Source organism: Kutzneria sp. 744 (assembly GCF_000568255.1).
Taxonomy (GTDB): Bacteria; Actinomycetota; Actinomycetes; order Mycobacteriales; family Pseudonocardiaceae; genus Kutzneria.
The window spans coordinates 7,312,247-7,367,909 of record NZ_KK037166.1 but is presented as its reverse complement, the minus strand read 5'-3'; the positions used below and the strand labels follow the sequence as shown (position 1 = coordinate 7,367,909).

The 55,663-nt window shown below is 70.4% G+C and carries 55 protein-coding genes and 1 pseudogene; 16 read left to right on the top strand and 40 right to left on the bottom strand.

Going from position 1 to position 55,663, the window contains the following annotated elements; translation table 11 throughout:
- The first annotated feature begins 155 nt into the window (after window positions 1–155).
- A complete protein-coding gene (locus KUTG_RS65735) occupies window positions 156–824 on the top strand; it encodes a Tm-1-like ATP-binding domain-containing protein (RefSeq protein WP_052395709.1) in 669 nt (222 codons plus the stop codon).
- Window positions 825–1,531: 707 nt separating this feature from the next.
- Here the strand turns inward: KUTG_RS65735 and KUTG_RS33915 are convergent.
- From KUTG_RS33915 to KUTG_RS33905, 3 genes are all read right to left on the bottom strand, one after another.
- On the bottom strand, window positions 1,532–2,572 hold the full coding sequence (locus tag KUTG_RS33915) for a 3-isopropylmalate dehydrogenase (RefSeq protein ID WP_043731538.1): 1,041 nt from the start codon (window positions 2,570–2,572) through the stop codon (window positions 1,532–1,534).
- Between the two features lie 249 nt (window positions 2,573–2,821).
- A complete protein-coding gene (serA, locus tag KUTG_RS33910; protein WP_043722671.1) occupies window positions 2,822–4,420 on the bottom strand; it encodes a phosphoglycerate dehydrogenase in 1,599 nt (532 codons plus the stop codon).
- 125 nt (window positions 4,421–4,545) lie between these two features.
- Entirely contained in the window at window positions 4,546–4,830 is a 285-nt protein-coding gene (locus tag KUTG_RS33905; RefSeq protein ID WP_043722668.1) for a DUF397 domain-containing protein, read from the bottom strand.
- Between the two features lie 28 nt (window positions 4,831–4,858).
- On the opposite strand from KUTG_RS33905, the gene KUTG_RS33900 reads away from it, so the two are divergent.
- Entirely contained in the window at window positions 4,859–6,172 is a 1,314-nt protein-coding gene (locus KUTG_RS33900; RefSeq protein WP_043722666.1) for a hypothetical protein, read from the top strand.
- 57 nt (window positions 6,173–6,229) lie between these two features.
- Here the strand turns inward: KUTG_RS33900 and ilvC are convergent, their stop codons facing one another.
- The 3 genes from ilvC to KUTG_RS33885 all read right to left on the bottom strand — a co-directional run bounded on the left by ilvC (window position 6,230) and on the right by KUTG_RS33885 (window position 9,700).
- Window positions 6,230–7,243: a ketol-acid reductoisomerase gene (gene ilvC, locus KUTG_RS33895; RefSeq protein WP_043722663.1), complete on the bottom strand. Its 1,014-nt coding sequence runs from the start codon at window positions 7,241–7,243 to the stop codon at window positions 6,230–6,232.
- A gap of 29 nt (window positions 7,244–7,272) precedes the next feature.
- Window positions 7,273–7,779 carry an acetolactate synthase small subunit gene (gene ilvN, locus KUTG_RS33890; RefSeq protein ID WP_043731535.1) on the bottom strand — a complete coding sequence of 169 codons (507 nt, stop codon included), beginning with the start codon at window positions 7,777–7,779 and terminating at the stop codon, window positions 7,273–7,275.
- An 82-nt stretch (window positions 7,780–7,861) separates the two neighbouring features.
- Entirely contained in the window at window positions 7,862–9,700 is a 1,839-nt protein-coding gene (locus tag KUTG_RS33885; protein WP_043722660.1) for an acetolactate synthase large subunit, read from the bottom strand.
- 271 nt (window positions 9,701–9,971) lie between these two features.
- Here KUTG_RS33885 and KUTG_RS33880 point away from each other — a divergent pair, with 271 nt between their 5' ends.
- Together KUTG_RS33880 and ilvD are read left to right on the top strand one after the other, a co-directional pair.
- On the top strand, window positions 9,972–10,385 hold the full coding sequence (locus KUTG_RS33880; RefSeq protein ID WP_043722658.1) for a PH domain-containing protein: 414 nt from the start codon (window positions 9,972–9,974) through the stop codon (window positions 10,383–10,385).
- Window positions 10,386–10,454: 69 nt separating this feature from the next.
- Window positions 10,455–12,299 (top strand): dihydroxy-acid dehydratase, encoded by a 1,845-nt coding sequence (ilvD, locus tag KUTG_RS33875; RefSeq protein WP_043722657.1) that lies wholly within the window; start codon window positions 10,455–10,457, stop codon window positions 12,297–12,299.
- Window positions 12,300–12,371: 72 nt separating this feature from the next.
- Here the strand turns inward: ilvD and KUTG_RS33870 are convergent, their stop codons facing one another.
- The 3 genes from KUTG_RS33870 to KUTG_RS33860 are packed head-to-tail and all read right to left on the bottom strand — an operon-like array spanning window position 12,372 to window position 13,984.
- Entirely contained in the window at window positions 12,372–12,920 is a 549-nt protein-coding gene (locus tag KUTG_RS33870; RefSeq protein WP_043722655.1) for a GNAT family N-acetyltransferase, read from the bottom strand.
- A gap of 7 nt (window positions 12,921–12,927) precedes the next feature.
- Window positions 12,928–13,506 carry a DoxX family membrane protein gene (locus KUTG_RS33865; RefSeq protein ID WP_052395708.1) on the bottom strand — a complete coding sequence of 193 codons (579 nt, stop codon included), beginning with the start codon at window positions 13,504–13,506 and terminating at the stop codon, window positions 12,928–12,930.
- Between the two features lie 52 nt (window positions 13,507–13,558).
- Window positions 13,559–13,984, bottom strand: coding sequence for a MarR family winged helix-turn-helix transcriptional regulator (locus KUTG_RS33860; protein ID WP_043722654.1), 426 nt, complete (start codon window positions 13,982–13,984; stop codon window positions 13,559–13,561).
- 74 nt (window positions 13,985–14,058) lie between these two features.
- Between KUTG_RS33860 and KUTG_RS33855 the strand changes: the two genes are divergently transcribed.
- A complete protein-coding gene (locus KUTG_RS33855) occupies window positions 14,059–14,997 on the top strand; it encodes a quinone oxidoreductase family protein (RefSeq protein WP_043731532.1) in 939 nt (312 codons plus the stop codon).
- Here KUTG_RS33855 and KUTG_RS33850 read toward each other — a convergent pair.
- Window positions 14,994–15,920 (bottom strand): 2-hydroxyacid dehydrogenase, encoded by a 927-nt coding sequence (locus KUTG_RS33850; RefSeq protein ID WP_043722651.1) that lies wholly within the window; start codon window positions 15,918–15,920, stop codon window positions 14,994–14,996. The genes KUTG_RS33855 and KUTG_RS33850 overlap by 4 nt on opposite strands.
- Window positions 15,921–16,168: 248 nt before the next feature.
- Here KUTG_RS33850 and KUTG_RS33845 point away from each other — a divergent pair, with 248 nt between their 5' ends.
- Both KUTG_RS33845 and KUTG_RS33840 read left to right on the top strand, forming a co-directional pair.
- A complete protein-coding gene (locus KUTG_RS33845; protein WP_043722650.1) occupies window positions 16,169–16,360 on the top strand; it encodes a hypothetical protein in 192 nt (63 codons plus the stop codon).
- 149 nt (window positions 16,361–16,509) lie between these two features.
- Window positions 16,510–17,778, top strand: a complete 1,269-nt coding sequence (locus tag KUTG_RS33840) for a PQQ-dependent sugar dehydrogenase (RefSeq protein WP_369794545.1) — start codon at window positions 16,510–16,512, stop codon at window positions 17,776–17,778.
- Between the two features lie 6 nt (window positions 17,779–17,784).
- Here KUTG_RS33840 and gatB read toward each other — a convergent pair whose 3' ends face one another.
- The 4 genes from gatB to gatC form a co-directional block, all read right to left on the bottom strand.
- The gene (gatB, locus tag KUTG_RS33835; RefSeq protein WP_043722647.1) at window positions 17,785–19,287 is read right to left on the bottom strand and encodes an Asp-tRNA(Asn)/Glu-tRNA(Gln) amidotransferase subunit GatB; all 1,503 of its coding nucleotides are present in this window, start codon (window positions 19,285–19,287) and stop codon (window positions 17,785–17,787) included.
- Entirely contained in the window at window positions 19,284–19,481 is a 198-nt protein-coding gene (locus KUTG_RS33830; protein WP_043722645.1) for a hypothetical protein, read from the bottom strand. Before KUTG_RS33830 ends, gatB begins: the two co-directional genes overlap by 4 nt.
- Window positions 19,478–21,001 carry an Asp-tRNA(Asn)/Glu-tRNA(Gln) amidotransferase subunit GatA gene (gene gatA, locus KUTG_RS33825; protein ID WP_043722644.1) on the bottom strand — a complete coding sequence of 508 codons (1,524 nt, stop codon included), beginning with the start codon at window positions 20,999–21,001 and terminating at the stop codon, window positions 19,478–19,480. Before gatA ends, KUTG_RS33830 begins: the two co-directional genes overlap by 4 nt.
- A gap of 76 nt (window positions 21,002–21,077) precedes the next feature.
- Window positions 21,078–21,377 carry an Asp-tRNA(Asn)/Glu-tRNA(Gln) amidotransferase subunit GatC gene (gene gatC / locus KUTG_RS33820; RefSeq protein WP_043731531.1) on the bottom strand — a complete coding sequence of 100 codons (300 nt, stop codon included), beginning with the start codon at window positions 21,375–21,377 and terminating at the stop codon, window positions 21,078–21,080.
- A 211-nt stretch (window positions 21,378–21,588) separates the two neighbouring features.
- Between gatC and KUTG_RS33815 the strand changes: the two genes are divergently transcribed.
- Window positions 21,589–22,242: an ACT domain-containing protein gene (locus KUTG_RS33815; RefSeq protein WP_043722642.1), complete on the top strand. Its 654-nt coding sequence runs from the start codon at window positions 21,589–21,591 to the stop codon at window positions 22,240–22,242.
- A gap of 122 nt (window positions 22,243–22,364) precedes the next feature.
- Here the strand turns inward: KUTG_RS33815 and KUTG_RS33810 are convergent, their stop codons facing one another.
- Complete coding sequence (locus KUTG_RS33810; protein ID WP_043722639.1) at window positions 22,365–23,069, bottom strand: 3-keto-5-aminohexanoate cleavage protein; 705 nt, start codon at window positions 23,067–23,069, stop codon at window positions 22,365–22,367.
- A gap of 162 nt (window positions 23,070–23,231) precedes the next feature.
- Here KUTG_RS33810 and KUTG_RS33805 point away from each other — a divergent pair, with 162 nt between their 5' ends.
- Complete coding sequence (locus KUTG_RS33805) at window positions 23,232–23,648, top strand: hypothetical protein (RefSeq protein WP_157494932.1); 417 nt, start codon at window positions 23,232–23,234, stop codon at window positions 23,646–23,648.
- Here KUTG_RS33805 and ligA read toward each other — a convergent pair.
- From ligA to KUTG_RS33780, 5 genes are all read right to left on the bottom strand, one after another.
- Window positions 23,634–25,775 (bottom strand): NAD-dependent DNA ligase LigA, encoded by a 2,142-nt coding sequence (gene ligA, locus KUTG_RS33800; RefSeq protein ID WP_043722635.1) that lies wholly within the window; start codon window positions 25,773–25,775, stop codon window positions 23,634–23,636. The genes KUTG_RS33805 and ligA overlap by 15 nt on opposite strands.
- Before the next feature lie 193 nt (window positions 25,776–25,968).
- Entirely contained in the window at window positions 25,969–26,715 is a 747-nt protein-coding gene (locus tag KUTG_RS33795; protein WP_043722632.1) for a hypothetical protein, read from the bottom strand.
- A gap of 165 nt (window positions 26,716–26,880) precedes the next feature.
- A complete protein-coding gene (locus KUTG_RS33790; RefSeq protein WP_157494930.1) occupies window positions 26,881–27,795 on the bottom strand; it encodes a serine hydrolase in 915 nt (304 codons plus the stop codon).
- Between the two features lie 246 nt (window positions 27,796–28,041).
- Window positions 28,042–28,713, bottom strand: coding sequence for a response regulator (locus KUTG_RS33785; RefSeq protein WP_043722630.1), 672 nt, complete (start codon window positions 28,711–28,713; stop codon window positions 28,042–28,044).
- The gene (locus KUTG_RS33780) at window positions 28,706–29,755 is read right to left on the bottom strand and encodes a sensor histidine kinase (RefSeq protein WP_043722628.1); all 1,050 of its coding nucleotides are present in this window, start codon (window positions 29,753–29,755) and stop codon (window positions 28,706–28,708) included. The genes KUTG_RS33785 and KUTG_RS33780 overlap by 8 nt, the downstream gene beginning before the upstream one ends.
- Before the next feature lie 111 nt (window positions 29,756–29,866).
- Here KUTG_RS33780 and KUTG_RS33775 point away from each other — a divergent pair, with 111 nt between their 5' ends.
- The gene (locus KUTG_RS33775) at window positions 29,867–31,204 is read left to right on the top strand and encodes an alpha/beta fold hydrolase (RefSeq protein WP_043722625.1); all 1,338 of its coding nucleotides are present in this window, start codon (window positions 29,867–29,869) and stop codon (window positions 31,202–31,204) included.
- Between the two features lie 52 nt (window positions 31,205–31,256).
- On the opposite strand, the gene KUTG_RS33770 is transcribed toward KUTG_RS33775, so the two are convergent.
- Complete coding sequence (locus KUTG_RS33770; protein WP_043722624.1) at window positions 31,257–33,116, bottom strand: glycoside hydrolase family 9 protein; 1,860 nt, start codon at window positions 33,114–33,116, stop codon at window positions 31,257–31,259.
- A gap of 191 nt (window positions 33,117–33,307) precedes the next feature.
- The gene (locus KUTG_RS33765; protein ID WP_043731527.1) at window positions 33,308–34,339 is read right to left on the bottom strand and encodes a methionine synthase; all 1,032 of its coding nucleotides are present in this window, start codon (window positions 34,337–34,339) and stop codon (window positions 33,308–33,310) included.
- Between the two features lie 243 nt (window positions 34,340–34,582).
- On the opposite strand from KUTG_RS33765, the gene KUTG_RS33760 reads away from it, so the two are divergent.
- A complete protein-coding gene (locus KUTG_RS33760) occupies window positions 34,583–35,326 on the top strand; it encodes a 3D domain-containing protein (RefSeq protein WP_043722621.1) in 744 nt (247 codons plus the stop codon).
- Window positions 35,326–36,663 (top strand): cellulose binding domain-containing protein, encoded by a 1,338-nt coding sequence (locus KUTG_RS33755; protein ID WP_043722619.1) that lies wholly within the window; start codon window positions 35,326–35,328, stop codon window positions 36,661–36,663. Before KUTG_RS33760 ends, KUTG_RS33755 begins: the two co-directional genes overlap by 1 nt.
- A gap of 88 nt (window positions 36,664–36,751) precedes the next feature.
- Here the strand turns inward: KUTG_RS33755 and KUTG_RS33750 are convergent, their stop codons facing one another.
- The 3 genes from KUTG_RS33750 to KUTG_RS33740 are packed head-to-tail and all read right to left on the bottom strand — an operon-like array spanning window position 36,752 to window position 38,755.
- Window positions 36,752–37,141 (bottom strand): hypothetical protein, encoded by a 390-nt coding sequence (locus tag KUTG_RS33750; protein WP_043722618.1) that lies wholly within the window; start codon window positions 37,139–37,141, stop codon window positions 36,752–36,754.
- On the bottom strand, window positions 37,141–37,947 hold the full coding sequence (locus KUTG_RS33745; RefSeq protein ID WP_043722616.1) for a heavy metal-binding domain-containing protein: 807 nt from the start codon (window positions 37,945–37,947) through the stop codon (window positions 37,141–37,143). Before KUTG_RS33745 ends, KUTG_RS33750 begins: the two co-directional genes overlap by 1 nt.
- A 1-nt stretch (window position 37,948) precedes the next feature.
- A complete protein-coding gene (locus KUTG_RS33740; protein WP_043722614.1) occupies window positions 37,949–38,755 on the bottom strand; it encodes a heavy metal-binding domain-containing protein in 807 nt (268 codons plus the stop codon).
- Between the two features lie 74 nt (window positions 38,756–38,829).
- Between KUTG_RS33740 and KUTG_RS33735 the strand changes: the two genes are divergently transcribed.
- The gene (locus tag KUTG_RS33735) at window positions 38,830–39,180 is read left to right on the top strand and encodes a DUF1304 domain-containing protein (RefSeq protein WP_043731524.1); all 351 of its coding nucleotides are present in this window, start codon (window positions 38,830–38,832) and stop codon (window positions 39,178–39,180) included.
- A 73-nt stretch (window positions 39,181–39,253) separates the two neighbouring features.
- Window positions 39,254–40,483 carry a GGDEF domain-containing protein gene (locus tag KUTG_RS33730; protein ID WP_232241104.1) on the top strand — a complete coding sequence of 410 codons (1,230 nt, stop codon included), beginning with the start codon at window positions 39,254–39,256 and terminating at the stop codon, window positions 40,481–40,483.
- Here KUTG_RS33730 and KUTG_RS33725 read toward each other — a convergent pair.
- Window positions 40,461–41,354 (bottom strand): LysR family transcriptional regulator, encoded by an 894-nt coding sequence (locus KUTG_RS33725; RefSeq protein ID WP_043722612.1) that lies wholly within the window; start codon window positions 41,352–41,354, stop codon window positions 40,461–40,463. The genes KUTG_RS33730 and KUTG_RS33725 overlap by 23 nt on opposite strands.
- A 70-nt stretch (window positions 41,355–41,424) precedes the next feature.
- Here KUTG_RS33725 and KUTG_RS33720 point away from each other — a divergent pair, with 70 nt between their 5' ends.
- Window positions 41,425–42,339 (top strand): serine/threonine dehydratase, encoded by a 915-nt coding sequence (locus tag KUTG_RS33720; protein ID WP_198047392.1) that lies wholly within the window; start codon window positions 41,425–41,427, stop codon window positions 42,337–42,339.
- On the opposite strand, the gene KUTG_RS33715 is transcribed toward KUTG_RS33720, so the two are convergent.
- The 4 genes from KUTG_RS33715 to ngcE all read right to left on the bottom strand — a co-directional run bounded on the left by KUTG_RS33715 (window position 42,326) and on the right by ngcE (window position 46,127).
- On the bottom strand, window positions 42,326–42,619 hold the full coding sequence (locus tag KUTG_RS33715; RefSeq protein ID WP_198047391.1) for a hypothetical protein: 294 nt from the start codon (window positions 42,617–42,619) through the stop codon (window positions 42,326–42,328). The two genes, KUTG_RS33720 and KUTG_RS33715, sit on opposite strands and share 14 nt — an antisense overlap.
- A gap of 194 nt (window positions 42,620–42,813) precedes the next feature.
- Window positions 42,814–43,752, bottom strand: coding sequence for a carbohydrate ABC transporter permease (locus KUTG_RS33710; protein WP_043722606.1), 939 nt, complete (start codon window positions 43,750–43,752; stop codon window positions 42,814–42,816).
- A gap of 14 nt (window positions 43,753–43,766) precedes the next feature.
- Entirely contained in the window at window positions 43,767–44,696 is a 930-nt protein-coding gene (locus tag KUTG_RS33705) for a carbohydrate ABC transporter permease (protein WP_043722604.1), read from the bottom strand.
- Window positions 44,697–44,699: 3 nt separating this feature from the next.
- A complete protein-coding gene (ngcE, locus tag KUTG_RS33700; protein WP_043722602.1) occupies window positions 44,700–46,127 on the bottom strand; it encodes an N-acetylglucosamine/diacetylchitobiose ABC transporter substrate-binding protein in 1,428 nt (475 codons plus the stop codon).
- Window positions 46,128–46,366: 239 nt separating this feature from the next.
- Here ngcE and KUTG_RS33695 point away from each other — a divergent pair, with 239 nt between their 5' ends.
- The gene (locus KUTG_RS33695; RefSeq protein ID WP_157494928.1) at window positions 46,367–47,374 is read left to right on the top strand and encodes a hypothetical protein; all 1,008 of its coding nucleotides are present in this window, start codon (window positions 46,367–46,369) and stop codon (window positions 47,372–47,374) included.
- Here KUTG_RS33695 and KUTG_RS59245 read toward each other — a convergent pair.
- The 10 genes and pseudogenes from KUTG_RS59245 to KUTG_RS33655 form a co-directional block, all read right to left on the bottom strand.
- On the bottom strand, window positions 47,364–47,513 hold the full coding sequence (locus tag KUTG_RS59245; protein ID WP_157494927.1) for a hypothetical protein: 150 nt from the start codon (window positions 47,511–47,513) through the stop codon (window positions 47,364–47,366). The genes KUTG_RS33695 and KUTG_RS59245 overlap by 11 nt on opposite strands.
- Before the next feature lie 94 nt (window positions 47,514–47,607).
- Window positions 47,608–48,297 (bottom strand): glycosyltransferase, encoded by a 690-nt coding sequence (locus tag KUTG_RS56875; RefSeq protein WP_052395705.1) that lies wholly within the window; start codon window positions 48,295–48,297, stop codon window positions 47,608–47,610.
- Window positions 48,298–48,610: 313 nt separating this feature from the next.
- Window positions 48,611–48,850: pseudogene (locus KUTG_RS56870) on the bottom strand (glycosyltransferase); the annotation flags it as partial.
- Window positions 48,847–49,494, bottom strand: a complete 648-nt coding sequence (locus KUTG_RS33685) for a TetR/AcrR family transcriptional regulator (RefSeq protein ID WP_043722597.1) — start codon at window positions 49,492–49,494, stop codon at window positions 48,847–48,849. The gene KUTG_RS33685 and the pseudogene KUTG_RS56870, both read right to left, overlap by 4 nt.
- A 362-nt stretch (window positions 49,495–49,856) precedes the next feature.
- Window positions 49,857–50,177 carry an L-rhamnose mutarotase gene (locus tag KUTG_RS33680; protein ID WP_043722595.1) on the bottom strand — a complete coding sequence of 107 codons (321 nt, stop codon included), beginning with the start codon at window positions 50,175–50,177 and terminating at the stop codon, window positions 49,857–49,859.
- Window positions 50,177–51,247, bottom strand: a complete 1,071-nt coding sequence (mnmA, locus tag KUTG_RS33675) for a tRNA 2-thiouridine(34) synthase MnmA (protein ID WP_043722594.1) — start codon at window positions 51,245–51,247, stop codon at window positions 50,177–50,179. The genes KUTG_RS33680 and mnmA overlap by 1 nt, the downstream gene beginning before the upstream one ends.
- Before the next feature lie 2 nt (window positions 51,248–51,249).
- Window positions 51,250–52,419: a cysteine desulfurase family protein gene (locus KUTG_RS33670; protein WP_043722591.1), complete on the bottom strand. Its 1,170-nt coding sequence runs from the start codon at window positions 52,417–52,419 to the stop codon at window positions 51,250–51,252.
- Window positions 52,420–52,453: 34 nt separating this feature from the next.
- Window positions 52,454–53,815 carry an MFS transporter gene (locus KUTG_RS33665; RefSeq protein ID WP_043722590.1) on the bottom strand — a complete coding sequence of 454 codons (1,362 nt, stop codon included), beginning with the start codon at window positions 53,813–53,815 and terminating at the stop codon, window positions 52,454–52,456.
- A 17-nt stretch (window positions 53,816–53,832) separates the two neighbouring features.
- Window positions 53,833–54,687, bottom strand: a complete 855-nt coding sequence (locus KUTG_RS33660) for a lysophospholipid acyltransferase family protein (protein WP_052395703.1) — start codon at window positions 54,685–54,687, stop codon at window positions 53,833–53,835.
- A 73-nt stretch (window positions 54,688–54,760) separates the two neighbouring features.
- Window positions 54,761–55,525 (bottom strand): GNAT family N-acetyltransferase, encoded by a 765-nt coding sequence (locus tag KUTG_RS33655; RefSeq protein WP_043722587.1) that lies wholly within the window; start codon window positions 55,523–55,525, stop codon window positions 54,761–54,763.
- Window positions 55,526–55,663 lie beyond the last annotated feature (138 nt).

Genomic DNA, 55,663 nt, shown 5'->3' with positions numbered 1-55,663 from the left:
CGGCGATGACCAAGCGTCGGACGAAATATCCCACCAGTCGGGAAATTTCACCGAGACAGCCCATGACCGGTCCACCTGGCCGAAATTGGACTGGTCCAATTTCGTTCAAAGGAGCAGCCTATCGGTAGCCGCCTTCGTCGAAGGGAGAAGGCTGCGTGGTCACAGTCGTCCTGCTGGGCGCGCCGAACGCCGAAGGCGCCGAGTACGCCTGGTTGATGGACCGCGTCCGCGTCGGGGGCTGCGAGCCGGTCGCTCTCGACGGGGCGGGGGCCGCCGATGTGCTCGTCAAGCTGCACGAACAGGGCCGCCTGCACGGCGTTTTAGCCGTGGGCGGGCCCACCGGCGGCTCGCCCGCCTTCGCCGCCCTACGGGCGTTGCCGATCGGCGTGCCCAAGCTGCTCGTCACCGCTCGGGACCACCACACCCACGGCGGCGTCACCGACGTCACCACCATGCACTCCGTCGTCGACATCGTCGGCATCGACCAGGTCTCAGAGCGCATCCTCGACAACGCCGCCGCCGCCATCACCGGCATGGCCCGCAGCTACCACGCCGGGCGGCACAACCCCACCCGCCACACCCGGCCGCTCGTGGCCACCACCGTCTCCGCCACCCGGCCCCGCCTCGAACACTGGGGCTACGCCGTCGTGGTCGTCCCCGACAGCCGCCCCCTGCCGTCCCTTGTGGACAGCGGCTTCCTGGCCGGCGTCATCTCCACCGACCCCACCTCCGCCTACGACGTCCCCCACATCGTCTGCGACGACGCCGCCTTCGCCCAGGAGGCCGCCGACACCCTCCACCACCTCATCACCGGCTCCCCCTGACCCCGCGAGTCCCGCTCTCAGGCAACCGAATGTCGAGTTCCGGGGATCTCGGTCGCACGACCGTGCTCGCCGTCACTGGTTCAGCAGCTGGTTCACGCGCTGGTGCGACAGGTTCACCACGTCCCGATGGCCCGCTGGGACACTCCCGCCGCCGCACCTCGGTCTCCAGGTCCCCGAAGTTCTCGACATCGGTCGCCGCCGGCGCAAGGCCCGCGACGACCGCAACCCAGAGGTTGTCCTCCCGACTCACCGTCACTTCGTACACGGTCGCCATCACTCCTCCATCCACTCGTCGCCGAACAGCCGCGAGTCCCGCTGTGGGGACCTCATGAACCGGTTTCATGGCGTCCCCAGGGCGGGACTCGCGGGGCGCCGAGACGTGAACATGGGTGTACCTCTAAAATACTCTTCGAGTATAGGAACAATCAACAACCTCGGTCGATGGGTCTCATGCTGACGAGTATATCGGAAAATGGGCTCTTACCATCCGGTCGGCGTTATTATTGCCACGTAGACGTTTCCGGTCTCATCAGCTCACGAGATGTTACGTCAATGTAGCCCGCTAACACTATATGTGGAACCACCTACCCGGATCAAGACGACGTTCCCCCGTGTACTCGCAACTCCTACCGCGAACCCGGGACATCCGTTTTTAGCCGCGTTTCTTGAAAGTAATTCCCAACTACGCTAGCACCCATGTCACAGCGTCAGGCGGTGGTGCGGGTGTTGGACGACACCAGGGCCGCGAGGCGGTCGCCGATGGCGTAGGTGGCGCCGGGCGAGGCGTGGTCGCGGGTGGCGAGATCGAAGGCGACGGAGGCCTCGATGCGCCGCGCGGACTCGTGCTCGCCGAGGTGGTCGAGCATCAGCGCGACCGAGAGCACGGCGGCGGTGGGGTCGGCGATGCCCTGGCCGGCGATGTCGGGCGCGCTGCCGTGCACCGGCTCGAACATGCTGGGATTGCGGCGGGTCACGTCGAGGTTGCCGCTGGCCGCCAGGCCGATGCCACCGGTGACGGCGGCCGCGAGGTCGGTGAGGATGTCGCCGAACAGGTTGTCCGTCACGATGACGTCGAACCGGCCCGGGTCGGTCACCATGTGGATGGTGGCGGAGTCGACGTGCTGGTAGTTGACGGTCACCTCGGGGTGCAGCAGCGACACCTCCTCCACGACCCGGGACCACAGCGAACCGGCGTGCGTCAGCACGTTGGTCTTGTGCACGAGGGTCAGGTGCTTGCGCGGGCGCGCCGTCGCACGGGCGAAGGCGTCCCGGACCACGCGGTCGACGCCGAACGAGGTGTTGATGCTGACCTCGGTGGCGATCTCGTGCGGAGTGTCCTTGCGCAGCAGGCCGCCGTTGCCGGCGTACAGACCCTCAGTGCCTTCTCGCACCACGACCATGTCGATGTCGGACGGGTCGGCGAGCGGGCTGCGCACGCCCGGGTACAGCCGAGCCGGCCTCAGGTTCACGTGATGGTCGAGCTCGAAGCGCAGCCGCAGCAGCAGCCCCCGCTCCAGAATGCCGCTGGGCACCGACGGGTCGCCGACCGCGCCGAGCAGAATGGCGTCGTGCTGGCGCAGTTCACCGAGCACCGACTCCGGCAGCAGCTCCCCGGTGGCGTGCCACCTCGCCGCACCGAGGTCGTACCGGGTGATCTCCGCCGTCGGAACCACCTCGCCGAGCACCTTCAGCGCCTCGGCAATAACCTCGGGCCCGATCCCGTCACCTGGGATCACAGCGAGCCGCATCCACACACCTCCCGGAGTACGGTCCCCATGCTCGGGACCATCCATCTCTTGCGTGAGGCTACCCGTACTTCCCCCACTAATCGGAGTCCGGACACGCTTCTGGGGTGATCTCTCCCGAAGTGCGGGACACCCGGATGGCGCAATCGCCACCCGTACGGGTGACATCGGGCCCCTGACCGGCCCCAACATGCGGTGAAGGGGACCTCCCCGGCGACGACCGCCGGGAAGGCCCCCTTCCGGACAAACGGGTCAGATCAGCGAGATGGACCGCACGGTGTGCGCGCCCACGGCGGCGCCGATCGGCTCCAGCACGCCGGCGTCGACCGCACGGTCGGCGCGGATCAGCATGACGGCGTCGGAGCCGTCCTTGGTCTGCGAGATCTGCGCGGCCTCGATGTTGACGCCGGCCTCGCCGAGCAGGGTGCCGACGGTGCCCATGACGCCCGGGCGGTCCGGGTACTCCAGCAGCACCAGCTCGCCGGCGGCCCGCAGGTCGAAGCCGCGGCCGTTGATCTCCACCAGCTTCTCAATGGCGTCCAGGCCGGACAGCGTGCCCGAGACGCGCAGGGCCGTGCCGTCGGGCAGCGCGGCGCTCACGGTGACCAGGCTGCGGTGGTTGGCGCTCTCGGGCTCCTTGACCAGGTCCACGGCCACGCCGAGGGTCTCGGCCAGCGCCGGCGCGTTCACGAACGTGACCTGCTCGTCGACGATGCCGGAGAACACGCCGCGCAGCGCGGCCAACGGCAGCACCGAGACGTCCTCGTTGGACAGTTCGCCGCGGACGGTGACGGTGACCGAGGCCGGGGCCTTGCCGGCCAGGGCCGACAGCACCACGCCGAGCTTCTGGGTCAGCGGCAGGTACGGGCGGACCTCGTCGTTGACGACGCCGCCGCTGGCCACGTTCACCGCGTCCGGCACGAAGTCGCCGCGCAGGGCCAGCCGCACCGAGCGGGCCACGTCGGTGCCGGCGCGGTCCTGGGCCTCGGCCGTCGAGGCGCCCAGGTGCGGCGTCACGACCACGTTGGGCAGCTCGAACAGCGGCGAAGCCGTGGTCGGCTCGGTCTCGAAGACGTCGATGCCGGCGCCGCCGACGTGACCGTCCCGAATGGACTCCGCCAGCGCCGTCTCGTCGACGAGGCCGCCGCGGGCGGCGTTGACGATGATGACGCCCTTCTTGGTGCGGGCGAGCGCCTCCTTGCCGATCAGGCCCTTGGTCTCCGGGGTCTTCGGCAGGTGGATGGAGATGGCGTCGGCCCGCTCCAGCAGCTCGTCCAGGGTGACCAGCTCGATGCCCAGCTGCGCGGCGCGGGCCGGCGCGACGTACGGGTCGTAGGCGATCAGCGTGGTGTTGAAGGCCGCCAGGCGGGCCGCGAACAGCTGGCCGATCTTGCCGAGGCCCACGACGCCGACGGTCTTGCCCGACAGCTCCACGCCCGAGAACGAGCTGCGCTTCCAGGCGCCGCCACGCAGGCTGGCCGAGGCCTCCGGGATGCGGCGAGCGACCGCCAGCAGCAGGCCCACGGCGTGCTCGGCGGCCGAGGTGATGTTGGACGTGGGCGCGTTGACCACCAGCACACCGTGCTTGGTGGCGGCCGGCACCTCCACGTTGTCCAGGCCGACGCCGGCGCGGGCGACCACCTTGAGCTTGCTCGTGGCCGCGAACACCTCGGCGTCCACCTGGGTGGCCGACCGGACCAGCAGCGCGTCCGCGTCGGCGACGGCGGACAGCAGGGCGGGCCGGTCGGTGCCGTCGACGTGGCGGATCTCCACCTCGTCCCCGAACACCTCGATGACGGACGGTGCGAGCTTCTCGGCGATCAGAACGACGGGACGACTGGCATTGGTCACGACACAGCTCCAGGTTTCGGCGCGCGACTTCACGGACGGCCCACCGGCACCCCGTTGTGCTGGACCTCGTCGCATCCTACGAGTTGGCCGCCCCGATGGAAGGGGTGATGTTAACTTCCCCGTAACTACCAGGGCTCATCGAACTCGCCGTCGCGCGCGCCCTTGACGAAGGCGTCCCACTCTGCGGGAGTGAAGACCAGAACGGGGCCCGCCGGCTGCGCCGAATTACGCATGGCCACATAGGTCACGCCGTCCGTGTGCGGGACGAAGGCGACCTCGACGTGCTCCCCGTCTGCCCCATCCTCGCCGGTGCTGTACCCGTCACCCCGCTGCCACTGCGCCCCGCTCAGGTCCAGGCTGCCGCGGACCTGCTTCTTGTCGTCGTAGATGGGCGCAACCTCGTCGCTCATACGGGCAGGGTAACGGCACACTGCTCCCATGCTGCGAACAGCGGTGGTAGCCGGTCTGCTCCTGGTCGGCACCCTGACGGGCCTCGCTCCCGCGCACGCCGCCGACGCCGGTCCCAGCCGGATCCGGTCCGACGGCACGCGCCTGTACGACACCACGACGAACGCGACGTTCACGCCCAGGGGCGCGAACTACATCCGCCTGGCCGATGACGGCCACGGCGTCTTCCACTCCACCTTCGAACCCGGGCGGTACTCGCCGACCGACGCCCAGCGCATGCTGAACCAGTTGAGCCACGACGGCTACAACACGGTTCGGGTGTTCGTCGACGCCGGCACGTGGAACTTCGACCACGGGCTGGACACCGATCCGTCGCCGGACGCCCCGTGGCTCAACAAGGCCTATGTGGACAATCTGGCGGCCTTCATCGACGCGGCCGCCGCCGACCATGTCTACGTGCTGCCCACGTTCGAGTACGCGCCGATGAACCGGCACTACGCGGACATCGCCGGCGGGACGCGCAATCCGAACGTCGGCGGCACCAACTCGTGGTACCTGGATCGCGGCATGATCGCGGCCAAGAAGGCGTACCTGACGAACATCGCCGCCGCGTTGGAGGACGAGCTCGGCGTGAACCGGACCGACATCCTGTCGTACGAGATCGACAACGAGGTGTTCTGGCAGACCGATCAGGCGCCGTTCGCGACCATGTCCGGCACGGTGGTCGGCGTGGACGGGATCACCTACGACATGTCGGCGCCGGCGGACCGGCAGCAGGCCGCCGACGCCAGCCTGGTCTGGTACGTCAACCAGGCGGTCCAGGGCGTGCACGCGGCCGACCCGGACGCCCTGGTGTCGATCGGCATGTTCACCAACAATGCGGTCGGGCGGACGGGATTCGACGGCCTGATGGCCGATCCGAACACGCGACCCCTGTCACCGGGCAACCCGGTGGCCATCGCGCACTGGAGTGCCATCGATTTCATCGACATGCACACCTATCCCTGGGGCGCCGGCTACACGCCGGCGGGCGACCTGGCCAGCTCCGACCTGGGCCGGCCCGGCGTGGAGCCGATGGCCAAGCCGTATCTCGTCGGCGAGCTGGGCGCGCGCAAGGACGTGTACGGCAACGACATCACCTCGGCCGCCTTGGACCTGCGCGACCGGCAGATCCAGACCTGTCACATCGACCGGGGCGCGCAGGGCTGGCTGCTGTGGACCTACGACACCGACCAGGTGAACCCGGACCTGGCCGGCCAGGGCGACTACTACTCGCTGACCGACAGCGGCGGCGCGATCAACGGCCAGCTGGCCCCGATCGTGCGCCCCGATCCCTGCCGATAAGACGAAACGGCCGTGGGGCGTGCTGCCCCACGGCCGTTTCCGGCAACCAGAAAAAGATCAGGCCGTCTCGGTGATCGGACGGTCCACCCACGACATGAGGCCGCGCAGCTTCTTGCCGACCTGCTCGATCGGGTGAGCCTCGCCCTCGTCCTGCAGCTTGGTGAAGTTGGGACGGCCGGCCTCGTCCTCGGCCACCCACTCGCGCGCGAAGGTGCCGTCCTGGATCTCGCCCAGGATCTTCTGCATCTCCTGCTTGACCGACGCGGTGATGACGCGCGGGCCGCGGGTCAGGTCGCCGTACTCGGCGGTGTCGGAGATCGAGTAGCGCATCTTGGCGATGCCGCCCTCGTACATGAGGTCGACGATCAGCTTCAGCTCGTGCAGCACCTCGAAGTAGGCGATCTCCGGGGCGTAGCCGGCCTCGGTGAGCACCTCGAAACCGGTCTGCACCAGAGCGGAGGCGCCGCCGCAGAGCACGGCCTGCTCACCGAACAGGTCGGTCTCGGTCTCCTCGGTGAAGGTGGTCTTGATGACGCCGGCGCGCGAGCCGCCGATGCCCTTCGCGTAGGACAGGGCGAGCGCCTGCGCGTTGCCGGTGGCGTCCTGCTCCACGGCGATGAGGCAGGGCACGCCCTTGCCGTCCACGAACTGGCGGCGCACGAGGTGGCCGGGGCCCTTGGGGGCGACCATCGCGACGTCCACGCCTGCCGGCGGGGTGATCAGGCCGTAGCGGATGTTGAAGCCGTGCCCGAAGAAGATCGCGTCGCCGTCGTTGAGGTTGGGCGCGATGTCGTCGGCGTAGATCTTGCGCTGCTTGGTGTCCGGAGCCAGGATCATGATCAGGTCGGCCTCGGCGGACGCCTCGGCGGGGGTGAGCACCCGCAGGCCCTCCTCCTCCGCCTTCGCCCGCGACTTGGAGCCCTCCGGCAGGCCGATGCGAACGTCCACACCGGAATCGCGCAGGCTCAGCGCGTGGGCGTGGCCCTGGCTGCCGTAGCCGATGACGGCCACCTTGCGGCCCTGGATGATGCCGAGGTCGGCGTCGTCGTCGTAGAAGGTCTCGACAGTCATGGCTTTCCTTGTGTTCCTTCCGGGATTTTTCAGCGGGCCGCGGTCGCGGTGATGGAGCGGGCGCCGCGTCCGATGGCGACCATGCCGGACTGCACCATCTCACGCAGGCCGTAGGGCTCCAACATCCGCAGCAGGGCGTCGAGCTTGTCGCCCGTTCCGGTTGCCTCAATGGTCAGCGCCTCGGGCGAGACGTCGACCACCTTGGCCCGGAACAGCTGCACCGTCTCCAGCACCTGGCTGCGCACGGTGGCGTCGGCACGGACCTTGACCAGCAGCAACTCGCGCTGCACGGCCGTGGTCGGCTCCAGCTCGACGATCTTGATGACGTTCACCAGCTTGTTCAGCTGCTTGGTGACCTGCTCCAGGGGGAGCTCGTCGACGCCGACGACGATGGTCATGCGGGAGATGTCGGGATGCTCGGTCGGACCGACCGCCAGCGACTCGATGTTGAAGCCACGGCGGGAGAACAGGCCGGCGACACGGGCGAGGACACCGGGCTTGTTCTCGACCAGAACGGACAGAGTGTGCTTCGTCATGGTCATCACCGCACCTCGCTAGCGCTCGGCGCGGCGCTGACGCTGGTCGCTGTACTGAATGATTCGCTCGCAAGCTCGCTCATCACACGTCCTCGTCGAACAACGGGCGGATGCCGCGGGCGGCCATGATCTGGTCGTTGCCGGTGCCGGCGGCCACCATCGGCCACACCTGCGCGTCCTTGCCGACCACGAAGTCGATCACGACCGGACGGTCGTTGATCTCCATCGCCTGCTGGATCGTGGCGTCCACGTCCTCCTTGCTCTCACACCGGAGGCCGGCGCAGCCCAGCGCCTCGGCGAGCATCTTGAAGTCCGGGATGCGGTGCTTGTGGGTGCCCAGGTCGGTGTGCGAGTACCGCTCGGCGTAGAACAGGTTCTGCCACTGCCGGACCATGCCCAGGTTGCCGTTGTTGATGACGGCGACCTTGATCGGCGCGCCCTCGATGGCGCAGGTGGCCAGCTCCTGGTTGGTCATCTGGAAGCAGCCGTCGCCGTCGATGGCCCACACGACCTTGTCCGGGGAGCCGAACTTCGCCCCCATCGCGGCCGGCACGGCGAAGCCCATCGTGCCGAGGCCGCCGGAGTTGATCCAGCTGCTGGGCCGTTCGTACTTGATGAACTGGGCGGCCCACATCTGGTGCTGGCCGACGCCCGCGGTGTAGATGGCCTCCGGGCCGGTGATCTGCCCGATGCGCTCGATGACGTACTGCGGCGCCAGCGCGCCGTCCGACGGCCAGTCGTAGCCGAGCGGGTAGCTCTCCCGCCAGCCCGAGGTCTCGGTCACCCATCGCGCGATGTCGGCGGTCTCGGTGTGCTCCCGCTCGGACTTCACGGCGGCGATCAGGTCGCCGAGGATCTCCTTGCAGTCGCCCACGATCGGCACGTCCGCGCGGCGGTTCTTGGAGATCTCCGCCGGGTCGATGTCGGCGTGCACGACCTGGGCGTCCGGCGCGAACGAGCTGAGCTGGCCGGTGACGCGGTCGTCGAACCGCGTGCCCAGCGCGATCAGCAGGTCGGACTTCTGCATGGCGGCGACCGCCGCGACGGTGCCGTGCATGCCGGGCATGCCCAGGTGCTGCGGGTGCGAGTCGGGGAACGCGCCGCGGGCCATCAGCGTGGTGACCACGGGAATGCCGGTCAGCTCGGCCAGCTCCAGCAGCTCGGCGGTGGCGCCGGACTTGATGATGCCGCCGCCGACGTAGAGCACCGGCCGGTGCGCGGCGGTGATCAGCTTGGCGGCCTCGCGGACCTGCTTGCCGTGCGGGCGCGTGGTCGGGCGGTAGCCCGGCAGGCGCAGCTCCGGCGGCCAGGAGAAGGAGGTGGTCTCCTGCAGGACGTCCTTGGGGATGTCGACCAGGACCGGGCCGGGTCGGCCGGTGCTGGCGATGTGGAACGCCTCGGCGATCGCCCGCGGGATCTCCGCCGGGTCGGTCACGAGCACGTTGTGCTTGGTGATCGGCATGGTGATGCCGCAGATGTCGGCTTCCTGGAACGCGTCGGTGCCGATGAGGGCCCGGCTCTGCTGGCCGGTGATGGCCACGACCGGCACGGAGTCCATGTACGCGTCGGCCAACGGGGTGACCAGGTTGGTCGCGCCCGGGCCGGACGTGGCCATGCACACACCGACCTTGCCGGTGGCCTGGGCGTATCCGGTGGCGGCGTGGCCGGCGCCCTGCTCGTGGCGGACGAGCACGTGGCGCAGCGTGGTCGAGTCGAGCAGCGCGTCATAGGCCGGCATGATCGTGCCGCCGGGAATGCCGAACACGACCTCGCAGCCGACGGCCTCGAGCGAGCGCACGAGCGAGGCGGAGCCGGTCACGCGGACCGGGGCGCCGCCGGGCGGCGCGGGTTTCGGGGGCGGGCCGGGGCGCGGCGGTGTCGCGCCGGGGACCGGGGCTTGTCGCGAGGGTGCGCTGGTCATCGGGGCTGCCTCGGGGTCGGTGGTCCTGCGGAAGTTTCATGGTGCAACAAGCATGAAAAAACCCCCGCCAACCACTGGAGAAGACGTGGTCGAACGAGGGTCGCGCGCCGACGCGGACTCATGGTCCCTAGGCGTCGGCGCGCCTCGGAAGTACGAGGCCGGTGTTACGCAGCATGCTCGGGACGGTACTGCCGGCCGGCCCGAGGCGTCAACTCTGCGGGAAAACGCTCCCGGATGGTGGAACGAAAAGCCCAGGTGCGAGGATCGCAGCGTGACTGAGTCCGCTCCTCCGTCCGTCCAACGAGTGATCTTTCGCGTGCCGACGACCGGCCTGCTTCCGCTGGGCCTGCTCGCCATCTGCGAGACGCCGGTGGTGGCCACCGCCGGACCGGTGTTCTCGCTGCTCTACCTCATCCCGATCGTGTTCGCGGTGTGGATCCTGCGCACGCGTACGGTGGTCGACTCCGAGCAGCTGCGCACCCGCAGCCTGTTCGGCGCGCGCACGCTGAACTGGGCCGACATCCGCTCGCTGCGGCTGCCCCGCCGCGGCTGGGTCAACGCCGTGCTCGACAAGGACGAACAGGCGCCGCTGCCCGGCGTGCGCACCCGGCACCTGTCGATGCTGGCGGCGCTGTCCGGCGGGCGGCTGTCCGATCCCAACGCCGCCGCCGAGGACGCGGAGTAACCTGGTCTGCGAGCCGCGACCCGGTCCACGTCAACTTTTCCGCAAGGCCAATCAGTTTTTGGAGGAGCAGTGCCCCAGCTGCGCTCCCGCACCACGACCCACGGACGCAACGCCGCGGGCGCCCGCGCGCTGTGGCGGGCCACCGGCATGACCGACAGCGATTTCGGCAAGCCGATCGTGGCGATCGCCAACTCCTACACCCAGTTCGTGCCGGGTCACGTGCACCTTCGCGACCTCGGCGACATCGTGGCCGAGGGCGTGCGCGCCGCCGGCGGCGTGCCCCGCGAGTTCCACACCATCGCCGTCGACGACGGCATCGCGATGGGTCACAGCGGCATGCTGTACTCGCTGCCCTCCCGCGAGATCATCGCCGACTCGGTCGAGTACATGGTCAACGCCCACCAGGCCGACGCGCTGGTGTGCATCTCCAACTGCGACAAGATCACGCCCGGCATGCTCAACGCCGCGCTGCGGCTGAACATCCCCGTGGTCTTCGTCTCGGGCGGGCCGATGGAGGCCGGCAAGGCCGTTGTCGTCGGCGGCGTCGCGCAGGCCCCGACCGACCTGATCACCGCCATCTCGGCCTCGGCCAGTTCCGACGTCGACGACGACGGATTGGCGGCCGTGGAGCGCTCGGCCTGCCCGACCTGCGGCTCGTGCTCGGGCATGTTCACCGCCAACTCGATGAACTGCCTCACCGAGGCCCTGGGCCTCTCGCTGCCCGGCAACGGCTCCACGCTGGCCACCCACGCGGCCCGGCGCTCGCTGTTCGAGCGGGCCGGCACCACCGTCGTCGAGCTCTGCCGCCGCTGGTACGGCGAGGACGACGAGTCCGCGCTGCCGCGCTCCATCGCCAACCGCAAGGCGTTCGAGAACGCGATGGCGCTGGACATGGCCATGGGCGGCTCCACCAACACGGTGCTGCACATTCTCGCCGCCGCCAACGAGGGCGAGATCGACTTCACGCTGGCCGACATCGACGCGATCGGCCGCCGCGTGCCCTGCCTGTCCAAGGTGGCTCCGAACTCCGACTACCACATGGAGGACGTGCACCGGGCCGGCGGCATTCCCGCGCTGCTGGGCGAACTCTGGCGGGGCGGCCTGCTCAACGAGGACGTGTACTCGGTGCACAGCCCCTCGCTGTCGGAGTGGCTGTCCACCTGGGACATTCGCGCCTCGTCACCGTCGGAAGAGGCCGTCGAGCTCTTCCACGCGGCGCCGGGCGGTGTTCGCACCACGCAGGCGTTCTCCACCGACGCGCGGTGGTCGTCGCTGGACACCGATGCCGCCGGCGGCTGCATCCGCGACGTCGCGCACGCGTACACGAAGGACGGTGGCCTCGCGGTGCTGCGCGGCAACCTGTCCGTGGACGGCGCCGTGATCAAGTCGGCCGGCATCGAGGAAGAGCTGTGGCGCTTCCAGGGCCCGGCCCGGGTCGTGGAGAGCCAGGAGGAGGCCGTCTCGGTCATCCTCAACAAGGAGGTCCAGCCGGGCGAGGTCATCGTCGTCCGCTACGAGGGCCCGGCCGGCGGTCCCGGCATGCAGGAGATGCTGCACCCGACCGCCTTCCTCAAGGGCTCCGGCCTCGGCAAGAAGTGCGCGCTGATCACCGACGGCCGCTTCTCCGGCGGCTCCTCGGGCATCTCCGTCGGGCACGTCTCGCCGGAGGCCGCGCACGGCGGCGTCATCGGGCTCGTCGAGAACGGCGACCAGATCCTCATCGACGTGCACCAGCGCAAGCTGGAGCTGCTGGTCGACGAGGCGGTGCTGGCCGAGCGCCGGGCCAAGATGGACTCCAGCGAACGGCCGTGGCAGCCGCGCGACCGCCAGCGCCAGGTCACCCTGGCCCTGCGCGCCTACGCCAAGCTCACCACCTCCGCCGCCACCGGCGCCGTCCGCGACCCCTCCCTGTAACCACCCTTTATGCAGGGAAGGACGCCTTACCCTCGTTCAACGAGGGTAAGGCGTCCTTCCCTGCATCGGGGGTCACCTCCAGGGGCGAGGGTCGGTCACCAGGAGTGACCAGATCTCGGCGTCATGGCGGCGGCCGCCGAACAGGTAGGACTCGCGCATCACGCCGTCCAGGGTCATGCCCAGGCGCTTGGCCGCCGCCTTGCTGCGCTCGTTGGACGTGATGGTGATCCACTCGATGCGGTGCATGCCCCGCGCCTCGAAGGCCCAGTCGATCATCAGCTGGGCCGCCCTGGTGATCAGGCCGTGGCCCTGGGCGTGCGGAGCCAGCCAGACGCCCAGCTCGCAGTTGCCGGAGGCCGCGTCGAACTTCGGGAACAGGATCGCGCCCACCAGCTCACCGCGCAGCCGGATGCCGAGCAGCCGGCCGGCCCCGGTGGCCTGGCGGTCGGCGTAGCGCTGGAGCAGCTCCCGCGCGCTGGCAGTGTCGGTCACGGTGCTGGCCAGCGGGATCCACGGTGCGAGATGCTCGCGATGCCGGTCGATGTGCTCGGCGAACTCGTCCGCCTGCCAGGGTTCGAGCGGGGTCAGTTCGGCGTCCGGGGCCAGCGGCAAGGAGAGCATGGGTCAGTTATCTCAGCAGCAGCTGCAGTGCGGCAACCGCGATAACGGCCAGCGAGAACAGCGAGGTGCCGTACGCGAGGGCGTGCCGGTACCAGGGCGTGCGCCGGTCGAGAGAGATCCGACCCGGGCCGGCGAACAGCACCGCGAAGGCCGCGCCGGCCAGCGCCGCCGCCAGCTCGTAGTCGGCAAGGCCGCCGTTCCACTGGAGGATGATCGTGTTGCCCACCACCGCCAGCACGGCCGCCGCCGCCAGCGGCGTGAACAGGCCGAGCACGATCAGCACCGCGCCGCCGAACTCGGCGTAGCCCAGCACCGGCGCGAGGATGTCCGAATAGCGGAAACCCGCCTGCTGCAAGGACTTCGCGAAGTCGCCGAGGCCGTGGCCGCCGAACAGGCCGAGCGTGCGCTGCGCCCCGTGCACGCCGACCAGCCCGCCGAGTATCAGCCGCAGGCCGAGCAGCCCCAGGTCCGCGCCGCCGTGCCAGGCCGCCACCGGCCGTGACGGCTCCTCGTACGCGAGCGTGCTGCCGTACTCGGGCGGTTCGTCGTCGTCGAGGTGGTGCAACCCCGTTTCGAAGGTGCTCACCGCCGGCAGGTTAGGGCCGAAACGCCGGCTCCGGGACCGCCGAACAGAGCAGCTAGACCTGGGCGATCCGCTCCAACATCGCGACCAGTTGGTCCCGTTCGGCCTCGGACAGGTCGGCCAGCAGCAGGTCGTCGGCCTCGGCGATCAGACGGTCGAACCGGGCCAGCGCCGCGGCCCCGGTGTCACTGATGGTGACCACGTTGCGCCGGCGGTCGGCCGGATCCGGCTCGCGGGTGACGTAGTCGTCCGCCTGGAGATCGTTGAGCACGGCCACCATGTCGCTGCGGTCGAGGTGGAGCCGGCGGCCGATCTCGGCCTGCGACTGCTGGCCGAACTCCTTGAGCGCCGCCAGCACCGCGTAGTGCCACTTGCGGATGCCGCCGGCCTCCAGCCGTTCCCGCGCCAGCGCGTGGCCGCGTTGGGCCGCACGACCCAACAGCCAGAGCACGGTGCCGCTGAGCCGATGCGGTTCGGACATGGCGCCAACGTACCGTCACGGCTATGGTTGGTTCGGCCAACATTGGTGTCGCCAACAATAAGGGGTGGATGTTCGTGCGACTCGTTCGCTTCCATGCTCACGGCGGTCCCGAGGTGCTCCGCGTCGAGGAGGCCGAGGTGCCCACGCCCGGCCCCGGACAGCTGCTGGTCCGGGCCGAGGCCATCGGCGTCAACTTCGCCGACACCAAGATCCGCGCCGGCGCCGCCGGGATCTTCGTCCGACCGTTGCCCTTCGGTCCCACCGGCGACGTCGTCGGCAGTGTCGCCGCCGTCGGCCCCGGCGTCACCGGCTTCACCGTCGGCGACCGGGTGGCCGCCCTGGTCGCCGAGAACGCGTATGCGGACTACGCCCTCGTGGACGCCGCCTGGGCCGCCCTCGTCCCGTCCGGCCTCGACGCCGCCTCGGCCACCGCGCTGCCCATGCTCGCCCCGGTCGCCATCGGCGTGCTGCACGCGGGCCGGGTCACCGCCGGCGACACCGTGTTGATCCAGTCCGCCGCCGGCGGTGTCGGCCACCTCGCCGTCCAGATCACGAAGTTGTTGGGCGCCAAGGCAATCGGCGTCGTCGGCTCGCCCGCCAAGGCCGACTTCGTCCGTTCCCTCGGCGCCGACGACGTCATCACCGCCGACGCGGAGTGGCCCACCGTCGACGTCGTCCTCGATGCCGTCGGCGGCTCCTCGTTGACCCGTGGTCTCGACACCCTCGCCCCGTTGGGCCGGGCCGTCATCTACGGGGCCGCCAGTGGCGAGATCCCCGCGGTCCCTGCCCGCTCGCTGTTCGGCCTACGTTCCCTCACCGGCTTCGGCATCACAACCTTGCGAGAGGCTCGCCCCGACGAGGCCCGCGCCGACATCGCCCGGGCCACCCGGCTCATCGCCGACGGCAAGCTCCGGGTCGCCCAACACGCCGCGTTCCCGTTGTCGGACGTGGCCATGGCGCACCAGGTGCTCGACGACCGCGCCAACCTCGGCCGGGTCCTGCTGATCCCCTAGTACTCGCCGCGCACGAGGTTGTGCGGTTCCTCTCCGTTCACGAACCGCGCGACCTCGGCGGCGGCGATGCCGTATGCCCGCTTCTCCCGGCCCGTGCAGCTGCCGGCCACGTGCGGCGTGAGCAGCAGCCCGTCGACGCTCCACAGTGGATGGTCGGCCGGCAGCGGCTCCGGTTCGGTGACGTCCAGCGCGGCCCGGAGCCTGCCGTTCCGCAGCTCCGCCACGAGGGCGTCGGTGTCAACCACCGGGCCCCGGGCGGCGTTGACCAGGATCGCGCCGTCGGCCATGCGGGACAGGAACTCCGCGTCGACCATGCCCGTCGTGTCCGAGGTGAGCGGCACCACCAGCACCACCACGTCGTGCTCGCCCAGCAGGGCCGGCAGTTCATCCTCGCCGTGCACACCGTCCCGCGCCGTGCGGCCGACGATCGTGGTCGTCACGTCGAACGGCGCCAGCCGCCGGGCCAGCTGGGTGCCCAGGTCGCCCGCGCCGACGATGAGGACCCGCTTGTCCTGCAACGTGTCGGTGACCTGGAACGCCCAGCGGCCCTCGCGCTGGGCGTCGAGGAAGTACGGGAGGTGACGGTAGAAGGACAACAGAACACCGACGACCCACTCCGCGGTGCTGCCGCCGTGCGCGCCCCGGCAGGTCGACAGGGCCACCCCGTCGGGCGTGTGGCCGAGCCACACCTCGGCCCCGGCGCTGAGCAGCTGCACCAGCCGCAGCTTGGGCAGCTTGTCCAGCAGCGGGACGGCGCGTTTGCCGGCCAGGAACGGCGGGATGAGCACCTCGGCCTCGGCCGCCTCGGCCGGGAGCTCGCCGTCGACGTCGTAACGGACCGGGCGGACGCCCTCGATCGCGGACAACGCGTCGAGCGCGTGCTCGTCGGGCACCAGCACGGTGATCGTGTCGTGATCGGTCACGCCACGACACTAGTCTGCGTCGACGCGCAGCCGACCAGGCCGCAGTGCTCTTGGCCGGAGGTCGCCGCCCGCCCCGTAGCGGGACCTGCGCCGGGACGCCCACCCTCCTACCCACTGACCGCGCCCCATCCAGCCGCCGGCTCTGGTCGGCTTCCCCCGGGCATAGAGCGGCGTCTGGCACGTGTGGTCGGGCAGTCTGCACTGGCCGAACGAGGTCCCCGGTCGGGCGGACGCAGCGGCGGTTCATCGTGCGGATCGGCGTACCGCTCGATCTTCCTGACGCCGACACGGACCGCGCATGGCTCTGCGAGACGCTGACGGAGGTGGCAACACTGACCCGCACCCATCTCCCACGCAAGGCACGCGCCTATCCGTCCGAAGCACTCGCCGACGAGGTCATGGGCCTGCGCTCGGCTCTCCTCGACGCCACCGGCGAGTGACCGATCAGTCCGACCAGAAGCCTTCATCGTCCGGGCCCGGCCAGGCTCGTGGCGCCTCCATCCCACGTCACCCGATGCCGCCCTGCCATGCTCCGTGCTCATGGGGTACTCACCTGGGGTTCACGCAGGCCCGCTTAGGCTCGGGCATCATGCGGAGAGCTAGCCGGGTTGTTGCCTCGACGGTGGCGCTCGGTCTGCTGCTCACAGGGTGTGCGAGCTTCCCCGACCAGTCGAACGGCGCGGGTGTGCAGGACTGGCAGCCGCAGCCGAAGCTGACCGACGCGCCCGGGCCACAGCCGAATGCGCCGGGAGGCTCGAACGCGGACGGCGGGGGCACGGTCCCGGGGCCGAACGGCACGCCGAAGCCGGTGCCGCCGCCGCAGGGGTGCACGGACTTCGACCAGAACGTCATCGGCACCTGCATGGCGCCGCTGGCCGCGGTGGCGTCGCTGCCGGGCGGAGCGAGCGGCCTGGCGGCGGAGCGGACCACGGGCCGGGTGCTGGCGGTGCAGAAGGGCCAGGACCCGAAGCCGGTGGCGACCATCGAGGTGGACGCGGCGACCGACGGCGGCCTGACGGGCCTGGCGCTGTCACCGACGTACCAGCAGGACCAACTGGTGTACGCCTACGTCACGACGGCCACGGACAACCGGGTGATGCGGTTCGCGGTCGGGGACACGCCGAAGCCGGTGCTCACGGGCATCCCCAAGGGCCCGACGCACAACCGGGGCGTGCTGTCGGTCGACCGCAGCGGCGCGCTGCTGGTGGCGACGGGCGACGCCGGCAACGCGGCGGCGGCGATCGACCCGAACTCGTTGGCGGGCAAGGTGTTGCGCATCGACGGCCTGGGCCACCCGGCGCCGGGCAACCCGAACCCGGCCTCGGCGGTGGTGATCGGCGGCCTGCAGGACCCAGGCGGCATGTGCGCGGCGGCGGACGGCAGCGCGGCCTGGGTGACCGACCAGACGGCCACCGCGGACCAGCTGTACCGAATCACGCCGGGTCAGCCCCAGCTGGGCAGCCCGGCCTGGTCATGGCCGGACAAGCCGGGCGTGGCGGGCTGCGCGGCGTTCACCGACGAGGTCAGCGTGGCGACGGTGCACAAGGCCGGCATCCAGGTCCTGTCCCTGGCCAAGACCGGCGGCTTCAGCGGCAAGCCCAGCACCATCCTGGACGGCCAGGGCGGCTACGGCCTGATCGGCGCGATGGACGTCGTCGACCAGAACACGCTGCTGGTCGGCACGGTCAACAAGGACGGCGGCAAGCCGGTTGTCCAGCGACGACCGGGCGATCATCATCCCCAAGCCCAACGGCGGCCAGCCCAAGGACTGACCGCCAAGATCAAGGGACCAAACCTGACGTTGAACGTCAGGAAGGGCCCCTTACTGACGTTCAACGTCAGTAAGGGCCCTTCCTGACACCGCTCAGCTGCAGCGTTCGATGATCAGCTCGCGGACGCGCTTGGCGTCGGCGGAGCCCTTGGTGGCCTTCATGACGGCGCCGACGATGGCGCCGGCGGCGGCGACCTTGCCGCTGCGGATCTTCTCGGCGACGTCCGGCTGGGCGGCCAGGGCCTCGTCGACGGCGGCGGTCAGGGCGGAGTCGTCGGAGACGACCTTGAGGCCCCGCGCCTCGACGACCGCGTCCGGCTCGCCCTCGCCGGCCAGCACACCGTCGACGACGGCGCGGGCCAGCTTGTTGGTGAGGCTGCCGTCGGCCACCAGCGCGGAGACCCGGGCGACCTGAGCCGGCGTGATCGGCAGCTCGGCCAGCTCCTTGTTCAGGGTCTTGGCCTGCTGCGACAGGTACGACACCCACCACGACCGGGCGTCGTCGGACTTGGCCCCGGCGTCGACGGTGGCGGCGACCAGGTCGAGGGCGTCGGCGTTGACGAGGTCCCGGAGCTCGGCGTCGCTCAGGCCCCACTCCTCCTGGAGGCGCTTGCGGCGCACCCACGGCGGCTGCGGCAGACCGGCCTTCAGCTCCGCCACCCACTCCCGCGACGGCGCGATGGGCACCAGGTCGGGCTCGGGGAAGTAGCGGTAGTCCTCCGCGGTCTCCTTGGTCCGGCCGGCCCTGGTGGTGGCGGTGGACTCGTCGAAGTGCCGGGTCTCCTGCTTGATCTTGCCGCCGCCGACGAGCACCGCGGCGTGCCGGGTCATCTCGTAGCGCACGGCCCGCTCGACCGACCGCAGCGAGTTGACGTTCTTGGTCTCGGTGCGGGTGCCGAACTCGGTGGCGTCCTTGGCCATCAGCGACACGTTGGCGTCGCAGCGCAGGGAGCCCTGGTCCATCCGCACGTCGGAGACGTCGAGGCCACGCAGCAGGTCGCGCAGCGCGGCGACGTAGGCGCGGGCCACCTCGGGGGCCCGGGCCCCGGTGCCGACCAGCGGCTTGGTGACGATCTCGATCAGCGGCACGCCGGCCCGGTTGTAGTCCAGCAGCGAGTAGTCGGCGCCGTGGATGCGGCCGGTGGCCCCGCCGACGTGCAGCGACTTGCCGGTGTCCTCCTCCATGTGGGCGCGCTCGATGTCCACCCGGAAGATGCTGCCGTCGTCCAGCTCGACGTCGAGGTAGCCGTTGAAGGCGATCGGCTCGTCGTACTGCGAGGTCTGGAAGTTCTTCGGCATGTCCGGATAGAAGTAGTTCTTCCGGGCGAACCGGCACCACTCGGCGATCTCGCAGTTGAGCGCCAGGCCGATCCGCATGGCCGACTCGACGGCCTTGCCGTTCACGGCCGGCAGCGCGCCGGGCATGCCCAGGCACACCGGGCACACGTGCGTGTTGGGCTCGCCGCCGAACACGTTGGCGCAGCCGCAGAACATCTTGGTGTTGGTGTTGAGCTCGACGTGCACCTCGAGCCCGAGCACGGGGTCGAACCGCTCCAGGACCTCGTCGTAGTCCATCACCTCGGCCACGGCGGTCACGCTTCCCCGTCCTTTCGTGCGCCACGGATCGCGAGCGCCCCACCGGTGACGGCGACCAGGACGCTGGCCAGCGCGTTCACCAGGGACAGCTTGTCGCCCTTGGCCACGGCCTTGCGCGCCTGCGCGCCGGCCGCGACAACCCCGATCGCCGAGCCGACGATGGTGATGACCAGGCGGATCTTGTTGACGTTCATCGCGAGATCGCCTCCAGTTCGGGCACGCGGTTGATCAGCGGGCCGCCCTGCGCGGCGTCGCGGGCGACCTCGTAGGCGGCCGCGACGCGGTACATCCGCTCGTCGGCCAGCGCGGGCGCCATCACCTGCAGGCCGGCCGGCAGGCCGTCCTCCGCGGCCAGCCCGGACGGCACGCTCAGCGCGGCGTTGCCGGCCAGGTTGGACGGGATGGTGCACAGGTCGTTGAGGTACATCGCGAGCGGGTCGTCGATCCGCTCGCCGATCTTGAACGCGGTGGTCGGCGTCGTCGGCGCGACCAGCACGTCCACCTGCTCGAAAGCCGAGGTGAAGTCCCGCGAGATGAGCGTGCGGACCTTCTGCGCCGAGCCGTAGTAGGCGTCGTAGTAGCCGGCCGACAGCGCGTACGTGCCGAGGATGATGCGGCGCTTGACCTCGGGCCCGAAGCCGGCCTCCCGGGTCAGCGACATGACCTGCTCGGCCGACAGCTCGCCGAGGGCGCCGTTGTCGACCCGCAGGCCGTAGCGCATGGCGTCGAAGCGGGCCAGGTTGGACGAGGCCTCGCTCGGCGCGATCAGGTAGTACGCGCCCAGCGCGTACTTGAAGTGCGGGCACGAGACCTCGACGACCTCGGCGCCCAGGTCGCGCAGCTGCTGCACGGCGGCGTCGAAGCAGTCGATGACGCCCTGCTGGTAGCCCTCGCCGCGGAACTCGCGCACCACGCCGACCTTGACGCCCTTGAGGTCGCCGGTCGCGCCCTGGCGGGCGGCCTCGACGACGGGGCGGACGGGCTGGTTGATGGAGGTGGAGTCCATCGGGTCGTAGCCGGCGATCACCTCGTGCAGCAGGGCGGCGTCGAGCACCGTCCGCGCGCACGGACCGGCCTGGTCCAGCGAGGAGGAGAAGGCCACCAGGCCGTAGCGGGACACGGTGCCGTAGGTCGGCTTGACGCCGACGGTGCCGGTGACCGCGCCGGGCTGGCGGATCGAGCCGCCGGTGTCGGTGCCGATGGCCAGCGGCGCCTCGAAGGCGGCCAGCGACGCGGACGAGCCGCCGCCCGAACCGCCGGGGATGCGCTCCAGGTCCCACGGGTTGTGGGTCGGGCCGTAGGCCGAGTTCTCGGTGGAGGAGCCCATCGCGAACTCGTCCATGTTGGTCTTGCCGAGGATCACGATGCCGGCGGCGCGCAGTCGCTCGGTCACGGTGGCGTCGTACGGCGGCAGCCAGTTCTCCAGGATCTTGGAGCCGACCGTGGTCGGCGCGTCGATCGTGGTCATGACGTCCTTGAGCGCCAGCGGCACGCCGGCCAGCGGCGAGGCGACCTCGCCGACGGCGATCTGCTCGTCGACCTTGGCCGCGGCGGCCAGCGCGCCCTCGGTGTTGACGTGCAGGAACGCGTGCACGGCCCCGTCGACCTCGGCGATCCGGTCCAGGTGGGCCTGCGTGGCCTCGACCGCGGAGACCTCACGCTTGTGGATCTTGTCGGCCAGATCGGCGGCCGACAGGCGGATGAGCTCGCTCACGACACCCTCCTCGCAGAGCTCGTCGGGGTCGCGAGCTGAAGCTCGCTGCGCTGAATGGTGAACTCGGCAAGCTCGTTCACTGTTCCTCCCCCAGGATGCGGGGCACGCGGAAGCGGCCCTCCTCGGCGGACGGCGCGCCGGACAGCGCCTGCTGCTGGGTCAGGCACGGGCGGACCACGTCCTCGCGGAAGACGTTGGTCAGCGGCACGGCGTGCGAGGTCGGCGGCACGTCCTGCTGGCTGACCTCGCCGACCTGGGCCACCGCGTTCAGGATGGTGTCGAGCTGGCCGGCGAACAGGTCCAGCTCGTCGTCTGTCGCGGCCAACCTGGCCAGCCGGGCGAGGTGCGCGACCTCGTCTCGGGAGATGCTGGGCATGCGGAGGTGCTCCTCCAAGCGTGAACGGGGCTAACGTGCATGACCGACCGAGTCTAGGACGCAGCCCCGCGCAGCTCCGAGCGGGTATCGGGCCTGACGGGTCTCGTCTGGCGGACGACGATCCTCACGGTCGCCGCCGGTCTGCGACAATCGGCGGCCGGGTGCGGGCGGCGAGGTCCCGCGCACGAGCACGGCATGGAGGCGTTCCGCGGTGTCCTTCCTGATCCGGGTGCAGCTCCCGGACCGACCCGGCACGCTGGGAGCGGTCGCGTCCGCCCTCGGCGAGATCGGGGCTGACATCCTCAGCGTGGACGTGGTGGAGCGCGCACCGGGCCTGGCGATCGACGACCTGGTGGTCGAGTTGCCGTCCGGTCGGCTGCCGGACGCCCTCATCACGGCCGCCGAGTCGATCGAGGGCGTCGAGGTCGACGCCGTCCGCCCGTACGCCGGCGTGCTCAACACCCATCGCGAGCTCGAACTGGTCGAGGAGATCGCCGCTCAGCCCCGGCAGGGCCTGGCCATCTTCGCCGAGGGCGTGCCGCGCATCGTCCGGGCCGGCTGGGCCGTGGTCATCACCCACGACGGCGACGGCGTGCACCGCGTCGCCGCCAGCACCGCCGCCCCCGAGACCCGGATGGTCACCGTGCCGTGGATGCCGCTGCCGCGGGCCACCATCCTGGACGGCGAGGAGGACTGGGTGCCCGAGACCTGGCAGGAGCTCGGCACCGAGCTGGCCGCCACGCCCCTGGGCAAGCCCGAGCGGGTCCTACTCGTCGGCCGCCCCGGCGGCCCCATGTTCCGTGCCGCCGAGTTGGCCCGCCTGGCCCACCTGGCCGGCATCGTCGCCGTCGTCCTGCCCGACTGACCCGGCGTCGCCGCGGGACTGCCCGACCGACCTGCCGCCCGGTGGCGCGAGACCCGCATCGCGGCACTGACCTGCCCTTGGGCCCGCACCGAGCGAGCTCCCTGCTCATCACCCGATTCTGACTAGGTCCCGAGCATTGCTCGGGCGGCGGTGATGAGGTCGGCGTTGCCGAGGGTGGGGGTGCCGTCGGGGCGGTGCAGGGCGTCCTCCAGGCCCATGCGAGTGGACAGGCCGAGGCGCGCGGCCTCGGCGAAGACGGGCCAGGCGTCGTCGTCCTGACCGTGCAACAGGATCGGGAGATCAGACCAAGAAAGGGCGGCCAGCAGGGCGGCCGGCGACTCGCCCGGCTGGACTTCGGCCAGGACTCGGACGGAGCCGGGAGGCACTCCGTTGGCCCGCAAGGTCTGTGCCGCCGGCACGTGGAAGACGCCGAGTTCGATGCCGATGCCGGCGGAGTGCAGGGCGGCGCAGGTGTGCTGCCAACCGTCCTCGTGCACGTTCACGGAAGCGGTGTCGGGGCGGCCGGCGGCCAGTGCGGCCCAGCCGGCGACGAGTTCGGCCCGCCGTACGGGATCGGGCTGGATCCAGGCGCCGGTGGTGACGCTGATCTCCACGCCCGGCACGGCGGCCCGCACGACGGAGACGGCGGTGGCGACCTCGGGGCCGGCGAGCACCTCCGCGCCGGCCGTGTCACGCGGATGCACGTGCAGCGCGGTCACGCCGAGCTCGGCGACGGCCGCGGCGTCGGCGGCCAGCGCCTGGGGCGTGACCGGCAGCGCGGGATGGGCGTCCCGCTGGCGATTCCCGTTCAGGCAGGCTTGCAGCATCCCTCGACCGTGCCCTGCCGCAGCCGCAACGGCAACGGGGCCGATTCATTCGATCGAGCTAAGACTGCGGGGTTGGCGCACAACGGCTTGGAGCGACGACGACTCCTCCAGTACGTTCGCCAGCGGCCAGGGCGCAGGCTCGGCACGAAGCGAGGAGACGTGATGCGAGGCCATCACCGGGTGGTGCATCCCGAGGCGGCCCTCGCGGTCTCGGCCGGCATCACCGGCATCACCTTCGCCGCAGTGGTCGCCGTCATGGCCGTGCAGCACGTCAGCGAGCAGGCCACGGACGTCCGCAACGCGGGTCAGACCCCGATGCCGACCCCGACCACCACCACGGCCACGGCCACACCGACCCAGCAGCCGCCGACGACGATCATCGTGCAGCAGCCCGCGCCGCAGACGAAGGTGCTGGTGGTCACCAAAGAGGTGCCGGCCCCGCCCGTGAGCTCGACGCCGAGGCCCACGCCGGAGCCGAGGGATCTGGTTCCCTCGACCACGACGCGTGACCCCTACGGCCAGATGATGACCGAGTGGCCCTCCATGGCCGGCAACGTATTCGACCTATTCGTCCGCTGACTCTGCCGCCGCTGCTTCCTCGTCGGCGCCGATCGTGGCGACCTCGATCGCCGCGTCCGGCCCCTGGGCCAGCAGCACCCGGAAGCCGTCCTCGTCCAACACGGGCACCTTGAGCTGGATGGCCTTGTCGTACTTGGATCCCGGGCTCTCGCCGACCACCACGAACGAGGTCTTCTTCGACACCGAGCCGACGGCCTTGCCGCCGCGCACGATGATCGCCTCCTTGGCCTCGTCGCGAGACAGGGTCGGCAGCGTGCCCGTCACCACGATGGACAGGCCCTCCAGCACGCGCGGCGTCGAGCCGTCCTGCTCCTCCTCCATGCGAACGCCGGCGGCGCGCCACTTCTCGATGATGTCCCGGCGCCACTCCCACTCGTGCCACTCCAGCACGGCGGCGGCGATCGTCGGACCGACACCGTCGGCGGCGGCCAACTCCTCCTCGCCGGCCGCGAAGATCCGGTCGATGGAGCCGAACGTGACGGCCAGCGCCCGCGCCGCCGCCGGCCCGACGTGCCGAATGGACAGTGACACCAGCACGCGCCACAGGTCCCGGTCCTTGGCCGTGGCCAGGTTGGCCAGCAGCCGCTCGCCGTTGGCCGACAGCTTGTAGCCGAGCTCGGAGCGCTTGTCCTGGGCCCGGAACAGCTCGGTGCGCAACAGCATCTCCTCGTCGAGGTCGAACACGTCGCCCTCGTCCTCGATGACGCCGGCCTCCAGCAGCGCGGTCGCCGCCTCGTAGCCGAGCACCTCGATGTCCAGCGCCTTGCGGCTGGCCAGGTAGAACAGGCGCTCCCGCAGCTGCGCCGGGCAGGACTGCCGGTTGGGGCAACGGATGTCGGCGTCGCCCTCCTTCTCGTAGCGCAAGGTGGTGCCGCACTCGGGGCAGTCCACCGGCATCACGAACTCGCGCTCGTCGCCGGTACGGGCGTCGACGACCGGGCCCAGCACCTCGGGGATCACGTCGCCGGCCTTGCGGATGACGATCGTGTCGCCGATCAGCACGCCCTTGCGCTTCACCTCGGACGCGTTGTGCAACGTCGCCCGCGCGACCGTGGAACCGGCCACCAGCACGGGTTTCGTCACCGCGAACGGCGTCACGCGACCGGTGCGGCCGACACCGACCTGGATGTCCAGCAGCGTGGTGGTGGCCTCCTCCGGCGCGTACTTGTACGCGATCGCCCAGCGCGGGGCCCGGGAGGTGGAGCCGAGGCGGCGCTGCAACGCGACCTCGTCCACCTTGACCACGATGCCGTCGATCTCGTGCACGGCGTCGTGGCGGTGCTCGCCCCAGTACTCGATGTGCGCCTCGACCTCGCCGATTCCCTTGACCAGCTTGGTGTGCGGCGACACCGGCAGGCCCCAGGCGGCCAGCGCGCGGTAGGCGTCGGACTGGCGCTGCGGCTCGAAGCCCTCGCGCTTGCCCAGGCCGTGGCAGATGAAGCGCAGCGGGCGGCTGGCGGTGACCTTCGGGTCCTTCTGCCGCAGCGAGCCGGCGGCCGAGTTGCGGGGGTTGGCGAACGGCGGCTTGCCCGCCTCGACCAGGCCGGCGTTGAGCTCCTCGAAGTCCTCCACCCGGAAGAACACCTCGCCGCGCACCTCGACCAGCTTGGGCGTCGGGAACTCGTCGCCGCCGGTCAGCACCTCGGGGATGTCGCTGATGGTGCGGACGTTGAGGGTCACGTCCTCGCCGGTGCGGCCGTCGCCGCGGGTCAGCGCCCGGACCAGGCGGCCGTCCTCGTACAGCAGGTTCAGTGCGAGGCCGTCGATCTTGAGCTCGCACAGGAAGTGCGAGTCCTCGCCGATCTCCTTGTGCACGCGCTCGGCCCAGGCCTGGAGGTCATCGGTGTTGAAGACGTTGTCCAGGCTGAGCAGCCGCTCCAGGTGGTCGACCGCGGTGAAGTCGGTGGAGAAGGTGCCGCCCACGCGCTGCGTCGGCGAGTCGGGCGTGACCAGGCTCGGATAGGTGTCCTCGATGCCCTGGAGCTCGCGCAGCAACGAGTCGAACTCGCCGTCGGTGATCGTCGGCGAGTCCGTGACGTAGTAGCGGAACTGGTGGCCGCGGATCTGCTCGGCGAGCTCGCCGTAGTGCGCTCGAACGTCGTCGGGAACGTCTTCGGTGCTGGTCACGGCCCTAAGACTATCGGCACCCACCGACAGTTTCGCTGCGCCGCGTGCCGCGTCGGGCGAGGTCGCCCAACCAGGTCGACGCCTTCCCTTGTCTTGTTTCGATCGATGGACAGACTCGATCGAAACAAGCCCGCGGTCCAGGCGTCGACGGCGACCTCGCGCCTGCGTTGAACCGGAGGTCAGCAGCTGTCGGTCAAGCGTCACCACTAGGAGTGGTGTGCCCGATCGGATTGCCGTCGGCGTCCTGCCCGGCCAGGCTCCGCACGATGGTCCTCAGCTCCACCAACGTGATGCCCTGTTCCGGCGCGGCCTCGGCGGTCTCCACGCGGCGCAGGCGCTCGGCGGCGAGGCGCTCGCCGAGGGTGGCGTCGAGCGGCAGGAAGGTCATGGCGGTGCGGGCCTCGTCGGTCAGCGCCGACAGCTCGGGATGGTGCACGGCGACGTCGACGACGCCGGCGTCACGGTCCACCTGCGCCACCACCCGCACGTCGGCCAGCCGCAGGCGGTGGGCGCCGATGTTGACGGTGACCTCGGTCGGATCCGGCACCGGCGGCACCGAGTCGTGGTACTCCCAGATCATGTCCTCGGGCGGCGCGGCGGCCTGCCAGGCGTCGGTAAAGGGCCGCAGGTCGGGCCGCTCCTGACCGGTGACGACGAGGGCGTAGACGGCGCGCTGGCCGCGCTCCACCGAGAAGTGCAGCTCCGGGTGGATCGCCGCGACCTCCTCGCACAGCAGGTTCTCGATCCGCTTGGGCTCGCTGTCGCCGAGGGCGGAGTTGATCTGCGGCAGCAGCTCGTACCAGCGCTCCCAGAACCGCTCGGCCCGGGAGCGCGGGGTCTGGATCGCGGGTTCCAGCCACTCCGCCACCTGGTCGGAGTCGGGCTCGACGACGGGAGTGTCGTGCTCGGCGTGACGGCGCCGCCACGGGAACCACTTCATCCCGCCATTGTCCGCCTCGGCGCGACTTTGTCTGCCCTGTTGGGGCCGTTCGGGCCAGTGATTGCGGCCATTCGCCGCACTTTTTCCGCGCGTCGCGCACGGGGCTCGGCCGGCCACCGAGTCTCGCGGCACGTCACCCCAACAGGTGAACGATATTCGCGTTGGTCAGCCGCCGGCAACTGCCGCAACGGCGGCCTTGCAGACCGCCGAGGCCTGGTCGATGCCCGTCTGCTCGTCGGGCTGGGAGCTGGACAGATAGGCCACCAGGTAGCTGTGGCCACCGTGGCTGACCTGGCCGATGCTGTTGACGGCCCACAGGTCGTTGTCGGAGTCGATGGGCAGCCAGCCGTTCTTCAGCGCCGGCGTGGTGCCGGGGTCGGCGGCCTCGGAGACGCCCCACACCTGGTCGGGCTCGATCTCGTGCATAAGCCCGGCGGCGTACTTGCGGGAGGCGTCGTCCAGCACCGACCGCGGCGAGGTCAACACGTTCATCACGGTGAGCTGGTCGGCGACATTGGTGGTGGTCAGGCCCCAGTAGTCGTCCGCGCCGGGCGTCGTGTCGCGTAAGCCGAAGGCGGCGTTGGCGGTGGACATCCCGGCGGCGCTGCCCACGTCGTCCCACAGCGTGGTGGCCGAGTCGTTGTCGCTGGCCTCGATCATCTTGGTGGCGGCCGTGTCCTCGTCGTCGGTGAGCGGCGTGCCCTGCTGCTGGGACTGGTAGAGCAGCACGGCCAGAATGTCGGCCTTGACGATGCTGGCGGTCGCGTAGGTCTCGTCCGGGTTGAACACCGAGGTGACGCCGGTGTCCTGGTTGAGCACGGCGACGGAGAAGTCGCCGGACTTCTCGGCGCTGAGCGGGGCCATCGCGGCGGCCAGCGCCGCGTTCGGGTCGGCGGCCGGGACCGAGGTGGCGTCGACGGTCGGCTTCGGGGCGCTGGACTTCGTCAACGTGTTGGTGGCGGCCGCGGAGCGCGGCTTGGGCTGCGCGCTGCCGGCAACCGGGGACGCGGCGACACTGCCGTCCACGCCGACCACGACGGCGGCCAGCCCGGCGCCGGCCACAACGGCCGCGAGCATCACCAGCACACGGTGGCGCGTCCACGCACCGCGCGAATTTCGACCCATGCGGTAAGCCTCGTATACGGACCTGCGGAGAAGCTGAAGAGCAAACCGTGAAGACCTTAAGAGTTGCCTGTCCGGATTGCCAGGGTGACGTGTTCAACAACGGTGAACCGAATCACAACACCGCAGCTCACAGGCTATCTTGACGCCGTTCACAGCTGACGTTGAGACAGGGCGAATCGCACCCGGGAGTGAGTCGCATGATCACAGTGAACCGGAATTCGGCGTGATCAGACCGGATTCGTAGGCCATCACCACCAGCTGCGCGCGATCACGCACGCCGAGCTTGCCGAGCAGGTGGCTGACGTGTGTCTTCACCGTGCCGACGCCCAGGTGCAGCCGGCCGGCGATCTCCGCGTTGGACAACCCGCGCCCCACCAGCCGCAGCACGTCCTCCTCCCGCTGCGTGACCCCGGTCAGCGTCGGCCGGCCCGGGTCGCTCGGCCGAAGAAGCTCAGGCGTGCGGCCGAACTCGGCGATCAGGCGTCGGGTGACCGAGGGCGAGAGCAGGGCTTCGCCCGCGGCGACGATCCGGATCGCCGACAGCAGTTCGGCCGGCGGCGTGTCCTTGAGCAGGAAGCCGCTGGCTCCGGCCCGCAGCGCGGCGAACACGTGCTGGTCGAGGTCGAACATGGTCAGCACGAGGACCTTCGTGGCCATTTCGGCGCAGATCTGGCGCGTGGCCTCGACTCCGTCCAGCACGGGCATGCGGATGTCCATCAGCACCACGTCGGGTTGGCAGGCGCGGGCCAGCTCGACCGCCTCGGCCCCGTTCTCGGCTTCGCCGACGGTCCACAGCACGGGGTCGCTGTCGATCAGCAGCCGGAACGTGCCGCGCAGCAGCGCCTGGTCGTCGGCGATCAGGACACTAGCCATAGGGAACCCTTGCGGAGACGGCAAAGCCGCCGCCCGGTCGCGGCCCGGCGGTCAGCGCGCCGTCGAACATCGCGACGCGTTCCCGCATGCCGGCCAGCCCGTGCGAGCTCTGGCGTCCCTGGTTGGTGACGTCCACCCGAACCGCGGTCTCGGTGACGTCCACCAGCACCTGGCAGCTGGTCGGGGCGGCGTGCCGGACCACGTTGGTCAGCGCCTCCTGCACGATCCGGTACACGGCGAGGTCGACGCCGTCGGGCAGCGGCCCGCCACGCACGTCCACACTCACCTCGACCCCCAACTCCCGGGCCACGTCGGCCAGTTCCGGCAGCTCGGCCAGTCCCGGCGCGGGACGCAGCGGCTCCTCGGCCCGCAGCACGCCCAGCAGCCGACGCATCTCCGCCAGCGCCTCGCGGCTGGTCGACTCGATGACCCGCAACGCGTCCGGCGCGGATTCGGGCAGGTGGTTGGCGACGCCGGCCTTCACCGCGATGACGCCGAGGCTGTGCGCCACCACGTCGTGCAGCTCGCGGGCGATGCGCAGCCGCTCTCCCACCACCGCCTGCTCGGCCAGTTTCTCGGCCTGGCAACGACTTCGGCGCACCAGCCGGCCGATCGTCCAGGCCCCTCCGAGCACCAGTGCCCCGGACACCACCATGCCGACACTGTCGAACGACCAGAACGGGCCAGTCACGCTCCGTCGGACCAGCACCGCCGTCGCGCCGAGCCCGCCGATGGCCAGCACGGTCATCCAGCGCCGACCGGTGTCGCCGGCCGCAACCGTGTACAGGGAGAACCCCGCCGCGAGGAACGGATCCACCAAGGTGCCGAGCAGCACCGACAACCACGTCAAGGTCAGCACGAACGCGAACACCGGCAGCGGCCACAGCCGACGCAGCCCCGCCGGCAGCGCGGTCGCGGCCAACATGAGCACCCGCAGCCACGCCGGAGCCGCCGTGTGCATGCCGGTGACCATGAGGAGCAGCGCGACATAGGCGACCGCGATCCCGCAGTCCCCCAACACGAGCCTCCGTCGTGAGCCCATCACCGCCACGCTAGTGGATGCGCGCCGCCGGCACCTCTGCCTACAGACAGAGATGCGAACGGGCCGCCAGACAGACGCGAACCCGGGGCCAAGGCCGCCATCGTTGCCGGCATGAAGACGCTCATCCTGGCGCTCACCATGGCCACAGTGCCACTGACACCGACACTGACACCGCCCGCGCTGGCCTGGACACCGTGTGACGGTGGCATGGAGTGCACCACGCTCACGGTCCCGCTGGACTGGCAGCGTCCCGACGGCCGCAAGGTCACGCTCGCGGTGGGACGGCTGAAGGCGACCGGTCCGTCCCAGGGCACGGTCCTGGTCAACTACGGCGGCCCCGGTGCGGCCGGCATCGAGGTCATGGGCGGCGGTATTCTGTCGCCGAGTTCGCAGCCGTTCGACCAACTGCGGCAGCACATGGACATCGTCACCTGGGATCCCCGCGGCTACGGCCTCATGGGCAGCAGGAGCACGCCGGTCATGGACTGGTCGTGCCTGAATTCGGTGCCACTGCACGGCATGCCGCAGTTGCCGACGTCGCAGGCGGAGTTCGACCAGCTCGCGGCGGACGTCCGCACCAGCGCGGACGTGTGCCGGCAGCAGGATCCCGCGCTGTTCGACAACATGGACACGCTGACCAACGCCCACGACATGGAGGCCATCCGGCGGGCCCTCGGTGTCGCCCAGCTGAATCTCTACATGGGTTCCTACGGCGGCGTGTACGGCCAGACCTACGCCGACCTCTACCCGAACCGGGTCCGCACCATGGTGATCGACGGCAGCGGCGATCACAGCGGCGACTTCGACCGCAGCCAGGACGCCATCGCCCGGGACAACGTCGTTCGGCTGCAACGGTTCTCGGCGTGGTGCGCGGCCGACGCCACGTGCGCCCTGCACGGCCAGGACGTGCCGAAGGTGGTGGCGACCGCGCTGGACGACTGGTCGTCCAAGCTGGCCATGACCTTCCGGTTGGTGCGCGGCGACCGCAAGGACTTCCCTCAGCTGGCGGCCGACCTGGCCAAGGCCGCGGCCGGCGACAAGTCGGCGTTTCCGCATCCCAGCATGGTGTATCCGGTGTCCGAGTGCCACGAGTGGCCGACGCCGCGCAGCTTCGCCGCTCTCCGGGCGACCGTGGCCCGACTCGGCCGGATCGACCCCGTGCTCGGCGCGGCCGGCACGATGGTCCCGTTCACGCTGGCGTGCCTCGACTGGCCCGGCCCCGTCGACAACCCGCCGCGACCGCTGCCCGTGGGCCTGCCGCCGCTGCTGGCCGTCGGCTCCTGGGGCGACTTCCCGGCGACCGACCGGGTGGTGTCCCGGGTGCCGGGCAGCGGGTCGATATATCACGACGGTGCCGGCCACGAGCTCTACACCACCGGCAACACCTGCGTGATCCCGTTGGTGGACAGGTACTTCCTCACGGGAGTGCCGCCGAAGGCCGTGTGCTGACAGCGACGAAGGGCCGCCCGATCGGGGATCGGGCGGCCCTTCTTTCCCTGCCTCAGCCTGCCGCAGTCAGGCTGAACGCGAGCGCGGCGGTCGAGGTGAAGTCGAGCGCCGGCTCGGAGCTCTGCCACGTGCGTGCGTCGTCCATGTAGCGCGACGTGGTCGAGTCGTAGGTCTTGAACGAGGCGACACCGCACTTCTTGCCGCCGTCGGGCAGGGTGTCGATGCTCTTGAACAGGCTCGCCTTGTTCGGCCCGTTCACCACCGCGCCCACCGCGACCTTGTCGCCGCCGGTGAGGCTGCCGGCGAGGTTGGCCACCTGGTGCTGCATGCAGTGCGGGAACGTGGTCCCCACACCGACCACCAGAGAGGTGCCCCATGCGTTCGAGCCCAGCGTGAAGTCGCGCTGCTGGGTGGCGAAGGTGTCGTAGTCGTGCTTGCCGGTCAGCTGGTCGTAGAGCAGGGCCGTGGCCACGAAGCCGAAGCTGTGGCTGGCCACGTCGAAGTCGGTCACGGAGGCACCGGTGCGGAACGGGCTCTTGGCCGCCTCGGTGACGCCGTCGGACAGCTGGCGGGCCAGGTCGCCGGTCAGCTGGGCCTCGGTGACGTCCACCTTGGGCGCGTCCTTCAGGCGCAACAGCTTGGCCAGGTCGGCGTGGGCCAGTGCGCTGGTGTCGTAGACGTTCAGCGTGCCCTGGTCGCTGCTGGCCAGGTAGGCCTTGGCCCACTTGCCGGCGTCGGTCGTGAAGGCCGCCGCGCGGCTGTCGCCGAGGGCGCTGGCCGCCAGGCCCAGCTCGGACGCGCCGAGCTCCAGGTCGTCCAGATAGGACGACTCGGGGTAGTAGCCGTGCGGGTAGGCCGAGACGATGCTGCCGCCCGCGGTGTCGGCCAGGCCGTAGATCGTGGCCGCGGTCGTCAGGTACTGGGTGGCCTTGGTCTTGTCGGTGGCCGCCAGGTTCTGGGCCGCCACCGCGAACGCCGCCGCCACCCGGCCGGCCAGGTTCGGGCTGATCTTCGCGCCGGCCTTGTTGGCCGCGAACACCGGGCGGTACTTGATGTAGTAGTCCTCGTCGCCGACCTTGACGTTCAGCTTGTCGTCGGCCTCCGGCAGGCGCCACACGTCGTGGTCGCCGACGAAGTTCTCCTTGCTGCTGCCGCCGCCCACACCGACCTGCGCGTACAGCACGCCGGTCTTCGCGTCCCACATCTTGCTCAGGAAGTCGAGGCCGTACTGCGCCTCGGCGTTGAGCGAGGTGCTCGGGCGGGACCGCTCCGACAGCAACAGGTTCGTCACCGCATAGGAGGTGGTCACCGTGAACTTGAGGTAGTCGCCGGCGTCGAACCAGCCGCCCGAGGCGTCGATCGTGGCGCCGGTCTTGGCCATCTTGCTGTTGATCGTGTCGTCACCGGTGAAGGTGGGCACGGCGTAGACCGAGGCCGTCTTGTCGGTCACGTGGCTCGGCTTGCGGTTGAGCACGCCCGGAATCACGTCCGAGCCGTCCCGCTGCACCTGGAAGAACTTCACCACGTCGTCGGCGATCGGCGAGAACAGCGCGTTGGCACTGTCCACCTTGAACGTGGGCGACGTGGTGGCGCCGACCTTGACCTGGTAGGCGCCGTTCGTCTTCAGCGCCGTGAGGTCGATCGGGTACACCGCGCTGTAGGCGGTGCTCCACTTGCCCGTGCTGGCGCCCACCTTCCCGGTCAGCACCGACTTGCCGGCGGCATCCACCACCGAGAAGGCGGCGCCCGCGCTCGAGGTCGTGCCCATCAGGTAGGCGGCCTTGGTCTCCCCGGTCGCATAGCCGACCTGGTCCACCCTGATCTCGGCGGTCGTGGCCGCCGCGGCGGGCACGGCAAAGCCGACCGAGGCGATCGCGGCCAGGGTCGCGATCGCCGCTGTTCCAACTCGCATGGGGTCCTCCGGTGCAGGGCCGGCGGCGGTGGAGCCCAAACAGTTAAGAAAGTTTCCTAATTTGTTGAGATGAAAGCTACGTCACAGTCACATCCCCGGTCAAGGGGATCATCCGGACAAACCGCAGCTGAATCGAGCCGGCAACTCACCTCTCCAAGTCACCTGATGCCTGGTTGAAAGTTGTGCCCGGTTCACCAGCTCTCGGGCGGCTCGACGAAGGCCTTGGCCAGCTCCCGCGACAGGCCCATGGCGCGGCGGGCCCAGGTGTGGGTGGCCCCGGCGAGGCCGCAGGTCGGGGTGGCCACGGCGCGCTCGGCCAGGAGGGAGCGGGCGAAGCCGAGCTTGTCGACGAGGTCGAAGGCCGGCTGGGCGAGGGCCTTGAGCGTGGGAGGCTGGGTCGGGTCGACGGTGGGAACGAGGCCGAGGAACAACACGGCGCCGTCGTCCCAGGTCTCGCCGATCTGGTCGAGGACCTCGGCGGAGGCGTTGCGCAGCAGGGTGAGGTCGAAGGCCAGGCCGTCGGCGCCGGCCGATCGCAGCAGGGACAGCGGCGGCTTGTCGGCGCAGCAGTGCACGACGACCGGCTGCCCGCTGGCCCGACGGGCGGCCTCGACGACCGAGCCCAGCAGCTCCCGGGCGTCGGGCTCGGGCACCGGGGCGACGTAGCCGAGCTTGGACGGAGTGGGCAGCATGCCCCTCAGCACGGACGGCAGCATGGGCTCGTCCAGTTGCACCACAACGGATGCGCCCGTTCGCTTGGCGACCTCGGCGACGTGCAGGGCGAGGCCCTCGGACAGCGACGCCGCGAACTCGCGCAGGGCGCCGGGGTCGGTGAGGACCCGGTGGCCGCGGGGCAGCTCGATCAGCGACGCGAGGGTCCACGGGCCGGTGAGCTGGACCTTGACGACCGGTGGCTTGGCGTTCTCGACGGCGTCCTGGAAGGCGTCGAGGTCGAAGCGCATGAAGTCGACGGCCCGGCGGTGGTCGTGGCCGGGGCGGGAGGCGACCCGGTAACCGGACGGCACCACCTCGACGGCGAGGTCGACGAGCAGGCCGGCGGTGCGGCCGATCATGTCCGCGCCGACGCCCCGTGACGGGAGTTCGGCCAGGTGGGGCAGGTCGGGCAGCTCGCCGACGATGACACGGTCGGCTTCGCCGGGATCGGTTCCGGGCAGCGAGCCGATGCCGGTCGCGACGGCGGTCGCCCAGGGTGAGTTCTGCACGGTCAGCAATCCTTCGCCATCTGGTGAACTCCTCGAAAAAGGTCTAGACCCATTGACGTTGTGGTCTAGGCCACTTACCTTCGGAATGCGACGTGAACCCACGGGGCCACCCGCCGCGTAAAGCGGAGGGTCGCCCCCAGTGGGCGACAGCCGTGGTGTGGGGGCGTGACGCGCCCTCGCCCCCACACCACCCCGCTGCGCGTGCACCACTCTCCGCTCCCCTGCCGCAGAGAGGCCCTGACCATGCGCTCCTCCGTCCTGCTCGCCGCCGCCCTGATGATCATCTCGGGGACGGTCGCGGCCGCCCCGGCAACGGCGGCTCCCGCCTACCCAGCCTGTCAGCACTTCTACACGGGTCCCATCCCGGACCGCCCGGTGACCGGCGGACACGGCCCCGGCACCCTCGTCCCGCCGGTGAACGTCAGCGACCGGCTCCCCGCCCCGTCCGGCGTCAGCGGCGGGGCCTCCGGCAGCACCGTCACCTTCACGTTCAAGCGGGTGGCCGGCGCGGTCGCCTACCGGGCCTTCCGCAACGGCCAGGCCCTCCAGTGGATCAGCGACTGGGGCCAGCCCACGCTCACGGTGACCGACAGCAATCCCTGCCAGAACGCGAACTACCAGCTCTACGCCATGAGCGACGCCTCGGGCTCGGAGCCGTCGATCGGCCAGATCTCCACCTCCTACCGCGTCGGCACGGACGGCAAGCTCGCGCCGTGGTCGCTGCCGAAGGGCACGGTCCTCAACTACCGGGTCACCTCCTACAACGACACCGGTCAGACCGCGCTGGGCTACCTGGCCGGCTCGGGCTTCTGCGCCGTCGACGCCCGCAACATCCCGTGGGGCACCAGGTTCACCGTCCCCGGCTACGGCAGCTGCTATGCGGCTGACATCGGCAGCTGGATCAAGGACGACATCGTGGACGTGTGGCTGCCGGGCAACCAGGCCGACAACTGGGGCATCCAGCGGCTGAACCTGGTGGTGAGCTGATGCGGGCCCGGATGCTTGTCGCACTGGCCGCCGCTTTGCCGGTGGTCGGGCTGTTCGTGGCGGCCGGGCTGACCGAGGCGGCGACGCCGGCCGGCGCGGTGATCTCCACCGACTCGAACTGGGGCAGCGGCTACCAGGAGAAGGTGACGATCACCGCCGGCAGCACGGCGATCACGGGCTGGAAGGTCGAGTTCGACCTGCCGGCTGGGTCGACCATGGGCTCCTACTGGGACGCCGTGAACACGCCCAGCGCACAGCACCAGGTGTTCACCAACCGTGAGTACAACGGTTCGCTGGCCGCGGGCGCGAGTGCGAGCTTCGGCTTCCTGGTCAGCGGATCGGGCCAGCCGACCAACTGCAAGCTGAACGGCCAGCCCTGCGGCGGCGGGAGCACCCCGCCGAGCAGCACGACCACAACCACCACAACGACGACGACCACCACGACCACAACGGGCACCCCGCCGCCGACCGGGGCGAAGTTCTCGCCGTACATCGACATCACGGCGGCCACGCCGACGCTGGCCGACGTGGCCCGGGCGACGGGCCAGAAGAACTTCAACCTGGCCTTCGCGCTGGCCGACTCGACCGGCTGCAACGTGTCGTGGGGCGGCACGATTCCGCTCAACGACGCCAGGATCATCGGCGAGGTCAACGACCTGAAGGCCCTCGGCGGCGCGGTGACGGTCTCCACCGGCGGCGCGGCTGGACCGTACCTGGAGAACACCTGTGGCTCGGTGGCCGCGCTGACGGCGGCGTACGAGAAGGCCCTCGACGCGGTCGGCAGCAACAGCCTGGACGTGGACATCGAGGCGTCCATCCCGACCGCCACGGTCAACCAGGCCCTGCTGGCGGTGCAGCGCGCTCGCGGCACCACCGTCAGCTACACGCTGCGGGTGCAGGGCCAGGACTACGGCATCGACCCGTTCTCGGTGTCGATCCTCCAGGACGCCGCCAGCCGGGGCCTGAACGTCCTGGTCAACCCGATGGTCATGGACTTCGGCTACACCGGCGACTGGGGCCAGGCCATGGTCTCGGTGGCCAACGCCACCCTGGGCCAGATGCGCTCGATCTGGCCGTCCACATCGGACGCTCAGCTCAGGGCGATGATCGGCCTGACCCCGATGATCGGCGTGAACGACAGCGGCATGGTGACGACCAAGGCGGCGGCCCAGGCGGTGCTGAGCTTCGCTCAGTCCAACCACATCGGACGGTTGGCCTTCTGGTCGGTCGGCCGCGACAACGGCAACTGCCCCAGCGGCGGCGTCTCCCCGTCGTGCAGCGGCATCTCGCAGGGCCTGTACGACTTCGTCAACCTCTACAAGGGCTACAACGGCTGACATGTCAGGAAGGGCCCCTTACTGACGTTGAACGTCAGTAAGGGGCCCTTCCTGACGTTCAACGTCAGGATCGGTCCCTTGATCTTGGTCAGGAGCCGAAGAGGCGGGACAGGGCTTCGCGGGCGGAGGCGTCCTGGGCGGCGAGGCCGTTGAGGACCTCGGCGAACACCGAGAGCCACTCGTCGACGCCGACCGGGCGGCGGCTGATGACCACGCCCCGGACCACCTGGCGGATCTCGGCCTCGACGCCGCCGTGCTTGCCGGCGCGGAGTTCGAGGTGCTTGTCGGGGGTGCGCACGACGACCGACACGGCCTGGCCCCGGCCGAAGAGGCCGCGCTTGCGCTCCACCTCGACCATGCCGGCGGGCAGGGCGTCGCCGAGGGTCTCGGTCAGGACGCGGGTGTACGACTCGACATCGGCGCGGTCGGCCTTCAACGCCGCGACGACGAGGTGGGTGTCCCACATGTTGTCGGCCATCAGTCCACCAACGGCAGCACGAGCTGCGGCTTGGCGATGGTGTGGTCGGCCCGCAGCGGCTTGACGGCGGTGCCGATGGCGAAGAACTCGGTGGTGTGCCCGCCCCACCGGTGCGGCAGCGACAGCAGCTGCACGCCGACGATGCCCTCGGCCTGCAACGCCTCGGCCTCGGCCTGCATGCGGCTCATGGCCAGCTCCCGCGCGTCGTAGAGCGCCTCGGTGAACTGCGGGATCTCCACGTTCTGCCCCACGTTGCCCATCGCCTGCCAGAACCGCTGGTGGGCCACGTGGTAGACGCAGGTGCCCATGACCATGCCCAGCGGCGCGTAGCCGGCCTGCACCAGGGTCCAGAAGTCCTGCCCGGACAGATCGGACGTGAAGGGCTTGCCGGTGTTGTTGCGCCACTGCCCGGGCTCGTCGGCCTTGACGGCGGTGTCGACGGCGATGAACTCGGCCAGGTCGCTGCCGAACTCCTTGAACTCGATCTCCAGCCGGACCCCGACGATGCCGTCGGCGCCGAGCACGTCGGCCTCGGCCTCCATGCGGGTCATGGCCAGCTCGCGGGCGTGGTACATGGCGTTGGACAGGACCTCGAGCTCCTGGTTCTTGCTCCATCGGCCGAACTGGAAGCCGACGTGGTAGATGCTGGAGCCCAACACCATGCCCAACGGCCGGAAGCCGGCCTCGCGCACCAGCAGGAACTCGTTGACGCTCAGGTCCGAGGTGAACAGCGAGGTCTTCTGGCCGGGTTTCATCTCGGCCAGTCGACGCATGGCGTCCTCGGGAATCCCGTCGACGGTGGTCATCTCACTCCCCCTGCCGACGCAGCGGCATGACGGTCAGCGTGCGGGCCGGGGCGGCGGCACCCCGGTGGAACTTGGCGATGGCGGTGCCGTAGACGGAGGCGAGCGCGGCCACGATCTGCTCGCCGGGCTCCCAGGTGGACAGTGACATCCGGTTCACGATGCCGCCCTCGGCGCCGGCCTTGCGCACCATGTCGTGGAACCGGGTCCGGGCATCGGCCCGCACATGATTGATCAGCCGGGTGTACGAGCCGACCTCGATGTTGCCGGCGTACAGCGCGGTCTGGGCCTGGGTGGCGACGCCGGTGTAGACGGCGTTGGCCGCGCCGGCCCACTCGACCTGCACCGGCGCCCAGCCGGCCAGCATCAGCTTGGCCACGTCGCTGCCGGACAGGTCGGTGGTGAACAGCGCCTTCGGCCGGGTCGTGGACTGGGCTCGGACGGCGGTGCCCATGGCCAGGAACTCCTCGGCCTGGCCCAGCGAGCTCAGGCTCAGCCGGATGTCGACGACGCCGTCCGCGCCGAGCGCCCGGGCCTCCGCACGCAGCCGCTCCAGCGCCGTGTTGTAGCCGGTGTCCAGTGCCTGGAGGTACGGCCTGGCGAACGAGCTGGCGTTGTAGCCGTATCCCGGCGCGTACGTCTGGTAGCGGGAGACGGTGTTGAGCACGACGCAGCCCATCACCTCGCCCACCGGCTCCAGCCCGACCGCCTTGATGCCGGCGGCCGAGGGCGCGGACAACAGCGAGGTGCGCACGCCGGAGCGTTTGGCCCTGTTCAGTCGCTCGACGGCGGCCGGGGGCAACCCGTGCATCGATGACCTCCTCGTCTGACCACCATCGTGTCACTGACGGGCGTTTGGGCAACGTGATCCAGCAGACTGTGCCGATGCTGATCGTCTCCGATGTCCTGGTCGCCCTGGTTGCCCTGATTCACCTCTACATCCTCGTCCTGGAGATGTTCCTGTGGACGGCGCCGCGCACGAGGGCCGCCTTCGGCGTGTCCGCCGAGCTCGCCGAGCAGACCAAGGCGCTCGCGGCCAACCAGGGCCTGTACAACGGCTTCCTGGCCGCCGGCCTGATCTGGGGCCTCATCGGCAGCCGGCCGGCCGAGATCTTCTTCCTGTGCTGCGTGATCGTCGCCGGCCTGTACGGCGCCGCGACCGCCACCAAGCGCATCCTGTTGGTCCAGGTGCTGCCGGGGGCGCTGGCCCTGCTGTTCGTTCTCCTGGCCGGTTGAGCACGTTCGGCGCTGGCACAGCCGCCCGGTCCCGGTCGATACTGCCGGGGGGACGACGAGGGGGTGGCTGGCGGTGCTGGTGCGGCCGGCGGAGTGGGCCATCCGGCGGCTGCCGTCCGCGCTGATCGCGTTCACCGTGGTGGTGGAGCTGGTGGCGGTGGTGCTGCCGTTCCTCTTACCCGGGCGGCCCCCGACCGGCGGCGACTGGCTGCGTTTCGGGGTGCTGCTCGTGGTCGGTGTCGCGCAGGCCGAGCTGTCCCGGCGGACGGAGCGGATGCGGCGCTTCCTGGCCAGCACCGTGCACGTGAACATGACCTCGGTGTGGATCTTCGCCGGGGCGGTGGACCTGCCGCTGGGGCTGGCCGTCACGCTGACCGTGGTGATCTTCGCCCATCTGTGGGAGCGGATCTGGCGGCAGCTGGCCAGCCGGCCCGCGCACCGGGTCATCTACACCGCCACCACCGTGGTGCTGTCGGTCCTTCCGGTGCACCCCGTGATGTCGGCGGTCACCGGTGCCCTTCCCCATCTCGACCCGGACCTTCGCGGCCTGGTCGCCATCGCGGCGGCCATGGCCGCTTTTTTCGTCACCAACAGCGCGCTCGTGACCATCGCGCTGAAGCTGCGCTACCCGGACCTCACCATCCGGGAGCTGTTCGGCGGCTGGGACGTCAACGCGCTGGAGCTGGCCACGCTGTGCCTGGGCGGCCTGACCGCGATCGTCCTGATGGCCCACGTCTACCTGGTGCCGCTGGTGGTGCTGCCGATCGTGGTGCTGCACCGGGGTGTCCTGATGCGACAGTTCCAGGAGGCGGCGACCACCGACCACAAGACGGGCGTGCTGAACTCGGTGGCCTGGCACGACGCGGCCGCCCGTGAGCTGGACCGGGGCAGCGAGTTCGGCGTGCTGATGATCGACCTGGACCATTTCAAGCTGGTCAACGACACGCACGGGCACCTGGTCGGCGACGTGGTGCTGCGCGAGGTGGCGGACACCCTGTGCGACCAGGTCCGCGACGTGGACGCGGTGGGCCGTTTCGGCGGCGAGGAGTTCGTGGTGCTGTTACCCGGGGCCGCGCTGACCGACGCGATCCGCGTCGCGGAACGGATCCGGACCGCCATCGCGGACCTGACCGTGACCGATGGCAGCGCAGCCGTGTCGGCGCTGTCGGCGTCCATCGGCGTGTCGGTGCACCCGATGGCCGGCGCGGTGCTGGAGCAGGTGCTGCTGGCCGCGGATTCCGCCCTGTACGAGGCGAAACGCGGTGGCCGCAACCGCGTGGTCAGCCTGCTCGACCCGGCGTGAGCAGTCCGACCAGCTCCGCCACCAGCCTTTGTGGACGTTTGCGGTGCACCACGAAGATCTCCCGCTGCGGACGGGCTCCGGGCAGGGCCCGCACGGCCAACCGCTCGCTGTCCACGTCCCGCAACAGGGTCTGCGGCACGAGCGAGATGCCGAGGCCGGCGGCCACCAGGGCCAGCGTCACCTCGTAGTCCCCCGTCTCGTAGGCCACGTGCGGGCGGATGTCGGCCTGGGAGAACAGAAGTTCCAGGCAGACCCGGTTCGGCACGCCGTGCGCGCCGGAGATCCAGTCCTCGTGTTTGAGGTCCCGCAGGCCGATCTTGCCGCCGGCCATGGCGTGCCCGGCCGGCAGCACCAGCCGCAGCGGGTCGGCCAGCAGCCGGCTGCGGTGCAAACCGTTGTCGGGCGGCAGGTTGATGCCCGGATACCGGTGCGTGATGAGCACGTCCAGGTCTCGTGAGGTGACCAGGCCGTAGCCTCCGGGCGGCTCGATGTCCACGAGGGACAGTCGGGCCCGCGGGTGCCGTTCCCGAAGCGCGGCAAGGGCTTCCGGCACGAGGGCCTTGCCGGCCGAGGAGAAGGTCCCGATGGCCAGGGACTCCGGTTCGGCCTCGATCGAGGCCTGCACGGCCCGTTCGGCATCACGGAGCTCGCCCAGCACGCGTTCGCCGTGGCGCAGCAGGACTTCGCCCTGCGCGGTCAGGGTGACGCCGGTCGGGCCGCGCTCGACCAGCCGGCAGCCCAGTTCGCGTTCCAGCTTGGCCAGCTGCTGCGACAGCGCCGACGGCGTGAAGGCCAGCCGGGCCGCCGCCGCGGTGATGGAGCCGGCGTGCCCGATCTCCACGAGCACCCGCAGCCGGGCCGGGTCAAGCATTAAGCGCTCCTAAAGTCGCCTCTGAAATCCTCGCTGGTGATTATGACTCGCGCCCGCCATGGTTGGCCTTATGACGACGTTCGTGGGCCTGCCGACCGCCGCCGACGTAGCCGCCGCGGCCGTCACGATCCGTTCGCACGCCCGGCGCACGCCCCTGCTGCGCACGGTGCTGCGCGGCCGGCCGGTGCTGTTCAAGCTCGAACATCTCCAGCTCGGCGGCTCTTTCAAGCTGCGCGGCGCGATCAACGCGCTGTCCTGCGTCGATCATCCGGCCCGGGTGGTGACGGCGTCCGGCGGCAACCACGGGCTGGCCGTGGCCACCGCCGCCACGCTGCTCGGCGTCCCCGCGACCGTGTACGTGCCGCGGACGGCCCCGGAGTCCAAGACCCGGCGCATCGAGGCGACCGGGGCCCAGCTGATCCGTCACGGCGCGAACTACGCCGAGGCCGCCGCGGCCGCCCTGGCCGCGGTGACGTCACAGGACGTGTACCTACCGGCCTACGACCACCCCGACGTCATCGCCGGCCAGGGCACTGTGGGCGCCGAGATCGTCGCCGACGCGCCCGAGGTGGACGCCGTCGTGGTCGCCGTCGGCGGTGGCGGCTTGGCGGCCGGCACCGCGCTGGGCATCGGCGACCGCACGACCGTGGCCGTGGAAACCGAGGGCTGCAACGCCTTGAACGCGGCGCTGAAGGCCGGTCACCCCGTCGACACCGACGTCGACTCCATCGCCGCCTCCGCCCTCGGGGCGACCCGGGTCGGCGACCTTCCGTTCGCGGTCCTCAACTCGCCCCGCACCCTGTCCGTGCTCGTCTCCGACGCGGAACTGCTTGTCGCGCAAGAGCTTCTGTGGGAGGAGTACCGGCTGGCGGTCGAGCCCGCGGCCGCGGCGCCGCTCGCGGCCTGGCTCGCCGGACGGGTGCCGGCGGAGCTGCCGTGCATCGTGCTGTGCGGCGCCAACAGCGCGTGGATTACGGAACGGTGACCGTGACGGTGAAGGCCTGCATGGCCTGACAGCTCATGCCGCCCGGTGGTGCCGGCGACGGACACACGGGCCGGCTCGACGTGAGCTTCGCGGTTCCCTTGTGCCGCGCCATGAAGTCGGCCTGGGTGCCGCTGATCGGCGGTGAGCCGGTGAGCAGCAGCACGTCCACCGCGTCGGAGTCACTGGTGATGGCCGTCCAGTGCCCCTTGCCGTCGTCCGGCAGCTTGACGGTGAACTTGTCGCCGGCCGCCACGCACACCGTCTGTCCGTTGTCCGCCATGGAAAGCTCGTGCGGCGACGGACACGGTTTCGGTGTGCCGCTCGTCGGCGGCGGCTGGGGTGGCGACTCCGGCGGCACGCGCGAGCCGCAGCCGGCGACGAGGATCGCTGACATCGCTAGAACCACAAAGGCTGCCCGCATGTCACCAGGACGGTGCGGGCAGCCCCTGAGGTTGCATCAACGCGGCGGCAGCGCTACTTGAGCGTTCCAGCCGTGAGACCGGCCTGGACCTGACGCTGGAACAGCACGTAGATCACCAGCATCGGCAGCATGGCGATGGTCATGCCGGCGAACAGGCCCGACCAGTCGGACTTGTAGCCCTGCGTGACCGCCAGGTTGAGCAGGCCCTCCGCGAGCACCGAGTGGTCGGAGTCGAAGCTGGACTGCTGCTGGAGCAGCACCAACGGCAGCAGGTACTGGTTCCACTGGCCGATGACGTTGAAGATGCCGATGCTGATCAGGCCCGGGCGGGCCATCGGCAGCATCACCTTGGAGAACAGCGTCGTGTGCGATGCCCCGTCCAGCAGCCCGGCCTCCGCGATCTCCGTGGGGAGCGTGCGGAAGAACGAGTGCAGGAAGAACACCGTGAACGGCAGCGAGAACGCCACGTACACCAGGATCAGCCCGGCGTAGGAGTTCAGCCCGATGTACGGGCCGATCACCGGGATCGTGCCGAGATTGCCGACGATCTTGAACAGCGGCACCAGGGCCAGGAAGATCGGCAGCGTCAGCCCGGCGACGAACGCGTAGTAGATGACCCTGTTGCCCGGGAACGAGTACCGGGCCAGCACGTAGGCCGCCATCGACCCGACCACCATGGTGATCGTGACGCCGCCGGCCAGCACGATCACCGTGTTCACGAAGAACGTGCCGATGTGCCCGCTGTTCCAGGCCCGCCCGAAGTTGTCGAACTGCGGCGAGGCCGGCAGCGACCACGGGCTGGACAGGATCTCCTTGTCCGTCTTGAGCGAGGACATCACCGCCCACAGCAGGGGCAGCACCACCATCGCCGCCCACAGCAGCAGGAAGCCCTGCGAGAAGAAGTTCACCACGCCGAACTGGCCGCGTGGCGGTTTGGCCTGCTCCGGCTGCCCCTCGGGCGCCGTCGGCGCGGCCGTGACGAGCTGGGTCATGTCGACAGCCTCCCTCAGAACTCGATGCGGTCGCGTCGGGTGATCCGCAGCTGCACGATGGCCAGCAGCAGCGAGAACACCGCCAGGGCAACGCCCATCGCGCAGGCAAGGCCGAACTTGCCCTGGGTGAACGCGGTTCGGTACAGCACGTTGGAGATCAGCTCGCTGGCGTGGTCGGGACCGCCACCGCCGGAGTCCGGGGTGAGGCCGGTGACCAGGGCGAAGCCGTCCAGCGCGATGAAACCGAGGTACACCCAGGCCACCGAGATGTTCTCCCACAGCAGCGGCAGCGTGATGCGGAAGAAGGTCGGCCCGCGGCTGGCGCCGTCGAGCAGCGCCGCCTCGTAGATCTCCTTGGGGATCGACTGCATGGCCGCCGAGAACAGCACCATGTAGAAGCCGACCCCGCTCCACACCATGACGCCGAGCAGGCACCACAGCACCAGGTCCGGCGAGTTGAACCACTGCACCGGCTTGTTCGGGTCGACCAGGCCGAGCGCGATCAGCAACCCGTTGAGCAGGCCGCGCCCGTCGGTGCGGAACACCGACTGGAACAGCACCACGATGATCGCGACCGACAGCACCTGCGGGAAGAACAGCACGACCTTGTACACGCTGGAGCCACGCACACCGCGGATGCCCGCGCTGTCCCCGCGCCCACCGACATTGAGCATGAACGCGAGGAACAGCGCGAGCAGGATCGTCACCACGGGCATCAGCACCAGCAGGAACGCGTTGTGCAGCACCGCTTTCAGGAAGATGTCGTCCTGGAGCAGCCGCACGTAGTTGCCGACGCCGATGAAGTTCTGCGTGTTGGAGAAACCGCCCCAGTCCGTGAACGAGTAGAACACCGTCTGCACGAACGGCGAGACGACGTAGATCACGTACAGCACAACGGGCACGAACAGGAAGCCCGCGATGAAGGGCAGACGGCGAAATTTCATCAGCTACTTGTCCCGGTGGAACTTCTGGATCGAGCTGTCGGCGGCGACCTTGTCCGCGGCGGCCTGGACCTTGTCGATCCACTGGTCGGCGGTGAAGCGGCCGGCCATCAGCTCGCCGGTGGCCGCCTCCCACTCGTTGATCATCGTCGGGTACCAGTCGGTGACCGAGCGGTAGTGCAGCAGGTTGTCACCGGCCGCCGTCGCCGCCTTGTTGACCGAGGTCAGCGCGGTCGAGTTGGTCACGCTGTCGGCCGAGCCCTTGACGATGGACAGCGAGCTGGTGGCCTGCGCGAAGTTGCGGGCCGCGTCCTTGCTCAGCATGATGCGCAGGAACTCCAGGCCGCCGGCCTGGTTCTTGGCCTTGGCCGGCACGATGAACGGCTCGCCGGCCTCGGCACGCAGCGTGCCGTAGGGCTTGGCGTCCTTGTCGGTCAGGTCGGGCATCGGCAGCAGCGTCATCTCGGTGCCGGCCGGGGTCGTCTTGCGCATCTCGTTCTCGAGCCAGCTGCCGCAGGGCAGGAACGCGGCCTTGCCGTCGAGGAACGCCTGCTGCGACTCGATGTGCGTCATGCCCTCGGTGCCCGGCAGCATCCAGCCGTTGTGCACCATCTCCAGCACGGCGTTGAGCGAGGCCTTGACCGCGTCCACCCGCCAGGCGTTGGGCTTGAGGTTGTCGATGTCGATCAGGACCTGGTCGCCGCCGACCTTGCCGACCCAGTCCATGATCGGCACACCCATGTAGTACGGGTACTTGCCGGCGTGGGCCCACGGCGCGATGCCGGCCGCCTTGATCTGCGGAGCGAGCGTCTTGAACTCGGCCCACGTCTTGGGCGGGGTCCAGTTCTTCTCCTTGAAGACCTTGGCGTTGTACCAGAGGCCGTACACGGTGTAGCCGTAGTTGAGCAGGTACACCTTGCCGTTGTAGGTGCCGACGTCGAGCACGCCCGGCAGCAGGGTGTCCTTGACCTTGACCTTGGGGTCGTCGTAGCTGGCCGCGTCCAGCAGCGGCTGCAGGTCGGTCAGCGCGTTGCTGTTGACCAGCGTGCCGGCCTTGATCTGGTTGTCGCCGGAGTCGTCGATCACGTCCGGCGGGGTGCCGTTGGCGAACCGCGGCTGGAGCGTGTCGGAGATCTTCTGGGTGGCCTTGAACGCCGCCTGCGACTTCGGGAACGCCTTCGAGTACAGACCGATGTCGTACTTGGCGTAGTCCTGGCCGAAGCCGCCGTCGAAGATGACGACGTCGAGCGGAGCGTCCTCGGCGACACCGAACGGGTTGGTCGGGCTCACGGTGCCGGACGGGCCGGCGGCGCTGCCCCCGCCACCCGCGCACGCGCTGAGCACTCCGGCCGCGGGGCCGGCCAGCACCGCGAGCGCCGCGGCCCGCTGGATGAGCTGGCGTCGGGTGAATTCGGAACCCGATGAGTTAGGCATCTAGATCTTCCCCCTGCTGGTCAGGTGGACGGTTGGTCCTGGTTGAACCGGCCCCGACCGGTCCAGACCAGTGACCGTAACGCTCCTCACACTCCGGCGGGAGCACCTTGCTCCAGTGACTTACACATCGTGACTCTCCTGTGTCCGATCGTCCGTTTCGGCGTCCGTTCGGCGGATGCGGCGAACGATTGCCACTTTTTCGTCGCGGGATGCCCGTGCGGGCGTGTTGGATGGGACGCATGGAGTCGGACGAGGAGTGGATCGCACGGCTGCGGCGCACGGCACTGCGGGACGCCGAGGAGATCGCGCCCAGGCCGTCCTTCCCCGTGTTCGGCCTGGCCGAGCCGGAGCTCGGTCTCGGCGTGCTGACCTCGCTGAGCGACTCCTCGGCCGAGGAGATCACGCTCGCCTACGGCGACCCGCTGTCCCAGGACGGGCCCCACCTGTCGATCAACAGCGCGCTGCCGGTCGACGAGGAGGACACGGGCGCGCTGCGGCGGATGCTGGACGACGAGCACAACCGGATCGTCGACCACGCCGGCGTCGAGGACCCCGACGACGTGCCGGCCGAGCTCTCCCACACCATCACCACCGTCGACGAGGTCGAGCTCACCGGCCCCATCTACCGGGAGGGCCCGCTGTGGACCGCCCGGTTCACCGTCGCCGACGTCGTGGTGACCGTGGTCGCCCGCGGCGTCGCCCCCACGGCCCTGCGCCTGGTCACCGTCGGTGACCTGCGGCCGTACCTCGAACGGCGCAGCGAGTGGATCGCCCGGCTGATCGAGGCCCACCGCCGCCGCCCCGTGCCCGAGCTGCCGCACGCCGACGGCCTCGACGTCTACCGGCTGCTGATCGCCGAGCTGCTCGGCTTCCAGACCCGGCACCGCGAGGCCGCCCGGGAGGGCCGGCTGCCCCGCCGCCGCGTCGGCGACGGCCGGCTGTACGGGCCGATGTGGCAGCGGGCCGTTCGGGAGCTGGAGCGGACCGGGCGCCTGTCCCGCGAGGCCGCCAACCGGACCGTGACCTCCATGGTCAACCAGCTCACCCGCCTGTCCGACCGGGCCGACTGGTTCGGCGACAAGCGCCTGGCCGACCTGGCCGTCGACGAGACCATTCGCTACGCCGTGCTCAACCAGCCGGTATCCAGCCGGGACGCCCAGCTGGCGTGGGAGCGGGTGACCCTGGACGGGCGGCCCGAGGACACCAAGGTGTGGCTGGAGACGTGGGACAAGTGGGCTACGGCGTGAGCCGGTGGACCAGGACTGGCACGGGTCGGACGCTGTCCCCCGCCTGGAGCTTCGCGCCGGTCTCCCCGGTGCGGGACCGGTAGTCCGGCTCGTCGATCACCCGCCGGATCACCGCGGTGCCGGCCCCGGCGTGGTGCACCTCGGCGGCCCAGCGAGGACCGGTCGGTCATGGCCGCCGGGAAGTCGCCGGTGGGTTCCACCGCGCGAGGCGAACGCGACGATCACCAGCGTGCTCATCGCACGGCCCGGGCCGAGGCGAGCCGGTCCACCAGCTTCACCACGGGGCCGCAGCCGTCCTCGTCCTGGATCCGCTCGCTGAGCTGCCGGGTTCGGGCCCGGTAGGACGGGTCGTCGATCGCCCGTCGGATCGCCGTGGCCAGCCGGTCGACGTCCAGCTTCTGGTAGCGGATCGAGTCCGGCGAGGCGCCCAGTTTCACCAGCCGCGGGCCCCAGAAGTGCTGGTCCACGAACAGCGGCACGGTCACCGCCGGGGTGCCCGACCACAGCCCGAGCGCCGTCGTGCCCGCGCCGCCGTGGTGCACCAGGGCCGCCATCTGTGGGAACAGCCAGTCGAAATCGACGTGACCGACGCCGATCATGTCGTCGCCGTCGACCTCCAGCCCGGACACGACGGCCCGGACTCCGGCCTTGCGGGCGATCTCCTGGGTGAGCTCCGCCAGCCGGCCGCCCTGGTTGGAACTCCCGCTGCCGTAACCGAAGTACACCGGCGGCGGGCCGTCCGCGAGGAAGTCTCGCAGTTGCTCCGGCAGCTCCCATTCCGTTTGCAGACGGGGAAACCAGTAACCGGTGACGTCCAGCCCGGGCCGCCAGTCCCGGGGCCTCGGCACCACGTGCTCGCTGAAGCCGTGCAGGATCGGCCATTGCCGCTGGTTCTGCTCGCGGCGAGTGGCCCCGGCCTTCACCGACGGCAGCCCGAGCTCGTGGCGGATCTCGTTGACACCGTTGAGAAAGATGCGTTCGCCCAGATCGACGGCCCGGTAGACCAGGCGGTTGCCCCAGCGACCGCATCGGCAGCGCCGGCGGCGGGAAGTCGCCCGTCGGGGCGCCCGGGCTCAGGAACGTGCCGGCCGTGGGAATGCCCAGGCCCAGGCCCACGTGATAGGCCAGCCCCACCGCGCCGATGCCCGACAGGATGACGTCCGCGTCCCGGGCCGCGTCGATCAGCGGCCGGCCCACCTGGCGCAGCGACTCCACCATCTCCGGCAGCAGCGCCTTGACCGTGCGGTGGTTGTGGCCCTCTTCGAAGTACTGCTTGAACGCCTTGCTCTGCGCCCCCGTCTCCGGGTCGCCCGGCAGGTGCCGGAACTCCAGGCCCGCGCCCTCGACCAGGTCCCGGAACGCGTCCTGGGCGGCGATCACCACCCGGTGTCCGGCCCGCTGCAGCCGGTTTCCCACTCCCGTGAACGGCACCACGTCTCCTCTGGTGCCCAGCGCCGCGATCAGTACCGTGCTCATGGTTCCCCCTTTTTCGTGGCCAGATCGAAGATCGTGACGACCTGCTCGATGTAGCCGGTCACGTCGAAGTCCTTGTCTCGTGAGGTCTGCAGCACCGCGCCCTCGATCGACTGCCGCAGGGCCGTGGTCATCGCCGGCACCGGGAAGTCCCGGAACTCGCCGGTCCGCTGGCCCAGCACGAAGATCGCCGACGGGTCCAACTCGGTCAGCTCCTGCTCCGGCGGCTCGGCCATGAACCGCTCCAGCAGCATCTCGTCCACGCGTTTGCCCTGCGGCGAGCGGTAGCTGGTGAAGATGTCGAACAGGGCCAGCGCTTGGCTGCGGTGGTCGTCGATGAACCGCCCGTTCTGCCGGGTGTAGGTCGCCAGCTTGTCCCGCGCCGTCTCCTGCGCCCGCACCGCCGGCACCAGATACGTCGCCGCCGCACGGAAGTTGTCCATCGCCAGCGTGTAGACCAGCTCTTCCTTGCCCGCGAAGTGGTAGAGCACCACGCTCTTCGCCACCCCCGCCCGCTCCGCGATCTTGCTCAGCGACGCCTGCGGGTAGCCCACCTCGGCGATCAGCTCCACCGCACAGGCCACCAACTGCGCCCGCCTCGCCCGCTCGGTGAACGTCCGACCACCCGATTCATCTTTAGACCGCACGGTCAGACCCTAGACCGCCCGGTCGAAATCCTCCAGGGTTAGCCACGAAAGGACGCACCCGCCAACCCCCGCGAGTCACGCTCTCCGGCACACCGAAATACGGTTTCGGGCACACCGTCAGCGGGACGACGAAGGGGCCGCCGAGCTGGCGGTATCAGTCGAGGTCACCAGGCTTGCCGCCGGCGATTGGCGGGCTTGGTGGAGGAAGCGGGTGGGCAGGAGCCTGTACGCCATGCATGGCAGCGGGCGGGCCGGAGTCGCAGGCAGAGGGAACCGGCCGGGCCGGCGGAGCGAAAGGGCAGGCTCGGGGCGAACGGCGGCGCGGAAGTCGTCACTCAGTTGCCTGAGAGCGGGACTCGCGGTTAGTCGAGGTGGAAGACCTCTTCGAGCGGTTTCATGGCTTCGTCGGGACGGGAGCCGTCGAGGGCGATGAAGAACTCGGACATCTCGGCCTGCCAGCGGGCGTTGACCTCGCGGGCCTCCATGCCGGCGCGGGCGGCGTCGAAGTCGTCAGTCTCGAGGTAGCCGACGAGGAGGCCGTCAGGGGCGAGGAAGAGGGAGTAGTTGCCCCAGCCGGTGTCCTGCAACGCCTGGCGCATCTCGGGCCAGACGGAGGCGTGGCGCTCGCGGTACTCGTCGAGGCGGTCGGGGCGGACGCGCAGGAGGAAGCAGACGCGGCGCATCAACGGGTCCCGGTGATGGTGGCGCTGCACAAGACGACGTCGTCGCGGTACAGCACGACGGCCTGGCCTGGGGCGACGCCGCGAAGGGGCTCGCGGAGGGTCACGGCGACGGAGCCGTCGACGATCTCGGCAACGCACGGGGCAAGGCCGCCATGAGCCCGGACCTGGGCAGTGCACTCGACCAAACCGGACCACGGAAGGTGAACCACGGGGCGGGAAGCGTCGATGCCGGCGACGGAGAGCTGCTCGGCGGAGCCGACGCGGACGGTGCCGCTGACGGGCTCCAGGGACAACACGTAGCGGGGCCGGCCGTCGGGGGCGGGGGCCTCGATGCCGAGACCGTGCCGCTGACCGACGGTGAAGCCGTGCACGCCGGTGTGCCGGCCGAGCACCGCGCCGGTCTCGGCGTCGACCAGCGAGCCGGCCTGCTCGCCGAGGCGCTTGGTGAGGAAGGAGCGGGTGTCGCCGTCGGGGATGAAGCAGATGTCGTGGCTGTCGGGCTTGGCGGCGACGGCGAGGCCACGGGCGGAGGCCTCCAGCCGGACCTGCTCCTTGATGGTGTCGCCGAGCGGGAACATGGCGTGCGCCAACTGGTCCTCGGTCAGCGAGGCCAGGACGTACGACTGGTCCTTGCCGATGTCGACGGAGCGACGCAGCTCAGGGTGTCCATCCACAGTGGACAGCTGGGCGTAGTGCCCGGTGCAGACGGCGTCGAAACCGAGCGCGATGGCCTTGTCCAGCAGGGCCTCGAACTTGATCTTCTCGTTGCAGCGCAGGCACGGGTTGGGCGTCCGCCCGGCGGCGTACTCGGCGACGAAGTCCTCGATCACGTCCTCGGTGAACCGCTCCGCGAAGTCCCAGACGTAGAAGGGAATCCCGAGCACGTCGGCGGCGCGGCGGGCGTCATGGGCGTCCTCGACGGTGCAACAGCCGCGAGCCCCGGTGCGCAGGGTGCCGGGCTTGGCCGACAACGCCAGGTGCACGCCGACGACCTCGTGCCCGGCCTCCACGGCCCGCGCCGCGGCCACGGCGGAGTCCACGCCGCCGCTCATCGCCGCCAAAACCCGCATCGTCACATCCTCACCGAAGCCGAAGCCGAAGAACCCGACCGTCGCCGCATGCCGGCGATACCCGCGTTGCGGGCCCGCTCCACCGCCGGCCCGATCGCATCCGCAAGGGCGGCAACGTCTTCGGCGGTGGACGTGTGCCCGAGCGAGAAGCGCAGCGAGCCACGGGCGGCCGCCGGTTCCACGCCCATGGCCAGCAGCACGTGGCTGGGCTGGGCGACGCCGGCCGTGCAGGCGGAGCCGGTGGAACACTCGATTCCCTTGGCGTCCAACAACATCAGCAGGCTGTCGCCCTCGCAGCCGGGGAACGTGAAGTGCGCGTTGCCGGGCAGCCGGTCCACCGGGTCGCCGTTGAGCACCGCGTCGGGCACGGCCTTGAAGACCGCCGCCACCAGCTCGTCACGCAACGCCCGCACCCGCGCCGAGTCGTCCTCGACGGAGGCCCGCACGGCCGCCGCGAGGCCGATGATCGCCGGCCCGTTCAACGTCCCGGAGTGCACGTCCCGCTCCTGCCCGCCACCGTGCAGCAGGGGCGTGCACTTGACGTCCCGCTTGAGCAGCAGCGCGCCGACCCCGTACGGACCGCCGAGCTTGTGCCCGGTCAACGTCAGCGCGGACGCGCCGGACTCGGCGAAGTTCACCGGCACCGACCCGACCGCCTGCACGGCGTCGGTGTGCAGCGGCACCCCGCGCGAGGCGGCGATCTCGGCCAGCTCACGGATCGGGTTGACGGTGCCGACCTCGTTGTTGGCCCACATCACCGTCACGAGACCAACACTGTCGTCCAACGCCTCGGCCAGCACGGAAGGCCGCACGCGGCCGACGGAGTCGACCTCCAGCCACCCCACGGCGTCCGGGCCGAGCCACTGCACGGCGTCCAGCACGGCGTGGTGCTCCACGGTCGAGGCCAGCACGCGAGGCAGCGACCGCGCCCAGTAGATGCCCTTGACGGCCAGGTTGTCGCTCTCGGTCCCGCCGGCGGTGAAGATCACCTCGGACGGGCGGGCGCCCAGCGCGTCGGCGATGTCCTCCCGGGCCTCCTCGACGGCCCGGCGCGCCCGGCGGCCGGAGGTGTGCAGCGACGAGGCGTTGCCCAGAGTGGACAACGCCTCGGTCATCGCCGCCACGGCCTGCGGGAGCATGGGAGTGGTGGCGGCATGGTCGAGATAAGCCATCGCGGGACCAAGAGTAGCCCGTCCGCGTGACGGTTCACGAATTGCTTGCGGCCCGCCGCGCCAACACCAGCGCCCCGAACAGCGTGCACGCGGCCAGCACGGCGTTGAGCGGCGACCAGCCCAGGGTCGGCCCCAGCTGCGCCACCAGCACGCCGCCGAGCCCGACGAACAGGGACTGCCCGAACAGGTCGGACAGCTGCAGCGCGGCCGAGTTGAAGCCCCGGTCCTGGTCCGACGACAGCTTGAGCACCAGCACGGACACGCTGGACACGGCCAGCCCCATGCCCATGCCGGCGAACACCCAGGCCACCGCGGCCAGCCACGGCGGCCCCCAGACGGGTGCGACGAACGTCACCACGACCAGGCCCAGCGTGATGAGCACGAAGCCCCGCCGCATCAGCAGCGGCCGGGGGAGGTCCGGGTGCCGGCCCTGCCACCACGACGCGCCCGACCAGCCCAGCGCCGCGATGGTCAGCGGGACGCCGGCCAGCGCCGGCGAGAAGCCGTGCACCCGCTGCAACACCAGCGGCAGGAAGATCTGGCTGCCGAAGAACGCCCCGGACAGCAGGGCCCGGGCCAGAATCACGCTGGGCAGCCCGGCGCGGACGGTCAGGGTGCCCTTGGGCAGCAGCACGCGCAGCGCCGGCACGATCACGGCCAGAGCCACCACGACCACAGCGAGGCCGACGAGGCTGGGGTTGTCGCCGGCCCAGCTCAGCACCGCCAGCCCGACCGCGGCGCCGATCGCGGCCAGGGTCAGCCCACGCCGGGGCACACCCGATGCCGCCGGTTGGAACGCCGGCAGCCGCCGCAGCACGATCGTCACCAGCACCCAGCCGATCACCACCAGCGGGGCCAGGCCGAGGAAGATCCAGCGCCAGTTCAGGTACTGCGTGACCAGGCCGGCGATGGTCGGCCCGATCAGCGACGGAATCACCCACGCCGCGGACAGCGCCGCGAACGCCACCGGCCGGTCCCGTTCCGGGAACACCAGCGCGATCAGCACGTACAGCGCGACGACCTGCGCCCCGCCGCCGACGCCCTGCAACGCCCGGCCGATCAACAGCTGGGTCATCTCCTGCGCGCTGCCGGCCACCACCAGGCCCAGCGCGAACAGCAGCGGGCCGATCAGCAGCACCAGCGCCGGCCCACGGCGGTCGCACAGCCGGCCACCCACCACGTTCCCCACCACCGAGGTGGCCAGGAACATGGTGAACGGCCACGAGTACAGCGACTCCCCGTGCAGGTCATGCACCAGCGTCGGCAGCGCCGTGCTCACGCCCATCTGCTCGAATGCGGCCAGCGTCACCAGCAGCAGCAAGCCGGTGGTGGCTGCTCGACGGTCCGGCGCCCACAGCACGCTCGGCTTACGCGTCGTCTCCCCTACAGCGGTCACCGCACTACTCTGCAACCTCAAGCGCGCTGAAAGTCCAGTTCCTTGTGCAAAGCAACTGTCGTGCCGAGCGCGGCGGCCACTTCGGCCTCGGCGAGGAGAGCCAGCTCACGTCGGGTGTCGGCGCGGCCGGGGGCGATTTCCGGCAGCACGTGCACCTCGACGACCAGGCCGCGGAGCCTGAGCACCCGTCGCATGGCCGTGACCAGGTCCTCGGTTCCGACAAATGCGGCAGGACGGGCGGTCGTGCCGTCGGCGACGCGGTAGCGGATGGCCACCGGGCGCACGGGAACGCCGGCGTCCAAGGCGGACTGGAGCAGCGCCGGGCGGAACCGCCCGGACGAGATGCCGCACCACGTGGTGCCCTCGGGATTGGTGCCGATGGCCAGACCGGCCCGCAACGCCTCGCTCAGGTCGGAAACCGTGCTCGGCAGTCGGGACAGCCGCTCGCGGTCGATGAACACCGAGCCGGCCGCGGAGATCAGGCCGCCGAGCAGCGGCCAGCCCTTGATGTCCTGCTTGGCCACCATGGCCATCGGCTGCACGGCGTTGAGCACCAGCGAGTCCAGCCAGGACACGTGGTTGCTGACCACCAGCACGCCACGGCCGGGCGTGGCCTGGAACTTGGGCTCGCCGTGCAGCTCGATGCGCACACCGAAACCCCGCACCAGGGAGGCGAACCAGCGGCGCACGGCGTGCCGGGTGTTGGCCCGCAGCACCGGCTTCGCCGCGACGACCAGCAGGCCGCACAGCAGCACCGTCAACGCCGACAGCACCCGCAGCGTCACGCGCACGGCCGACACCCGGCGGAACGTGCCGCCGGTGACGCAGCTCGGGCCGCAGGGCGACTGCGGCATCCAGGCGTGTGCGCTCACTGCGGCACCTCGCTGGCGCTCGGTGTCCGCGTTCGCGGACGCTCTGCGTTGAATGATTCGCTCGCAAGCTCGCTCATGCCGTCTGCCCGAGGAAGAACTTGAGGTAGCGCTGGTCGACCCGGTCCATGGACAGCAGCACGAACAGGTCGGCGACGCCGAAGTCCGGGTCGTGCGCGGGACGCCCGCAGACCCAGGTGCCCAGCCGCAGGTAGCCCTTGAGCAGCGGCGGCATCACCGTGCGCGGCGCGGCTTCCACCGACTCGGGGTGCCACGGGTTGAGCGGCGTGACCCGGTACTCCGGGGGCGCGAGGTGCTTGGCCGACACGGTGTTCCACACGCCGGCGGCGAACGAGCCGCCGTCGGCCAGCGGCACGGAGGCGCAGCCGGCCAGCCACTTGTGGCCGGACAGCAGCATGTAGCGGGCGATGCCGGCCCACACCAGGCCGACCACCGAGCCGTTGCGGTGGTCCGGGTGCACGCAGGAGCGACCCGTCTCGACCAGCGCCGGCCGCAGCGCGGACAGGTTGCGCAGGTCGAACTCGGTCTCGGAATACAGGCCGCCGTCGGCGTGCTCAGGCGGCAGCATCCGGTAGGTGCCGACGATCTCGCCGCTCTCGTCGTCCCGGACGACCAGGTGGTCGCAGCGCTCATCGAACTCGTCGGCGTCGACGCCGTCGGCGATGGAATGCAGCGTGGCGCCCATTTCCTCGGCGAACACCAGGTGCCGCAGCCGTTGCGCGGCGCGCACCTCCTCGTTGTCACGGGCGACGAGGAGCGAGTAACGAGGCGTGCCCGGAGCCGTTTCCGGGCTGCTGACCAGCAGTTGCGACCGCGTCATGCCTTCTGGTGTACCCGGGTCGCCCCCTACTGCGAAGGGGATGTCCGTTTACGTGAAAATGACGCTTGCACTAATTGCCGGTCCATGTGAATTCAGCGTGAAGCCGATATGAATCGGGGGCGGTTCCCACGTTAATGG

What these genes read in the sequence shown, in the direction of transcription:
- KUTG_RS33915 (WP_043731538.1), bottom strand. Translation starts at nt 2,572, where the DNA reads ATGCGGCTCGCTGTGATCCCAGGTGACGGGATCGGGCCCGAGGTTATT.
- KUTG_RS33905 (WP_043722668.1), bottom strand. Translation starts at nt 4,830, where the DNA reads ATGAGCGACGAGGTTGCGCCCATCTACGACGACAAGAAGCAGGTCCGC.
- KUTG_RS33900 (WP_043722666.1), top strand. Translation starts at nt 4,859, where the DNA reads ATGCTGCGAACAGCGGTGGTAGCCGGTCTGCTCCTGGTCGGCACCCTG.
- ilvC (WP_043722663.1), bottom strand. Translation starts at nt 7,243, where the DNA reads ATGACTGTCGAGACCTTCTACGACGACGACGCCGACCTCGGCATCATC.
- ilvN (WP_043731535.1), bottom strand. Translation starts at nt 7,779, where the DNA reads ATGACGAAGCACACTCTGTCCGTTCTGGTCGAGAACAAGCCCGGTGTC.
- KUTG_RS33885 (WP_043722660.1), bottom strand. Translation starts at nt 9,700, where the DNA reads ATGACCAGCGCACCCTCGCGACAAGCCCCGGTCCCCGGCGCGACACCG.
- KUTG_RS33870 (WP_043722655.1), bottom strand. Translation starts at nt 12,920, where the DNA reads ATGCTCTCCTTGCCGCTGGCCCCGGACGCCGAACTGACCCCGCTCGAA.
- KUTG_RS33860 (WP_043722654.1), bottom strand. Translation starts at nt 13,984, where the DNA reads ATGTCCGAACCGCATCGGCTCAGCGGCACCGTGCTCTGGCTGTTGGGT.
- KUTG_RS33840 (WP_369794545.1), top strand. Translation starts at nt 16,510, where the DNA reads ATGCGGAGAGCTAGCCGGGTTGTTGCCTCGACGGTGGCGCTCGGTCTG.
- KUTG_RS33830 (WP_043722645.1), bottom strand. Translation starts at nt 19,481, where the DNA reads ATGAACGTCAACAAGATCCGCCTGGTCATCACCATCGTCGGCTCGGCG.
- gatC (WP_043731531.1), bottom strand. Translation starts at nt 21,377, where the DNA reads ATGCCCAGCATCTCCCGAGACGAGGTCGCGCACCTCGCCCGGCTGGCC.
- KUTG_RS33810 (WP_043722639.1), bottom strand. Translation starts at nt 23,069, where the DNA reads ATGCTGCAAGCCTGCCTGAACGGGAATCGCCAGCGGGACGCCCATCCC.
- KUTG_RS33805 (WP_157494932.1), top strand. Translation starts at nt 23,232, where the DNA reads ATGCGAGGCCATCACCGGGTGGTGCATCCCGAGGCGGCCCTCGCGGTC.
- KUTG_RS33795 (WP_043722632.1), bottom strand. Translation starts at nt 26,715, where the DNA reads ATGAAGTGGTTCCCGTGGCGGCGCCGTCACGCCGAGCACGACACTCCC.
- KUTG_RS33785 (WP_043722630.1), bottom strand. Translation starts at nt 28,713, where the DNA reads ATGGCTAGTGTCCTGATCGCCGACGACCAGGCGCTGCTGCGCGGCACG.
- KUTG_RS33780 (WP_043722628.1), bottom strand. Translation starts at nt 29,755, where the DNA reads ATGGGCTCACGACGGAGGCTCGTGTTGGGGGACTGCGGGATCGCGGTC.
- KUTG_RS33775 (WP_043722625.1), top strand. Translation starts at nt 29,867, where the DNA reads ATGAAGACGCTCATCCTGGCGCTCACCATGGCCACAGTGCCACTGACA.
- KUTG_RS33770 (WP_043722624.1), bottom strand. Translation starts at nt 33,116, where the DNA reads ATGCGAGTTGGAACAGCGGCGATCGCGACCCTGGCCGCGATCGCCTCG.
- KUTG_RS33760 (WP_043722621.1), top strand. Translation starts at nt 34,583, where the DNA reads ATGCGCTCCTCCGTCCTGCTCGCCGCCGCCCTGATGATCATCTCGGGG.
- KUTG_RS33755 (WP_043722619.1), top strand. Translation starts at nt 35,326, where the DNA reads ATGCGGGCCCGGATGCTTGTCGCACTGGCCGCCGCTTTGCCGGTGGTC.
- KUTG_RS33750 (WP_043722618.1), bottom strand. Translation starts at nt 37,141, where the DNA reads ATGGCCGACAACATGTGGGACACCCACCTCGTCGTCGCGGCGTTGAAG.
- KUTG_RS33745 (WP_043722616.1), bottom strand. Translation starts at nt 37,947, where the DNA reads ATGACCACCGTCGACGGGATTCCCGAGGACGCCATGCGTCGACTGGCC.
- KUTG_RS33740 (WP_043722614.1), bottom strand. Translation starts at nt 38,755, where the DNA reads ATGCACGGGTTGCCCCCGGCCGCCGTCGAGCGACTGAACAGGGCCAAA.
- KUTG_RS33735 (WP_043731524.1), top strand. Translation starts at nt 38,830, where the DNA reads ATGCTGATCGTCTCCGATGTCCTGGTCGCCCTGGTTGCCCTGATTCAC.
- KUTG_RS33725 (WP_043722612.1), bottom strand. Translation starts at nt 41,354, where the DNA reads ATGCTTGACCCGGCCCGGCTGCGGGTGCTCGTGGAGATCGGGCACGCC.
- KUTG_RS33720 (WP_198047392.1), top strand. Translation starts at nt 41,425, where the DNA reads ATGACGACGTTCGTGGGCCTGCCGACCGCCGCCGACGTAGCCGCCGCG.
- KUTG_RS33715 (WP_198047391.1), bottom strand. Translation starts at nt 42,619, where the DNA reads ATGGCGGACAACGGACAGACGGTGTGCGTGGCGGCCGGCGACAAGTTC.
- KUTG_RS33710 (WP_043722606.1), bottom strand. Translation starts at nt 43,752, where the DNA reads ATGACCCAGCTCGTCACGGCCGCGCCGACGGCGCCCGAGGGGCAGCCG.
- KUTG_RS33705 (WP_043722604.1), bottom strand. Translation starts at nt 44,696, where the DNA reads ATGAAATTTCGCCGTCTGCCCTTCATCGCGGGCTTCCTGTTCGTGCCC.
- ngcE (WP_043722602.1), bottom strand. Translation starts at nt 46,127, where the DNA reads ATGCCTAACTCATCGGGTTCCGAATTCACCCGACGCCAGCTCATCCAG.
- KUTG_RS33695 (WP_157494928.1), top strand. Translation starts at nt 46,367, where the DNA reads ATGGAGTCGGACGAGGAGTGGATCGCACGGCTGCGGCGCACGGCACTG.
- KUTG_RS33680 (WP_043722595.1), bottom strand. Translation starts at nt 50,177, where the DNA reads ATGCGCCGCGTCTGCTTCCTCCTGCGCGTCCGCCCCGACCGCCTCGAC.
- mnmA (WP_043722594.1), bottom strand. Translation starts at nt 51,247, where the DNA reads ATGCGGGTTTTGGCGGCGATGAGCGGCGGCGTGGACTCCGCCGTGGCC.
- KUTG_RS33670 (WP_043722591.1), bottom strand. Translation starts at nt 52,419, where the DNA reads ATGGCTTATCTCGACCATGCCGCCACCACTCCCATGCTCCCGCAGGCC.
- KUTG_RS33655 (WP_043722587.1), bottom strand. Translation starts at nt 55,525, where the DNA reads ATGACGCGGTCGCAACTGCTGGTCAGCAGCCCGGAAACGGCTCCGGGC.